53 protein-coding genes, 2 pseudogenes and 1 riboswitch (1 of these 56 running past the window's edge) are annotated in these 57,671 nt (G+C 40.3%); of the genes and pseudogenes, 35 read left to right on the top strand and 20 right to left on the bottom strand.

Features of this window, described 5'->3' with window-relative positions:
• The 15 genes from O3658_RS01625 to O3658_RS01555 all read left to right on the top strand — a co-directional run.
• Positions 1–203: the 3' portion of a hypothetical protein gene (locus O3658_RS01625; protein ID WP_371559046.1), read on the top strand. It extends 358 nt beyond the left edge of the window; only the last 203 of its 561 coding nucleotides appear in the window; its start codon lies off the left edge, out of view; its stop codon occupies positions 201–203.
• 110 nt (positions 204–313) lie between these two features.
• A complete protein-coding gene (locus O3658_RS01620) occupies positions 314–1,099 on the top strand; it encodes an enoyl-CoA hydratase (protein WP_371559045.1) in 786 nt (261 codons plus the stop codon).
• Positions 1,100–1,191: 92 nt separating this feature from the next.
• A complete protein-coding gene (locus tag O3658_RS01615) occupies positions 1,192–1,626 on the top strand; it encodes a MarR family winged helix-turn-helix transcriptional regulator (protein ID WP_371559044.1) in 435 nt (144 codons plus the stop codon).
• Positions 1,626–2,600: a beta-ketoacyl-ACP synthase III gene (locus O3658_RS01610; RefSeq protein WP_371559043.1), complete on the top strand. Its 975-nt coding sequence runs from the start codon at positions 1,626–1,628 to the stop codon at positions 2,598–2,600. The genes O3658_RS01615 and O3658_RS01610 overlap by 1 nt, the downstream gene beginning before the upstream one ends.
• 56 nt (positions 2,601–2,656) lie before the next feature.
• A complete protein-coding gene (locus tag O3658_RS01605; RefSeq protein WP_000257838.1) occupies positions 2,657–2,881 on the top strand; it encodes an acyl carrier protein in 225 nt (74 codons plus the stop codon).
• A 116-nt stretch (positions 2,882–2,997) separates the two neighbouring features.
• Positions 2,998–3,972, top strand: coding sequence for an enoyl-[acyl-carrier-protein] reductase FabK (gene fabK / locus O3658_RS01600; protein ID WP_371559042.1), 975 nt, complete (start codon positions 2,998–3,000; stop codon positions 3,970–3,972).
• Positions 3,965–4,885: an ACP S-malonyltransferase gene (fabD, locus tag O3658_RS01595; RefSeq protein ID WP_371559041.1), complete on the top strand. Its 921-nt coding sequence runs from the start codon at positions 3,965–3,967 to the stop codon at positions 4,883–4,885. Before fabK ends, fabD begins: the two co-directional genes overlap by 8 nt.
• 32 nt (positions 4,886–4,917) lie before the next feature.
• Positions 4,918–5,652 (top strand): 3-oxoacyl-[acyl-carrier-protein] reductase, encoded by a 735-nt coding sequence (gene fabG, locus O3658_RS01590; RefSeq protein WP_371559040.1) that lies wholly within the window; start codon positions 4,918–4,920, stop codon positions 5,650–5,652.
• 22 nt (positions 5,653–5,674) lie between these two features.
• Entirely contained in the window at positions 5,675–6,910 is a 1,236-nt protein-coding gene (gene fabF / locus O3658_RS01585; RefSeq protein WP_371559039.1) for a beta-ketoacyl-ACP synthase II, read from the top strand.
• A 2-nt stretch (positions 6,911–6,912) separates the two neighbouring features.
• Positions 6,913–7,353, top strand: a complete 441-nt coding sequence (accB, locus tag O3658_RS01580) for an acetyl-CoA carboxylase biotin carboxyl carrier protein (RefSeq protein ID WP_371559038.1) — start codon at positions 6,913–6,915, stop codon at positions 7,351–7,353.
• Positions 7,350–7,772: a 3-hydroxyacyl-ACP dehydratase FabZ gene (gene fabZ / locus O3658_RS01575; RefSeq protein ID WP_000565515.1), complete on the top strand. Its 423-nt coding sequence runs from the start codon at positions 7,350–7,352 to the stop codon at positions 7,770–7,772. Before accB ends, fabZ begins: the two co-directional genes overlap by 4 nt.
• An 11-nt stretch (positions 7,773–7,783) precedes the next feature.
• Positions 7,784–9,151, top strand: coding sequence for an acetyl-CoA carboxylase biotin carboxylase subunit (gene accC, locus O3658_RS01570; protein WP_371559037.1), 1,368 nt, complete (start codon positions 7,784–7,786; stop codon positions 9,149–9,151).
• Positions 9,152–9,336: 185 nt separating this feature from the next.
• Positions 9,337–10,200, top strand: a complete 864-nt coding sequence (gene accD / locus O3658_RS01565; protein WP_371559036.1) for an acetyl-CoA carboxylase, carboxyltransferase subunit beta — start codon at positions 9,337–9,339, stop codon at positions 10,198–10,200.
• Positions 10,200–10,967 (top strand): acetyl-CoA carboxylase carboxyl transferase subunit alpha, encoded by a 768-nt coding sequence (locus tag O3658_RS01560; protein WP_371559035.1) that lies wholly within the window; start codon positions 10,200–10,202, stop codon positions 10,965–10,967. The genes accD and O3658_RS01560 overlap by 1 nt, the downstream gene beginning before the upstream one ends.
• Positions 10,968–11,463: 496 nt before the next feature.
• Positions 11,464–12,189, top strand: coding sequence for a lysostaphin resistance A-like protein (locus O3658_RS01555; protein ID WP_371559034.1), 726 nt, complete (start codon positions 11,464–11,466; stop codon positions 12,187–12,189).
• 54 nt (positions 12,190–12,243) lie between these two features.
• Here O3658_RS01555 and nusB read toward each other — a convergent pair whose 3' ends face one another.
• The 6 genes from nusB to gatC form a co-directional block, all read right to left on the bottom strand.
• On the bottom strand, positions 12,244–12,666 hold the full coding sequence (gene nusB, locus O3658_RS01550; protein ID WP_049503062.1) for a transcription antitermination factor NusB: 423 nt from the start codon (positions 12,664–12,666) through the stop codon (positions 12,244–12,246).
• Positions 12,659–13,048, bottom strand: a complete 390-nt coding sequence (locus O3658_RS01545) for an Asp23/Gls24 family envelope stress response protein (RefSeq protein WP_000510582.1) — start codon at positions 13,046–13,048, stop codon at positions 12,659–12,661. The genes nusB and O3658_RS01545 overlap by 8 nt, the downstream gene beginning before the upstream one ends.
• A 28-nt stretch (positions 13,049–13,076) precedes the next feature.
• On the bottom strand, positions 13,077–13,637 hold the full coding sequence (efp, locus tag O3658_RS01540; protein ID WP_000568646.1) for an elongation factor P: 561 nt from the start codon (positions 13,635–13,637) through the stop codon (positions 13,077–13,079).
• 126 nt (positions 13,638–13,763) lie between these two features.
• Entirely contained in the window at positions 13,764–15,206 is a 1,443-nt protein-coding gene (gene gatB, locus O3658_RS01535) for an Asp-tRNA(Asn)/Glu-tRNA(Gln) amidotransferase subunit GatB (RefSeq protein ID WP_371559033.1), read from the bottom strand.
• Complete coding sequence (gene gatA / locus O3658_RS01530) at positions 15,206–16,672, bottom strand: Asp-tRNA(Asn)/Glu-tRNA(Gln) amidotransferase subunit GatA (protein ID WP_371559032.1); 1,467 nt, start codon at positions 16,670–16,672, stop codon at positions 15,206–15,208. The genes gatB and gatA overlap by 1 nt, the downstream gene beginning before the upstream one ends.
• On the bottom strand, positions 16,672–16,974 hold the full coding sequence (gene gatC / locus O3658_RS01525; protein ID WP_000705419.1) for an Asp-tRNA(Asn)/Glu-tRNA(Gln) amidotransferase subunit GatC: 303 nt from the start codon (positions 16,972–16,974) through the stop codon (positions 16,672–16,674). The genes gatA and gatC overlap by 1 nt, the downstream gene beginning before the upstream one ends.
• 213 nt (positions 16,975–17,187) lie before the next feature.
• On the opposite strand from gatC, the gene O3658_RS01520 reads away from it, so the two are divergent.
• The gene (locus O3658_RS01520) at positions 17,188–18,732 is read left to right on the top strand and encodes a peptide chain release factor 3 (RefSeq protein WP_371559031.1); all 1,545 of its coding nucleotides are present in this window, start codon (positions 17,188–17,190) and stop codon (positions 18,730–18,732) included.
• Between the two features lie 507 nt (positions 18,733–19,239).
• Here the strand turns inward: O3658_RS01520 and O3658_RS01515 are convergent.
• The 9 genes from O3658_RS01515 to trkA form a co-directional block, all read right to left on the bottom strand.
• Positions 19,240–20,568, bottom strand: a complete 1,329-nt coding sequence (locus O3658_RS01515; protein WP_371559030.1) for a dipeptidase — start codon at positions 20,566–20,568, stop codon at positions 19,240–19,242.
• Between the two features lie 17 nt (positions 20,569–20,585).
• Positions 20,586–22,094, bottom strand: coding sequence for a YfcC family protein (locus tag O3658_RS01510; RefSeq protein WP_371559029.1), 1,509 nt, complete (start codon positions 22,092–22,094; stop codon positions 20,586–20,588).
• Positions 22,095–22,187: 93 nt separating this feature from the next.
• Positions 22,188–23,135: a carbamate kinase gene (gene arcC / locus O3658_RS01505; RefSeq protein WP_281335144.1), complete on the bottom strand. Its 948-nt coding sequence runs from the start codon at positions 23,133–23,135 to the stop codon at positions 22,188–22,190.
• 258 nt (positions 23,136–23,393) lie between these two features.
• Positions 23,394–24,407, bottom strand: coding sequence for an ornithine carbamoyltransferase (gene argF / locus O3658_RS01500; protein ID WP_371559080.1), 1,014 nt, complete (start codon positions 24,405–24,407; stop codon positions 23,394–23,396).
• A gap of 67 nt (positions 24,408–24,474) precedes the next feature.
• On the bottom strand, positions 24,475–25,704 hold the full coding sequence (gene arcA, locus O3658_RS01495; protein ID WP_371559028.1) for an arginine deiminase: 1,230 nt from the start codon (positions 25,702–25,704) through the stop codon (positions 24,475–24,477).
• 354 nt (positions 25,705–26,058) lie between these two features.
• Positions 26,059–26,751, bottom strand: a complete 693-nt coding sequence (locus O3658_RS01490; protein ID WP_045763703.1) for a CPBP family intramembrane glutamic endopeptidase — start codon at positions 26,749–26,751, stop codon at positions 26,059–26,061.
• 60 nt (positions 26,752–26,811) lie between these two features.
• Positions 26,812–27,444 (bottom strand): hypothetical protein, encoded by a 633-nt coding sequence (locus tag O3658_RS01485; RefSeq protein WP_371559027.1) that lies wholly within the window; start codon positions 27,442–27,444, stop codon positions 26,812–26,814.
• Between the two features lie 150 nt (positions 27,445–27,594).
• Positions 27,595–29,034, bottom strand: coding sequence for a TrkH family potassium uptake protein (locus O3658_RS01480; RefSeq protein ID WP_045763704.1), 1,440 nt, complete (start codon positions 29,032–29,034; stop codon positions 27,595–27,597).
• 3 nt (positions 29,035–29,037) lie between these two features.
• On the bottom strand, positions 29,038–30,387 hold the full coding sequence (gene trkA, locus O3658_RS01475) for a Trk system potassium transporter TrkA (protein ID WP_371559026.1): 1,350 nt from the start codon (positions 30,385–30,387) through the stop codon (positions 29,038–29,040).
• A 393-nt stretch (positions 30,388–30,780) separates the two neighbouring features.
• Here trkA and O3658_RS01470 point away from each other — a divergent pair, with 393 nt between their 5' ends.
• The 13 genes from O3658_RS01470 to O3658_RS01410 all read left to right on the top strand — a co-directional run bounded on the left by O3658_RS01470 (position 30,781) and on the right by O3658_RS01410 (position 41,321).
• On the top strand, positions 30,781–31,284 hold the full coding sequence (locus O3658_RS01470; RefSeq protein WP_045763706.1) for a tRNA (cytidine(34)-2'-O)-methyltransferase: 504 nt from the start codon (positions 30,781–30,783) through the stop codon (positions 31,282–31,284).
• Positions 31,285–31,332: 48 nt separating this feature from the next.
• A riboswitch (FMN riboswitch) is annotated at positions 31,333–31,551 on the top strand.
• Between the two features lie 156 nt (positions 31,552–31,707).
• The gene (locus tag O3658_RS01465; RefSeq protein ID WP_371559025.1) at positions 31,708–32,271 is read left to right on the top strand and encodes an ECF transporter S component; all 564 of its coding nucleotides are present in this window, start codon (positions 31,708–31,710) and stop codon (positions 32,269–32,271) included.
• The gene (locus O3658_RS01460) at positions 32,261–32,911 is read left to right on the top strand and encodes a phosphatase PAP2 family protein (protein ID WP_371559024.1); all 651 of its coding nucleotides are present in this window, start codon (positions 32,261–32,263) and stop codon (positions 32,909–32,911) included. Before O3658_RS01465 ends, O3658_RS01460 begins: the two co-directional genes overlap by 11 nt.
• Before the next feature lie 27 nt (positions 32,912–32,938).
• Positions 32,939–33,358, top strand: a complete 420-nt coding sequence (locus O3658_RS01455) for a chromosome partitioning protein ParB (RefSeq protein ID WP_371559023.1) — start codon at positions 32,939–32,941, stop codon at positions 33,356–33,358.
• On the top strand, positions 33,333–33,815 hold the full coding sequence (locus O3658_RS01450; protein WP_371559079.1) for a GNAT family N-acetyltransferase: 483 nt from the start codon (positions 33,333–33,335) through the stop codon (positions 33,813–33,815). Before O3658_RS01455 ends, O3658_RS01450 begins: the two co-directional genes overlap by 26 nt.
• A gap of 193 nt (positions 33,816–34,008) precedes the next feature.
• Positions 34,009–34,434 carry a 50S ribosomal protein L11 gene (gene rplK, locus O3658_RS01445; RefSeq protein ID WP_001085808.1) on the top strand — a complete coding sequence of 142 codons (426 nt, stop codon included), beginning with the start codon at positions 34,009–34,011 and terminating at the stop codon, positions 34,432–34,434.
• Between the two features lie 96 nt (positions 34,435–34,530).
• Entirely contained in the window at positions 34,531–35,220 is a 690-nt protein-coding gene (rplA, locus tag O3658_RS01440; protein WP_001085672.1) for a 50S ribosomal protein L1, read from the top strand.
• 212 nt (positions 35,221–35,432) lie between these two features.
• The gene (locus O3658_RS01435) at positions 35,433–37,133 is read left to right on the top strand and encodes an acetolactate synthase large subunit (RefSeq protein ID WP_248034654.1); all 1,701 of its coding nucleotides are present in this window, start codon (positions 35,433–35,435) and stop codon (positions 37,131–37,133) included.
• Entirely contained in the window at positions 37,126–37,602 is a 477-nt protein-coding gene (gene ilvN / locus O3658_RS01430; RefSeq protein ID WP_001253809.1) for an acetolactate synthase small subunit, read from the top strand. The genes O3658_RS01435 and ilvN overlap by 8 nt, the downstream gene beginning before the upstream one ends.
• A 65-nt stretch (positions 37,603–37,667) precedes the next feature.
• Positions 37,668–38,690 (top strand): ketol-acid reductoisomerase, encoded by a 1,023-nt coding sequence (ilvC, locus tag O3658_RS01425; protein ID WP_045763621.1) that lies wholly within the window; start codon positions 37,668–37,670, stop codon positions 38,688–38,690.
• Between the two features lie 80 nt (positions 38,691–38,770).
• A complete protein-coding gene (gene ilvA / locus O3658_RS01420; RefSeq protein ID WP_045763620.1) occupies positions 38,771–40,021 on the top strand; it encodes a threonine ammonia-lyase IlvA in 1,251 nt (416 codons plus the stop codon).
• An 82-nt stretch (positions 40,022–40,103) separates the two neighbouring features.
• The gene (locus O3658_RS01415; RefSeq protein WP_000243418.1) at positions 40,104–41,000 is read left to right on the top strand and encodes an SPFH domain-containing protein; all 897 of its coding nucleotides are present in this window, start codon (positions 40,104–40,106) and stop codon (positions 40,998–41,000) included.
• Between the two features lie 105 nt (positions 41,001–41,105).
• On the top strand, positions 41,106–41,321 hold the full coding sequence (locus tag O3658_RS01410) for a hypothetical protein (RefSeq protein ID WP_001140700.1): 216 nt from the start codon (positions 41,106–41,108) through the stop codon (positions 41,319–41,321).
• A 458-nt stretch (positions 41,322–41,779) separates the two neighbouring features.
• Here O3658_RS01410 and O3658_RS01405 read toward each other — a convergent pair whose 3' ends face one another.
• Both O3658_RS01405 and O3658_RS01400 read right to left on the bottom strand, forming a co-directional pair.
• Complete coding sequence (locus O3658_RS01405; RefSeq protein ID WP_000081949.1) at positions 41,780–42,520, bottom strand: amino acid ABC transporter ATP-binding protein; 741 nt, start codon at positions 42,518–42,520, stop codon at positions 41,780–41,782.
• Positions 42,520–44,085, bottom strand: a complete 1,566-nt coding sequence (locus tag O3658_RS01400; protein WP_371559022.1) for an ABC transporter substrate-binding protein/permease — start codon at positions 44,083–44,085, stop codon at positions 42,520–42,522. Before O3658_RS01400 ends, O3658_RS01405 begins: the two co-directional genes overlap by 1 nt.
• 130 nt (positions 44,086–44,215) lie before the next feature.
• On the opposite strand from O3658_RS01400, the gene O3658_RS01395 reads away from it, so the two are divergent.
• Together O3658_RS01395 and O3658_RS01390 are read left to right on the top strand one after the other, a co-directional pair.
• On the top strand, positions 44,216–46,108 hold the full coding sequence (locus O3658_RS01395) for a DUF2207 domain-containing protein (RefSeq protein ID WP_371559021.1): 1,893 nt from the start codon (positions 44,216–44,218) through the stop codon (positions 46,106–46,108).
• Positions 46,109–46,169: 61 nt separating this feature from the next.
• Complete coding sequence (locus tag O3658_RS01390; protein WP_371559020.1) at positions 46,170–47,015, top strand: undecaprenyl-diphosphate phosphatase; 846 nt, start codon at positions 46,170–46,172, stop codon at positions 47,013–47,015.
• A gap of 34 nt (positions 47,016–47,049) precedes the next feature.
• Here O3658_RS01390 and dinB read toward each other — a convergent pair whose 3' ends face one another.
• Complete coding sequence (gene dinB, locus O3658_RS01385) at positions 47,050–48,111, bottom strand: DNA polymerase IV (protein WP_371559019.1); 1,062 nt, start codon at positions 48,109–48,111, stop codon at positions 47,050–47,052.
• Positions 48,112–48,347: 236 nt separating this feature from the next.
• Here dinB and pflB point away from each other — a divergent pair, with 236 nt between their 5' ends.
• Positions 48,348–50,663, top strand: coding sequence for a formate C-acetyltransferase (gene pflB, locus O3658_RS01380; RefSeq protein WP_049503040.1), 2,316 nt, complete (start codon positions 48,348–48,350; stop codon positions 50,661–50,663).
• A gap of 287 nt (positions 50,664–50,950) precedes the next feature.
• On the opposite strand, the pseudogene tnpA reads toward pflB, so the two are convergent.
• Positions 50,951–51,337, bottom strand: a pseudogene (tnpA, locus tag O3658_RS01375) (IS200/IS605 family transposase); the annotation flags it as partial.
• Between the two features lie 536 nt (positions 51,338–51,873).
• Between tnpA and O3658_RS01370 the strand changes: the two are divergent.
• A complete protein-coding gene (locus O3658_RS01370) occupies positions 51,874–53,976 on the top strand; it encodes an AAA family ATPase (protein ID WP_371559018.1) in 2,103 nt (700 codons plus the stop codon).
• A gap of 54 nt (positions 53,977–54,030) precedes the next feature.
• Here O3658_RS01370 and O3658_RS01365 read toward each other — a convergent pair whose 3' ends face one another.
• The gene (locus O3658_RS01365; protein ID WP_000032544.1) at positions 54,031–54,513 is read right to left on the bottom strand and encodes an S-ribosylhomocysteine lyase; all 483 of its coding nucleotides are present in this window, start codon (positions 54,511–54,513) and stop codon (positions 54,031–54,033) included.
• Between the two features lie 223 nt (positions 54,514–54,736).
• On the opposite strand from O3658_RS01365, the gene O3658_RS01360 reads away from it, so the two are divergent.
• Both O3658_RS01360 and O3658_RS01355 read left to right on the top strand, forming a co-directional pair.
• Complete coding sequence (locus O3658_RS01360) at positions 54,737–56,719, top strand: peptide ABC transporter substrate-binding protein (protein ID WP_371559017.1); 1,983 nt, start codon at positions 54,737–54,739, stop codon at positions 56,717–56,719.
• Between the two features lie 107 nt (positions 56,720–56,826).
• Positions 56,827–57,671: pseudogene (locus O3658_RS01355) on the top strand (transposase); the annotation flags it as partial.

The following is a 57,671-nucleotide window of genomic DNA, read 5'->3' as shown; positions in this document are numbered from 1 at the left end:
CTTTTACAGGAAATCTTTTTGCCTACCTTGAAGATCCAAATCGTGTTTTTTACATGGTTTCAGGAGAATTCTACCACAAGGGATCCAACCAAGAACAGCTTTATCAGAGAGAAGGAGGACGAATGCTTGAAGTGATTTATGATTTCGTGGATGATACAAGTACTGGTTTTCCTGTATTTTTAGAGACCAAACTAAGGTTTTAAAATCGGCCGAGACACTTTCGGTCGATTTTTCTCTTGTTTAAAAATCCGGAAAAAGATATAATTTGAAAATAAAATAATTTAAACATCATTGTAATTTGAAAGGAGTGGCTATGAATCATATTATCTATCAAGTTCAGGACGATCTAGCGATACTTACTCTGAATCGTCCCGAGGTGGCAAATGGTTTCCATATTCCTATGTGTCAGGAAATTTTAGAAGCCTTAGAATTAGCTGAAAAAGATAGTGCTGTTTCCTATATTCTCATCAATGCAAGAGGCAAAGTTTTTTCTGTCGGAGGGGACTTGGTAGAGATGAAACGAGCTGTCGATGAGGATGATATTACATCCTTGGCTCAGATTGCAGAATTAGTCAATGCCATTTCTTATAAATTGAAGCAAATTCCTAAGCCTGTCATCATGGAAGTAGACGGAGCAGTTGCTGGTGCAGCTGCCAATATGGCCTTGGCTGTTGATTTCTGTATTGCATCGGACAAGGCTAAATTTATTCAAGCCTTTGTAGGCGTAGGCTTGGCTCCTGATGCGGGTGGTTTATTCTTGCTGACACGATCGCTAGGAGCGACTCGGGCAACGCAACTTGCTATGACCGGTGAAGCTTTTACAGCTGAGAAGGCTTTAGAAGCAGGAGCTGTCTATCGTCTGTGTGCTAGTGAGCAACTGGAAAAGACAAGAGAGCAACTGTTGAAGAAGTTGAGAAGAGGCTCTACTAACTCTTACGTAGCCATTAAGAAATTGGTCTGGGAGAGCGAGTTTAAGCAGTGGCATGAATATGCAAAATTGGAACTGGAGCTACAGGAAACTCTATCTTATACCGAAGATTTTAAGGAAGGTGTTCGTGCACATTCTGAAAGAAGACGTCCAAAATTTTTGGGGAAATAAGAAAATACTTGCGCAATTCTTTGAAGTTTGATATACTTTTTTTGTCAAATGTTTTGATAGTTAAACTTTTTTTGATGAGGGAGGGAAAAGAATTGGACTACCAACGAATCAATGACTATTTAACATCTATTTTTAATAACGTCCTGGTGATTGAGGAAGTGAGTTTGAGAGGTAGTTGTTTCAAGGATATCTCCATCAAGGAAATGCACACGATTGATGTGATTGGCAAGTTTCCAGATGTGACTCCAAGTCAAGTGTCCAAAGAGTTGATGGTAACTCTAGGAACCGTGACAACTAGCTTGAACAACTTGGAACGAAAAGGTTATATCGAACGTTTACGTTCAGATCAGGATCGTCGTGTAGTACATCTGCATTTGACAAAGAAAGGTCGCTTGGTACATCGACTACATAAGCGTTTCCACAAGGCCATGGTTGAAAGAATTATCGAGGGCATGAGCCCAGAGGAAATGGATGTCATGAGTAAAGGTTTGACCAATCTTTATCAATTTTTGGAGGATTTGAAATAATGGCTTTTGCAAAAATAAGCCAGGTTGCTCATTGTGTACCAGAGCAGATTGTCACAAATGAAGATTTGGCTCAGGTTATGGATACGAGTGATGAATGGATTTCAAGTCGAACTGGGATTAAGGAACGTCGTATTTCTAAGACAGAATCAACAGGAGATTTGGCAACGGCAGTTGCAAAACAACTCCTAGAGAAGTCAGGGATTTCTGCTGAAGAGTTGGATTTTATCATCCTAGCTACGATGACACCTGACTCAATGATGCCTTCTACTGCAGCACGTGTACAGGCTCGTATTGGTGCTCGTAAGGCCTTTGCATTTGATCTAACTGCCGCTTGTAGTGGTTTCACCTTTGCCCTTTCAACTGCTGAGAAATTCATATCATCTGGACGATTTGGCAAGGGCTTGGTCATCGGTAGTGAAACTATGTCCAAAACCTTGGACTGGACAGATCGTTCAACAGCTGTCCTATTTGGAGATGGAGCTGGTGGCGTCTTGTTAGAAGCAAGCGATAAGCAACATTTCCTAGCGGAGAGTCTCAATAGCGATGGTTCACGTAGTGAGTGTTTGACCTATGGGCAGACAGGTTTGACTTCACCATTTTCAGTTCAAGAAAAGCCAGACGCTTTCTTGAAAATGGATGGCCGAGCAGTTTTTGACTTCGCAATTCGAGATGTTGCTAAGTCTATCAAAGAGACCATAGAGATGAGTCCTGTATCTGCAGAAGAACTAGACTATCTCCTGCTTCATCAGGCCAATAACCGTATCTTGGATAAGATGGCTAGAAAGATCGGTGTAGATCGTGATAAGCTTCCCGCAAATATGACCAAGTATGGAAATACTAGTGCGGCAAGTATTCCGATCCTACTTTCAGAGTGTGTAGAAGAAGGGCTCATTCGTTTGGATGGAAGCCAAAAAATTCTCTTGTCAGGCTTCGGCGGAGGTTTGACATGGGGCACGCTTATTGTTACAATTTAGGTAATCATGTGGTGAACACATTGTTATAAAAACTATTTATTTTAAAGGAGTCTATCATGGCAGTATTTGAAAAAGTACAAGAAATTATCGTTGAAGAACTTGGAAAAGATGCATCAGAAGTAACACTTGAATCTACTTTTGATGATTTGGATGCAGATTCATTGGACTTGTTCCAAGTGATCTCAGAAATCGAAGATGCTTTTGATATCCAAATCGAAGCAGAAGATGACTTGAAAACAGTTGGTGACTTGGTTGCCTACGTTGAAGAGCAAACAAAATAATTAAAATAAATGAAGAAGGAGTAGGGGGAACCCGCTCCCTCTTGTTCAGGTAATAGTTTGACTGTCAAAGTATAATGTGGTCGAACTATTACCTGAGCAAGACTCATGGAGGCACTATGAAAACACGTATTACAGAATTATTGAACATTAAATATCCTATCTTTCAAGGGGGAATGGCCTGGGTTGCAGATGGTGAACTTGCTGGAGCTGTTTCAAAAGCTGGTGGTCTAGGTATCATCGGTGGAGGAAATGCTCCTAAAGAAGTGGTTAAGGCTAATATCAATAAGATTAGATCTTTAACAGACAAGCCTTTTGGTGTCAACATTATGCTTCTGTCTCCATTTGTTGATGATATTGTTGACCTCGTCATTGAAGAAGGGGTTAAGGTAGTCACAACTGGCGCAGGAAACCCAAGTAAATACATGGAGCGATTTCATGAAGCAGGGATTACTGTTATTCCAGTTGTCCCAAGTGTTGCTTTGGCAAAACGGATGGAAAAAATCGGTGCAGACGCTGTTATTGCAGAAGGTATGGAAGCTGGTGGACACATCGGTAAATTAACGACCATGACCTTGGTTCGTCAAGTTGCAGCTGCTGTTTCAATTCCTGTTATCGCTGCTGGTGGTATTGCAGACGGTGAGGGAGCCGCTGCTGGCTTTATGCTCGGTGCAGAAGCTGTCCAGGTTGGAACTCGCTTTGTGGTAGCTAAGGAATCAAATGCCCATCCAAATTATAAAGCTAAGATTTTAAAAGCCCGTGATATTGACACAACGATCTCAGCACAACATTTTGGACACGCAGTTCGTGCCATTAAAAACAAATTGACTCGGGATTTCGAGCAAGCTGAAAAAGATGCCTTTAAACAAGAAAATCCAGATTTAGAAATTTTTGAGCAGATGGGTGCTGGAGCCTTAGCAAAGGCTGTTGTCCATGGGGATGTGGATGGCGGTTCAGTGATGGCCGGCCAGATTGCAGGTTTGGTATCTAAAGAAGAAACTGTTGAAGAAATCTTAAAAGATATTTATTATAGTGCAGCTGAAAAGATTCAAGCAGAAGCTGCTCGTTGGGCAGGAGTTACAAGAAATGACTAAAACAGCCTTTCTATTTGCAGGTCAAGGAGCCCAGTACCTTGGAATGGGACGTGATCTATACGACCAATATACTATCGTCAAGGAAACAATCGACCAAGCTAGCCAAGTATTAGGCTATGACCTCCGTGACTTGATTGATAATGATGAAATGAACCTAAATCAGACTCGTTACACGCAACCAGCTATTTTGGCTACATCAGTTGCTATTTACCGTCTTTTAAGGGAGAAAGGTTACCAACCAGATATGGTGGCAGGTTTGTCTCTTGGAGAATACTCTGCCCTGGTAGCTAGTGGTGCCTTGGATTTTGAAGCTGCAGTGGCTCTAGTTGCTAGACGTGGGTCTTATATGGAAGAAGCAGCACCAGCAGGATCAGGGAAAATGGTGGCTGTGCTAAATACACCGGTTGAAGTGATTGAAAAAGCTTGTCAAGAAGCTTCTCAACTTGGTGTTGTAACTCCAGCTAACTACAATACTCCAAGCCAGATTGTTATTGGTGGGGAGGTAGCTGCAGTAGATCGTGCAGTTGAACTCTTGCAAGAAGCAGGAGCAAAGCGTTTGATTCCGCTAAATGTTTCTGGACCTTTCCATACAGCCTTATTGGAATCTGCTAGTCAAAAATTAGCTCAAGCTCTAGAAGATGTTGAGTTTAATGACTTTGCTTGTCCACTTGTTGGTAATACAGAAGCAAAGGTCATGGAAAAAGAACGAATTGCAGAACTTTTGACTCGTCAAGTTAAGGAACCTGTTCGTTTTTATGAAAGCATTGCAGTCATGCAAGAAGCGGGAGTCACTCGTTTTATCGAGATTGGTCCTGGAAAAGTCTTGTCCGGATTCGTCAAAAAGATTGATAAAACTGCTCAACTGGCTAATGTGGAAGATCAAGCAAGTTTGCTAGCACTCTTAGAAAATTAGACCAAAATAGTAGAAGTTCTGAAAGGAGAAAAATGAAACTAGAAAATAAAAATGTCTTTATTACAGGCTCAAGTCGTGGAATTGGCCTTGCCATTGCCCATAAATTTGCCAGCTTGGGAGCCAATGTTGTCTTGAATAGTCGTGGTGAAATCTCTGAAGAGCTTCTTGCCGAATTTAAACCATACGGGGTGAAGGTCCTTGCTATTTCTGGTGATGTCTCAGACTTCACAGATGCAAAACGCATGGTGGATCAAGCGATTGAAGAACTAGGTTCAGTTGATGTCCTAGTGAATAATGCTGGGATTACTCAAGATACTCTCATGCTTAAGATGACGGAAGAAGATTTTGAGAAGGTCTTGAAAGTCAACCTGACAGGTGCTTTCAATATGACACAATCAGTCTTGAAACCGATGATAAAAGCTCGCGAAGGTGCTATCATCAATATGTCTAGTGTTGTTGGTCTGATGGGAAATATCGGTCAAGCCAACTACGCTGCTTCCAAAGCTGGTTTGATTGGATTTACCAAATCAGTAGCACGTGAGGTTGCCAATCGCAATGTTCGCGTCAATGCCATTGCTCCAGGAATGATTGAATCGGATATGACTGCTGTTCTATCTGATAAGGTCAAAGATGCCATGTTGGCACAAATTCCGATGAAACAGTTTGGACAAGCAGAGCAGGTTGCTGATGTTACAGTCTTTCTCGCTAGTCAAGATTATCTAACAGGACAAGTCATTGCAATTGATGGTGGACTAACCATGCAATAAGAGTTAAAATAGAGGTAGAAGAATGAAACTGAATCGAGTAGTAGTGACAGGTTATGGAGTGACATCTCCAATCGGAAATACACCAGAAGAATTTTGGAACAGTCTTAAAAATGGAAAGATTGGAATTGGTGAAATCACCAAGTTTGATCATAGTGAATTTGCGGTGCATAATGCGGCAGAAATCCAGGATTTTCCTTTTGACAAATATTTTGTAAAAAAAGATACCAACCGTTTTGATGCTTATTCTTTATATGCACTATATGCAGCACAAGAAGCAGTGAACAATGCTAATCTTGATGTAGAGACTCTTGATAGAGACCGCTTTGGTGTCATCGTTGCTTCAGGTATCGGTGGAATCAAGGAAATCGAAGATCAAGTGGTTCGCCTTCATGAAAAAGGTCCAAAACGTGTGAAACCGATGACCCTTCCAAAAGCTTTAGCAAATATGGGCTCAGGAAATGTTGCTATGCGCTTTGGCGCTAATGGTATTTGTAAATCTATCAATACTGCTTGTGCTTCTTCAAATGATGCAATTGGGGATGCCTTTCGTTCCATCAAGTTTGGTTACCAAGATGTTATGCTAGTTGGTGGTTCTGAGGCTTCTATCACTCCATTTGCCATTGCAGGTTTCCAAGCCTTGACAGCTCTTTCAACAACAGAGGATCCATCTCGTGCTTCTATTCCATTTGACAAAGACCGTAATGGATTTGTCATGGGTGAAGGATCAGGAATGTTGGTTCTTGAAAGCTTAGAGCACGCAGAAAAACGCGGTGCAACTATCTTAGCTGAAGTTGTTGGTTACGGAAATACTTGTGATGCTTACCATATGACTTCACCACATCCAGAAGGTCAAGGAGCTATTAAAGCTATCAAACTTGCCTTGGACGAAGCTGAAATCACACCAGACCAAGTAGCTTATATCAATGCTCACGGTACATCAACTCCTGCTAATGAAAAGGGAGAAAGTGGTGCCATTGTATCTGTTCTAGGTAAGGATGTTCCAGTTTCTTCAACCAAATCCTTCACAGGTCATTTGCTGGGAGCAGCAGGGGCTGTTGAAGCCATTGCTACTATTGAAGCTATTCGTCATAGCTATGTTCCAATGACAGCTGGAACGAAAGAATTATCAGACTATATCGAAGCGAACGTTATCTATGGACGGGGATTGGAACGTGAAATTCCATATGCTATCTCAAATACCTTTGGATTTGGTGGGCATAATGCAGTCCTTGTTTTCAAACGTTGGGAGAATAAGTAAAGATGAATTTAAATGAAATCAAAGACTTGATGGCGCAATTTGACCAGTCAAGCTTGAAAGAATTTTCTTATAAAAATGGAACGGATGAGTTGGTCTTCAGTAAGAATGAAGCGAAACTTGTTGCAGAAGCAAGTCAAGCACCTCAAGCTGTGGTTCCCGCAGCTGTAGAAGTGGTTTCAGAATCAAGTGCTAGTGAATCTGTAGCTGAGGGGGACCTTGTAGAAAGTCCACTTGTCGGAGTTGCTTACTTGGCTGCCGGACCAGACAAATCTAATTTTGTTTCAGTCGGTGATACTGTTAAAAAAGGCCAAACCTTGGTCATCATCGAAGCCATGAAGATCATGAATGAAATTCCAGCACCTAAAGATGGTGTTGTAACAGAAATTCTAGTTGAAAATGAAGAAATGGTTGAGTTTGGGAAAGGCTTGGTACGTATCAAATGATTGATATTCAAGGAATTAAAGAAGCTTTGCCCCACCGTTATCCCATGCTCTTAGTGGATCGTGTCTTAGAAGTTAGCGAAGATACTATTGTTGCCATTAAAAATGTGACGATTAATGAACCTTTCTTCAATGGTCATTTCCCTCAATACCCAGTTATGCCAGGAGTCCTCATTATGGAAGCCTTGGCTCAGACAGCAGGTGTTTTGGAATTGTCTAAACCAGAAAACAAAGGGAAGCTTGTCTTCTATGCTGGTATGGATAAGGTTAAGTTTAAGAAACAAGTTGTTCCTGGTGATCAGCTTGTCATGACAGCAACGTTTGTCAAACGTCGTGGCACAATCGCCGTAGTAGAAGCGAAGGCAGAAGTAGATGGTAAGCTTGCAGCAAGCGGTACTCTGACCTTTGCTATTGGAAACTAGGGAGGTTTTCCATGTTTCGTAAGATTTTAATTGCCAATCGTGGTGAAATTGCTGTTCGTATTATTCGTGCGGCACGAGAATTAGGAATTGCAACAGTCGCTGTCTATTCGACTGCTGACAAGGAAGCTCTCCACACGCTTTTGGCTGATGAGGCTATCTGTATCGGCCCTGGCAAGGCTACAGAATCTTATCTGAACATCAATGCCATCCTATCAGCTGCAGTCTTGACTGAAGCTGAAGCTATTCACCCTGGATTTGGTTTCTTAAGTGAAAATTCCAAATTTGCAACCATGTGTGAAGAAGTTGGGATCAAATTTATCGGACCATCAGCTCGTGTCATGGCTGTCATGGGAGATAAAATTAACGCCCGTGCTCAAATGATTAAGGCAAACGTGCCTGTCATTCCAGGATCAGATGGAGAGGTCCATACAGCAGAAGAGGCTCTTGCTATTGCTGAAAAAATTGGTTATCCAGTTATGCTGAAAGCTTCAGCAGGAGGTGGTGGAAAAGGGATTCGTAAGGTTGAAAAAGCAGAAGATCTCGTGTCAGCCTTTGAAACTGCCTCTAGTGAAGCCAAAGCCAACTTTGGTAATGGGGCTATGTATCTTGAGCGTGTGATTTATCCTGCTCGCCACATTGAGGTACAGATTCTTGCTGACCAGATGGGACATGTGATTCACCTTGGTGAACGTGACTGTTCGCTTCAACGGAATAACCAAAAGGTTTTAGAAGAAAGTCCTTCGATTGCTATTGGGAAAACACTTCGTAATGAAATTGGTGCTGCAGCAGTCCGTGCGGCGGAGTCTGTTGGTTATGAAAATGCTGGTACTATTGAATTCCTACTAGATGAAGCAAGTGGCAAATTCTACTTTATGGAGATGAATACGCGTATCCAAGTAGAACATCCAGTAACCGAATTTGTTTCTGGTGTGGATATTGTCAAGGAACAAATCCGTATTGCGGCAGGTCAACCTTTGACTCTGAAGCAGGAAGATATTGTTCTAAAAGGTCATGCCATTGAGTGTCGGATCAATGCAGAAAACCCAGCCTTTAATTTTGCACCAAGTCCAGGTAAGATTACCAATCTGTATCTCCCAAGTGGTGGTGTCGGCTTGCGTGTTGACTCTGCAGTTTATCCAGGTTATACCATTCCACCATACTATGATAGTATGATTGCTAAGATTATTGTTCATGGTGAAAATCGTTTTGATGCACTCATGAAAATGCAACGAGCTCTGTATGAACTCGAAATTGAAGGGGTGGTCACCAATGCTGATTTCCAACTTGATCTGATTTCAGATCGTCGCGTGATAGCAGGGGACTACGATACTTCATTCTTGATGGAAACTTTCTTACCACACTATCAAGAAAAAGAATAATGTAATACTCTTCGAAAATCTCTTCAAACCGCGTCAGCTTGGCCTTGGATTATATATGTGACTGACTTTGTCAGTCTTATCTACAACCTCAAAGCAGTGCTTTGAGCAACCTGCGGCTAGCTTCCTAGTTTGCTCTTTGATTTTCATTGAGTATAAAAATAGTATAAGACTGAAAAGGGGGATGTATGGCTCTATTTAGTAAAAAAGATAAATATATTCGAATCAATCCCAATCGTTCGACTGTAAATCAACCTCAGATCAAGCCAGAGGTTCCAGATGAGCTCTTCTCCCAATGTCCAGGTTGCAAATATACGATTTACCAAAGGGACTTGGGGAGTGAGCGTATATGCCCTCACTGTGGCTATACCTTCCGTATTTCAGCTCAAGAGCGTTTAGCTTTAACCATTGATATGGGTACGTTTTTGGAAATGTTTAAAGGGATTGAGACTCAGGATCCTTTGAATTTTCCAGGCTATCGTAAAAAATTGACTTTGATGCGTGAAAAGACAGGTCTTGATGAGGCTGTTGTAACAGGAACAGCTTTGATTAAGGGAGAGAAGGTTGCCCTTGGCATCATGGATTCTAACTTTATCATGGCTTCAATGGGGACAGTTGTTGGTGAAAAAATTACCCGCTTGTTCGAATATGCGACCGCTGAAAAATTACCTGTCGTATTGTTTACAGCTTCTGGTGGAGCACGCATGCAAGAAGGAATCATGAGCTTGATGCAGATGGCCAAAATCTCTGCCGCAGTCAAACGTCATTCCAATGCAGGTCTCTTTTATCTGACAATCCTTACTGACCCGACTACTGGAGGAGTAACAGCTTCCTTCGCTATGGAAGGGGATATCATCTTGGCAGAACCCCAAAGTTTGGTAGGTTTTGCTGGACGCCGTGTGATTGAAAATACGGTAAGGGAAGACTTACCAGAGGATTTCCAGAAAGCAGAGTTTTTACTGGAACATGGTTTTGTGGATGCAATTATTAAACGGCGAGAATTGCCAGATACGATTGCTCGATTAGTAAGACTACACAGGAGGGAGAGTTGATGAATATTGCGAAAATCGTTAGAGAAGCTCGTGAACAAACCCGCTTAACTGCCTTGGATTTCGCAACAGGAATTTTTGATGACTTTGTAGAGCTACATGGGGATCGCTCCTTCCGTGATGATGGTGCTATTATTGGTGGTATCGGTTGGTTGGGAGACCAAGCAGTGACTGTTGTTGGAATCCAAAAAGGTAAAAGTTTACAAGATAATCTTAACCGTAACTTTGGTCAACCTCATCCTGAAGGTTATCGAAAAGCCCTTCGTTTGATGAAGCAAGCAGAAAAGTTCGGTCGTCCAATTGTAACCTTTATCAATACTGCTGGTGCCTATCCTGGTGTAGGTGCAGAAGAACGTGGTCAAGGTGAAGCCATTGCTCGCAATCTCTTTGAAATGAGTGATTTAAAAGTTCCCATCATTGCGATTATTATCGGTGAAGGTGGATCTGGTGGAGCTCTAGCTCTAGCAGTCGCGGACCGTGTTTGGATGCTTGAAAATTCCATCTATGCCGTACTGAGTCCTGAAGGATTTGCTTCTATTTTATGGAAAGATGGAACTCGTGCCATGGAAGCAGCTGAGTTGATGAAAATCACCTCGTATGAGTTGTTGGATATGCAAGTTGTTGATAAGGTCATCTCTGAGGTGGGTCTATCAAGTAAAGAACTGATCAAGCAAGTGAAGGAACAACTTCAAGCGGAGCTAGACACACTTGGTAAACTTTCGCTAGATCAACTCATTGAAGAACGCTACCAACGCTTTAGAAAATATTAAAAAGAAAGAGAGTGGGACAGAAATCGGTAATTCGTTAGAATTCGATTTCGTCGTCCCACCTCCGCACAGTTGAGTAGGGCTGTAAAAGCTGATGAAATCAGCGTAGTAGAGCCCACTCAACCACTGCGTCTTGCTCGACAATCCAAAGACAATTGAGAGGCCAGGACTTTTGTCCCAGCCTCTTTTTGGCTGCTATAAAAAAGACATGTCAGGATTAAGAATTGACAGTTGAGGAAATAACTGCTAAAATAATCAAAAAAATATGTATAATGAACATATAGGCTTAGAAACATATCATTTAAGAAGCTACTTGACAGATATATTTACAGTTCTTTAGTTTGAAGAGTTAGAGCAAGTTTCAGGCGGTGGTATGATTTGGATGTTTGATGAAAGAATTTGGACTTGAACTAGTATAGCAACAGATCAGAAAACTATACTTGCTGATGTGACTAGACGTGGTTCTGGTGTTGGCTATTGATAAGTTAAAGGAATGAGTATGAAAAAACTTTGGCATTTGGGAGTCTATATCTTACTGGTATTTCTATCGGTTTATCTACCAGAGTTAGGGATTATGCATCTAACTAAGTTTTTAGGATGGGGGATAGATGGCTATTCTATCTTTTTAACAGTTGAAGTAATAGCTATTTTGCTATTATTTATCTACTGGCTCAAAAAGAAAGAGATGCTCTATATTTTTGAAAAAAAGGGTTCAAAGAAGTCAAGATTCTTTTACCTTGTAGTTGGTCTAGTGGCTACTTATTTTGATCGTCAATTGGTGGATGCTTTTCAGTTACAGTTTCATCACTTCATTGATAACAAGTATATCTTTCAAGACCTTCTTTCAGCCTTGTATTCAAATGGACAACCAACTTTTCTATCAACTGTTCTCAGTTTCAGTTTAACAGTAGTCGTCGGACCTATATTGGAGGAACTGATTCATAGAGGGTACTTTATGAATACCTTTTTCCCCCAGTCCAAGTACTATCTGGATGTTATCCTATCTGCTCTTATCTTTGGACTTAGTCATTTGATCCTAACTCACCGAGATCCTATCAGTTTGATGTTTTATAGTTTAGGCGGTCTCTTCTATGCCCTGGTCTACCGTTGGACAAAGAATCTAAAAATCACAATTCTATGCCATAGTTTTTTTAACTTTCTCACTTATGCCAAGCCCATCTGGATATTTGTTTATAATTATGTCTATTACCACTTTTTTAGATAGTGGAAGGCAAAGAAAAAAGTGTTTGATCTGAGTCAAACACTTTTTCTATATTATTTAATCTTCTTCTGTCACAAATTGACTGAGGAGTCCATTGATGAAACGGGCTGACTTTTGATCTGAAAAGCTCTTAGCAAGTTCAATAGCTTCGTTAACAGCTACGAGTTGAGGAGTATCAAATGAAGTGATTTCAAAAACTCCTAGGCGTAGTAAATTCTTTTCTACCAATGTCAGACGATCGATGGTCCAACCAGTTTTCAAATGTTGAGTGATTTGTTTGTCCAGATCATCCTTTTTAGCTTGGACACCAGAAACGAGCTCTACAAGGAAGTTAGGAAGTTGTACGTCTGTATCTTCACGATCATGTGTGTAGGCGAAGCGACAAGCAGTTTCTAAATCTGAACCAAATTCAAGACTCATCAAGGCTTGGAAAGCACACTTACGTAGTTCACGTCTAGATTCTAATAATGGACTAGTCATTGAGGAAGTCCTCGTCGAATAAGTCTTTCAATTCTGGTTTTGGTGTTTTATCTGGAACGATACCTGAAACGTGAATGTTGACAGCAGAGATTTCAACATCAGCCATGTTACGGACAGCATCCTTAACAGCTTTCTGGATAGCCATAGCAACCTTAGGAACTTTGACACCGTACTCTAGGTAGAGGTAGATATCAGCTGTGAGCTCATCGTTTGCTTCTTTTAGATATACGCCACGACCAAGAGAAAGTTTTGAAAGGGTGTCAGATACTGATTTGTTTGAAAAAGAGTGTACGCCTTCAACTTTCGCAGTTGCAATAGCAATGATTTTTTCAAGTACACGTGGGGCGATGACGATTTCGCCAAGTTGTTCTTCAATTCCCATAGAATGACCTCTTTCTAGTTTCTAGAGATTAGGCGCGAGAAACGTAAGTTCCTTCTGCAGTGTTGATAATCAATTTTTGACCTGCTTCGATGAAGTCTGGAACGTTCACGACAAGACCAGTTTCCATTGTTGCTGGTTTACCAGAACCTGTAACAGTAGCACCTTTGATAGATGGTTGTGTTTCAGCAACTGTCAATTCAACAGTAGTTGGTACAGTTACACCGATTACTTCAGTTCCGTAGAATTGGATTTTTACATCTGAGTTTTCAAGGATGTAAAGCAATTCGTTTTCAACATTTACAACAGGAATTTCGTATTGGTCGTAAGTTTCTGTGTTCATGAAGTAAGCTGTGTCGTCCATTTTGTACAAGTATTGAGCTGGAACTGTTTCGATAATCGCTTGCTCAAATTTTTCTTCTGGGCGGTAGCTTGTTTCAAAAGTTGAACCAGTGCGGACATCACGCAATTTCATACGCATGATAGTGTTTCCTTTACCTGGTTTGTGGTGGCTAGCTTCCAAAACGCGGATCAATTTTCCTTCAGCTGTTTCAAAAGTCATACCAGCCTTTAGTTTACTTGCTTCAATCATATTTTTACCTCTTTAATAAATATTATTACTCTTCATTCTACCATAAAATGGTCTGAAAATAAAGCCAAAATGGTTTTGAAAGATACCAGAAGGGTAACATTAACCTTCTGGCTGCTTTCCTTCCGCTTAATCTTCTTTCAACTTCGCCAATTCTTGGGCAAGGAGTTTAAGGGCAACCTGTGGGTTGGCTTGTCCTTTGGTTGCTTTCATAAGGAATCCTGTGAAGGCCTTGTCAGCGTTACGTTTTCCTGACTTGAAGTCGGCAACTGCAGCTTCGTTATCTGCAAAGACTTGGTGGATGATTGGAATCAAGACATCAGGATCTGAGATTTGAACCATGCCTGCTTTTTCAACGTATTCACGAGCTCCACCACCATTTTTAGCCAGGTGGACAAAGACTTTCTTGGCAATCTTAGATGAAATAGTACCGTCTTCGATGATGGCAATCATTTCTACCAAGTTTTCTGGTGTCAATTCGATTTGTTCCAGTGTTTTACCTTCGGCGTTCAAGAACTGAGCGACTTCTCCTTGGAGCCAGTTAGAGACTTGTTTAGCGTCACCGCCAAGGGCAACAGCTTTTTCAAAGAAGTCAGAAGTGACTTTATTTGCAGTCAACTGACTAGCATCGTAGTCTGACAAGCCAAGGTCAGCCACGTAGCGTGCACGGCGTTCTTTTGGAAACTCTGGCAATTCAGTCCGCATTTCCTCAATCCACTCATCTGAGATTTCAAAGAGTGGTAGGTCTGGTTCTGGGAAGTAACGGTAGTCAGCAGCGCCTTCCTTAACACGCATGAGGATGGTTGCCTTGTTGGCTTCATCGTAACGGCGTGTTTCTTGGCGAATTTGTCCACCTGAGCGTAGGATTTCAGCCTGACGTTGGACTTCGTATTCAAGACCCTTACGGACGTTAGAGAAGGAGTTGAGATTCTTCAACTCAGTCTTGGTACCGAATTTCTCTTGGCCATAAGGACGAAGAGAGATATTGGCATCCACACGCATAGAACCTTCTTCCATCTTAACGTCAGAAATACCAGCATACTGGATGACTTCCTTGAGGGCAGTTAGGTAAGCATAGGCTTCTTCTGGCGAACGCATGTCAGCTTCAGATACAATCTCAATCAATGGCACCCCTTGACGGTTGAGGTCAACATAAGAGTAGCCATCTGTACTGTGGGTGTTTTTACCAGCGTCTTCTTCTAGGTGAGCGCGTTCAATACCAATTTTTTTAGTTGTACCGTCTTCTAGCTCAACTTCAATCCAACCGTTGTAGCCGATTGGCTCATCAAACTGAGAAATTTGGTAGGCTTTTGGATTATCAGGGTAGAAGTAGTTCTTACGGTCAAAGTGCATCTTTTTGTGGATGTCCATGTTGAGGGCGAGAGCAGCCTTGATACCGGCATCGACAACACCTTTATTGAGAACTGGCAGTACTCCTGGGAAAGACCAGTCAATCACGTTGGTGTTGGCATTTTGGTCATTTCCAAAGTGGGCAGAAGTAGGTGAGAAGATTTTTGAATGGGTGTTGAGCTCTACGTGGACTTCAAGTCCGATGACTGTTTCAAAGTTCATTAGTTGTCACCTCCAAAAATCACAGGTTGTTGTTTGTGGTAGTCTGTTGTTGCTTCAAAGGCAGCAGCAGCTTGGTAAATGGTTTCCTCAGAGTATTTAGGACCAATCAATTGGAGCCCGACTGGTAAACCTTGAGCAAATCCTGCAGGAATCGAAATTCCTGGTAGTCCAGCCAAGTTGACTGGGATGGTCAAAAGGTCAGCCAAGTACATGGCAACTGGGTCATGGTTGAGGGAATCCAAGTCATAGGCAACGCTTGGAGCAGTTGGTCCCAAAATCAAGTCATAATCTGCAAAGACTTTTTCGAAATCTTGGATGATGAGGGTACGGACTTGACCAGCTTTCTTGTAGTAAGCATCGTAGTAACCTGATGAAAGACTGAAAGTACCTAGCATGATACGGCGTTTTACTTCTTCACCAAAACCTTGGCTACGGCTGTTTACATAGATTTCATCAAGGTTGGTCGCATCCTCTGCACGATAGCCGTAACGGATACCGTCAAAGCGTTGCAAGTTTGATGAAGCTTCAGATGAAGCGATGATGTAGTAAACGGCAACACCGTATTTAGAGTGAGGAAGGCTGACTTCTTCGACGATAGCACCGAGTTTTTCAAAGTGTTTGGCTGCATTCAGAATGGTTTCCTTAACCTCTGGGTCAATTCCTTCACCAAGGTATTCCTTAGGCAAAGCAATTTTCATGCCCTTGATGTCTTGGCCGATTTTTGAAGTAAAGTTGGCAATGCGGACAGGAGCAGAAGTAGAGTCTTTGGCATCTTCGCTGGCAATAGCGTTGAGCAAGAGGGCGTTTTCCTTAACAGTTGGTGCGAAAGGTCCGATTTGGTCTAATGAGCTACCGAAGGCAATGAGACCGAAACGTGAAACAGTTCCGTAGGTTGGTTTGAGACCAACGATTCCGTTGAAGGCAGCAGGTTGGCGGATAGAACCACCAGTATCAGAACCAAGTGACAAGCGGACTTGCCCAGAAGCTACAGCTGCAGCAGAACCACTTGAAGAACCACCAGGAACCTTGCTGTGGTCCCAAGCGTTTTTAGTTGCTCCGTAGTGTGAAGTTTCACCTGAACCACCCATGGCAAATTCGTCCATGTTGGTCTTTCCAACAACAATCATGCCCTTAGCTTTTGCATTGGCAACGGCTGTCGCATCAAAAATTGGCTCGTAGTTGTAGAGCATTTTTGAGGCAGCAGTTGTGAGGATACCGTCTGTAGAGATATTATCTTTAACAGCAAGCGGAATTCCTGAGAGGACATTATCAGCGTCAATTCCAGCTTCATCAATAGCTTTGGCTTGAGCAAGAGCCTGCTCTTCAGCGATGGTAACAAAAGCATTGATAGCTGTCTCGCGAGATTTGATATCTTCAAGCGTTGCTTGGGTTAATTCAGTTGCAGAAATTTCCTTAGAAACAAGGAGATTGTGCAAGTCTTCAATAGTTTTGTTATTAAAAGTCATTAGGCATCTCCTCCATCATCTAGGATAGCTGGTACCTTGATATAGTAGTTGTCTTTTTCAGGTACGTTTTTAAACAAGCGATCACGGTCTGTTCCTTCTTCGGCCACATCAGGGCGGAGTACGGTCTTACGGTCAGCCATAGTTGTAGTAGGTGCGACACCGGTTGTGTCAACTTCGCCCAGCAATTCAACCATGTCAACAATCTTAGACAAGGTGGTCGCAAAGGCAGCAGTTTCTTCTTCAGAGAATCTTAATTTTGAAAGATTGGCAACGTGTGTTACCTCTTCTTGCGTAATTTTCATCTTGCATCCTTTCGTGAAATGATGATTATTTATCTGTTCTATTTTACCATATTTTCCTATAAATAAGGGAGGGATAAGTGAAAAGAAATAGAAATTGAAAAAAATGCTAAAATCCGATATAATGGAGTGTTGAAAGGAATGGTAAAATCCAATGTAGAAATCATTCTTAGTTATTGAAACAACTAAAAATAGAGAATCAAAGAAAGAGAACTTATGAATATTCAAGAAGAAATTAAGAAACGCCGTACCTTTGCCATCATCTCTCACCCGGACGCTGGAAAAACGACTATCACTGAGCAGTTGCTTTACTTTGGGGGCGAGATTCGTGAGGCTGGTACCGTAAAAGGAAAGAAAACTGGGACTTTTGCCAAGTCTGACTGGATGGATATCGAGAAGCAACGTGGGATTTCGGTGACTTCATCTGTTATGCAGTTTGACTACGATGGCAAGCGCGTGAATATCCTAGACACACCAGGGCATGAGGACTTTTCAGAAGATACCTATCGTACCTTGATGGCGGTGGATGCTGCGGTCATGGTCGTGGACTCTGCCAAGGGTATCGAGGCTCAAACCAAGAAATTGTTTGAGGTTGTGAAACACCGCGGGATTCCAGTCTTTACCTTTATGAACAAGCTGGACCGTGACGGTCGTGAGCCGCTAGACCTCTTGCAAGAATTGGAAGAAGTTTTGGGTATTGCTAGCTATCCAATGAACTGGCCAATCGGGATGGGGAAAGCCTTTGAAGGCTTGTATGACCTCTATAACCAACGCTTGGAGCTCTACAAAGGGGATGAGCGTTTTGCCAGTCTTGAAGATGGGGACCAGCTTTTTGGAAGCAATCCTTTCTACGAACAAGTCAAGGATGACATTGAGCTTTTAAATGAAGCTGGAAATGAGTTTTCAGAGAAAGCTATTTTAGCTGGAGAATTAACACCTGTCTTCTTCGGTTCAGCCCTGACAAACTTTGGTGTGCAGACCTTCCTTGAAACCTTCCTCAAGTTTGCTCCAGAACCACATGGGCATAAGAAAACAGATGGCGAAATTGTGGATCCTTACGACAAGGATTTCTCAGGATTTGTCTTTAAAATCCAAGCCAACATGGACCCTCGTCACCGTGACCGTATTGCCTTTGTCCGTATCGTATCAGGCGAATTTGAGCGTGGTATGAGTGTCAATCTCCCTCGTACTGGTAAGGGGGCTAAGCTATCGAATGTCACCCAGTTTATGGCAGAAAGTCGTGAGAATGTCACTAATGCCGTAGCGGGAGATATTATCGGGGTTTATGATACTGGTACCTACCAGGTTGGAGATACGCTAACTGTTGGGAAGAACAAGTTTGAGTTTGAACCACTACCAACCTTCACTCCTGAGATTTTTATGAAGGTTTCGCCTAAGAACGTCATGAAACAAAAATCCTTCCACAAGGGAATGGAACAGTTGGTACAAGAAGGAGCCGTCCAGCTTTATAAGAATTACCAAACAGGTGAGTACATGCTAGGTGCTGTTGGACAACTCCAGTTTGAAGTCTTTAAGCACCGTATGGAAGGTGAATATAACGCGGAAGTTGTCATGACTCCAATGGGTAAAAAGACAGTTCGTTGGATTAAACCTGAAGATTTAGATGAACGGATGTCTTCAAGTCGTAATATCTTGGCCAAGGACCGCTTTGATCAACCTGTCTTCCTCTTCGAAAATGACTTTGCTCTTCGCTGGTTTGCGGACAAGTATCCAGACGTAGAGTTGGAAGAGAAGATGTAGATCGCCAAAGTTACTTGATTGTGTAACAATCTAAGTAACTAACGCCAAGTTTCTATGGAACTTGGCTAGGCGCTCCACTAGTAAAGTTTTACGAATATTATCGATTCGTAAAACTTTACGTCGTAACAGAAAGGAAGCGAACTAGCTACCTGCTTTACTAACTCATCGACAAAAAATAGTCATTTTTGCCTCTTCGTGTCGTAACATTTAGGAGTGGTCTAGCTGGCTGTCTCACTAACTACGTTTGGCAAATAAAATCGATTTGTAAAACTCAGTGTCGTAACGTGTAGAAAGTGGCCTAGCTAACTGCCTTACTAACTTCGTTTGCCAAATAGAATCGATTTGCCAAACTCAGTGTCGTAGTGAAAAAGAGTATCTGAGTTTGTAACTTACCTTAAAACTATTGCAAAAAGCCAAGAAAATCCCTTCCTTGGCTTTTGTTGTGACTTGCTATTTAGAATTTTCCTAAAACTCCGTCCCGATTTGGGACGGAGTTTAGGAGGTCTTTTAGGTCGCTAATCGGTAAACAGCTTCAGCATAGATATCCATAGCCTGATAGAGATCATCTAAGATAGCATATTCATTTGCTTGATGTTCTGTTTGCTCTCTTCCTGGGAAGAGGGCGCCAAAAGCGACACAGTTTGGCATCGTACGTGCAAAGGTTGCACCGCCAGATGATAGAGCGGGACTCTTGTCACCAGTTTTTTCTTCATAAACTTGCATGAGAGTAGTGACGAGCATACTATCTCTTGCCACGTAAAGTGGTGCTAGGTAGTCAAATTCTTGGTAGCTAAGTTGGTAAGCTTTTGCGCACTCTATCAGCTGATGAACAAGGGCATCCTTGTCTGCAAGGACTGGGATTCGAATATCAATTCGAATTTCAGAACTTTCGGGAGTAATGGTTAAGGCGGCCACATTAAAGGATAAATGTCCAGAAGGCTGGTCGCTGATATCACCAAAGATTCCTTTTCCTTGACCATCTTGACCAACTTCTTTGGCAAGAAATGTAAGTGCAGGATGGGATTGAATGGAATCAAGGACGGTGGCTAGTCGAATGACTGCATTAATCCCTTGGCTAGCATCCTTAGCATGCTTAGATATTCCTAGAACAGTAAGGTTCTGGTCATTTTGTTGATAATCGTAGCCCGCAGATATGAGGCCTGCCTGGATCTGTTCCATAAGTGGTTCTTGATAGGTTGCCTTATCAGGGACGACATTGAAAGCTCCACCTACATCTAAGGCGAGTTGTTCTGATCCAGGTCCATGAAGTTTGACCTGAAGGAGTCCTTTTTCTGCATAGGTTAATGGGAACGATGAATCAGGAGCAAATCCCATGCTGGCTTGTTCTTCAATGGCATTATATCTTGCCATACAACGCCAAAGGGTTTCCTCATCAGTACCAAATATGAAACGAACCCGTTTTTTGAATTGAATTCCTTGGTCAAGCAGGCTTTTGACTGCGTAAAGGGCTGCAAGAGAAGGTCCTTTATCATCCTGGGAACCCCGACCATAAATCCGCCCATCTCTGATACTAGCTTCAAATGGAGGAGTTTCCCAGTCTGTCAAATCACCTGCAGGAACTACATCTAGGTGGCAGAGGATGGTAAGGAGATCCCCCTCACCAACTTCTGCATACCCATAATATCCTTGAGGATCAAGGTAGGTTTTAAAACCAAGTTCTTGACATAAGTCCAGCGTTTTTTCCAGGACATCTTGAATTGCTTGACCAAAGGGAGTGCCATTTTCACCTTCATTGAGAACAGAAGGATAAGAGATGATTGTTTTCAAACTCTGAAGAAAATCCTCTTTGATTGATTCTGTAATATAGGATTTCATCCGTATTTCCCTCTTTATTATAAGAATGGCACAAAGGTACCTAAGATAAGAAGTAGAATACTTGCAACGACAATGACGATGACAAGTTTTCCGACAAATTTCCACCAAGTTCCAAGGCTGACACGACCAAGAGCAAGAGCACCCATAACAATACCTGAAGTAGGAGTTACAAGGTTAAGGACACCAGATGCAGATTGGTAGGCAGTGACGATCAGGCTTGCTTTAACATTGACGAACTCTCCAAGGGGAGCCATGATACCCATAGTTGCACTAGCAAGACCAGATGAAGAAGGAATGAGGAAGGACATAGGTAGGTAGAAGATATAGGTCAATACGATGAAGATTTGAGGAGAAAGACCTTGAAGGCCAACTTCACCCCAGTGTAGGATGGTTGCAGTAATCATACCATCGTTCATGATAACTTGGATACCACGAGCAACCGCACAAATCAAGGCTACTGAAAGCAAATCTGCAGCACCAGTTAGGAAGGTTGAGACAATCTTGCTTTCTTTGAGACCATAGACAACACCGATCAAAATCCCCATAACGGCAAAGAGCATAGCGCCTTCTGGGAAGTACCAGCTACCAAATGGTAGAGCATCTGAACCGATAACTCCTCCAATTACAGGAAGACCGATTAACCAATTCTTGAAGTCTTCAAATACAGTAACATGCAAATCAACCCAAGGGATGAAACTTGCAATCATAATGATAAAGGTTAATACAAATAAAGCGAGGACATGTTTTTGTTTCTTGCTCAAGGTAGATGGTGCATCATCGTTATCTGAAACATTAAAGTGTTTGATATCTTCTTCGCGTTGAGCGTAAACGAGTGATTTAGTCGGATCTTTCTGAATCTTTTCTGCATAACGATAGACAAAGTAAGTACTGATACCTGTCATTACAAACCAGAAGATAACACGGAGAATAACCCCATCCATAGAAGAGATTCCCGCAGTATCAGAAGCGATAACAGTAGCAAATGGATTCAATGTAGATGCCAAACAACCAACTTGAGAACCTAGTAAGATGATGGCTACGGCAGTGATACTGTCAAAACCAACTGCCATCATTACAGGAATAAGAAGGGGGTAGAAGGCCATGGTTTCTTCTCCCATACCATAGGTAGTTCCTCCAAGTGCGAAGAGGGGCATGAGGATGAGAATCAACATTTTTTCGCGGCCCTTGTATTTTTTAACGATGGAGGCAATCCCTACATCGAGTGTACCAGTAGCGTTTACGACACCAAGGAAACCTCCGACCATAAGGATAAAGAAGGCAACATCGATGGCTGCGCTAGTTGGTTCGTGACCGAGCATGGCACGAATTGGTGCCATAAAGACATCGTAAATCCCTTGAGGATTAGAGTCAACAGTTTGATAGGTACCCGCGATGAGGTTACCTGCTTCGTTGGTATCATACTTACCTGCAGGGATGACCCAGGTCAAGAATGCCATAATGGCAATGATGATGATCAAAACAGTGTATGATGAAGGCATTTGAAACCTTTTTTTATTTTCACTCATTTGTTTTTCCTCCTAAACTATGTCACACAGTATAAAAACGAATGATGTGGCAAGAGTGCTGACTAAACTTTCTTGAAAGGTATGACTAAACTATTATTCTTTCACGATGATTGTTCCGCTATCAGATTCAATCAAGGCTCCCAAATTGCTGAGGGAAGTGATGACGGCTTTTCCTGCTGGACGATTGGTCACAAAATCAATGGCAGCTTGGATTTTTGGTAGCATACTACCAGGAGCAAATTGCCCCTCTTTGATGTATTCTTGAAGCTGGTTAACAGTTACCTGCTCCAATTTTTCTTGATTTGGTTTGTTATAGTTGATATAGGCATAATCGACGCCAGTTAAAATGATGAAGAGATCTGCTTCGACTAGCTCTGCCAAGCATTGCGATGCAAAATCCTTATCGATGACAGCTTCTACTCCTGAGAAGTAACCGTTTTCATTTTTGGTTACAGGAATACCTCCACCGCCTGCTGCGATGACAATTTGTCCCTTATCTAAGAGTGCGCGTATACTATCGATTTCTTTGATATAAACAGGTTTTGGAGAAGCCACTACCTTACGCCAGCCACGTCCTGCATCTTCTTTAAAGTTAGCCCCAGTTTTTTCGCTTTCTGCTTTAGCCTCTTCTTCTGAGTAGAATGGACCAATGGGTTTACTTGGATTGAGAAAGGCAGGATCATTCTTGTCCACGACAACTTGTGTGACAACAGAAACGACAGTTTTATCAAGATGAATATCCTGTAAAGCATTTTCCAGAGCATTCTGGAGCCAAAAACCGATGCTACCCTCAGTCATAGCAACAAGTGAATCGAGAGGAAAGGCAGGATTTTTTTCGGAATTCGCTGCTAGGTGTTGGAGGAGAAGGTTACCAACTTGCGGTCCATTGCCATGGGTGATAATCAATTCATCACCATTTTGGATGAGTTTTACCAGATGGCGTGCTGTTTCTGCCAGAGCAGCTTCTTGAGCTTGAGCAGATGGATCTGTGGAAAGAATGGCATTTCCTCCAAGAGCGACAACGATTTTACGATGAGACATGAGCGCTCCTTTCTTTTGGATGAACAAAAGCCAATTTTGGTTAAAGGCTTGGATTTGGAAGTTGAGAAGAAAGATTTTGTAGGGACGAGTTGAGTTGGAATTTCGAAATGCGAATAACTGGAAGGCAGTTACTTGTTATGAGGTTTTTGCTTGAATGGTGACTAGTGGTGAATTCCAACTCAGAGCTCGTAACTATTACAAAAAGGGACCGGACTAAAACACTAGTCTCAGCCCCTAAGCTGTTTCTTATAGTTTGTATCACACTTTAGGAATGTAGAGATTTCCTAGTGTAGCAGCCATAACGGCTTTAATGGTGTGCATACGATTTTCTGCTTGATCAAACTGACGAGCATATTTGCTATGGAAGACCTCATCAGTTACTTCCATTTCTTTTACACCAAATTTCTCAGCTACTTGTCTGCCATAGATTGTGTTTGTATCATGAAAGGCTGGTAAGCAGTGGAGGAAGATTAAGTTTTCATTGCCTGCTTTCTTAACAAGATCCATATTGACTTGGTAAGGTTTTAGCAAAGCGACACGTTCTGCAAACTTATCTTCTTCGCCCATAGATACCCAAACATCAGTGTAAAGGACATCAGCCCCTTTTACAGCTTGATCAGCATCTTCTGTGATGAGGATGTGAGCCCCACTTTCTTTGGCATATCCCTTAGCCAGTGCAACAACTGCTTGATCTGGGAAGAGTTCTTTTGGTGAAAAGACATGAACGTTCACACCAAGGATCGCTCCTGTTACGAGAAGGCTATTGGCAACATTGTTACGACCGTCACCACAGTAAACCAATGTCAAACCTTCAAGATGTCCGAAATTTTCTAGTACTGTCAAGTAGTCTGCAAGCATTTGAGTTGGATGCCATTTATCCGTCAAGCCATTCCAAACAGGAACGCCAGAGAATTCAGCTAATTCTTCAACCATATCTTGACTAAAACCACGGAATTCAATACCATCAAACATACGTCCCAAAACTTTTGCGGTATCTTCCGTAGTTTCTTTTTTACCTAGTTGAATATCGTTTGCCCCCAGGTATTCTGGATGTGCACCAAGATCGATTGCAGCAGTTGTGAAGGCTGCGCGTGTACGGGTGGAAGTTTTTTCGAATAAAAGAGCAATATTTTTACCAGCTAGATAGCGGTGTTCGATGTTTCGTTTTTTAAGATCCTTCAAGTGAGCTGAAAGTCCAATCAAATATTCGAGCTCTGCACGGGTAAAATCTTTTTCAGCTAGAAAACTTCTTCCTTGAAATACTGAATGTATCATTCTATATATCCTTTTCTAACAAGCATGATTCTGCTAGCAGATGCTAGGCAGAAATAGGAAGAATCTAAATGTCTTCGCGTTCAAACGGCATTGACATACAACGAGGTCCACCACGACCGCGTACCAACTCCCTGCCGCGAATCTTAATGAGACGAAGTCCATATTCTTCAAGTTTCTTATTGGTCACAGTGTTGCGTTCATAAACGACTACGACACCTGGTGCGATAGCGAGTGTGTTAGAGCCATCATTCCATTGTTCACGAGCAGCTGCAACAATATTACCATCACCACAAGGAATGAGTGTAACTTTTTCTAAACCAAGGTTTTGAGCAAGAAGTTCTGCCAAATCTCCTTTTTCTTCAACAATCTTGAGTTCTTCATTTTCGTAAGTGACGGAATAGACGCGAAGATTGCCTTGGATTTCTGGGTGGATTGTAAATTTGTCATAGTCTACCATGGTGAAGACAGTATCCAAGTGCATGAACTTACGGCTGTTTGAAAATTCAAAAGCCAAAACTTTCTTGAAGCCAACATTCTTTTTGAAGATATTAACCAAAAGTTTTTCGATAGAAGCGGCATCAGTCCGTTGAGAGATACCAACTGCTAGGACATCTTTTGAAAGAACAAGTTCATCTCCACCTTCAATCCGAGTAGTTTCTTCACGGTTATAGATGAGCTCTACCTTACCACCATAGATTGGATGATACTTAAAGATGTACTTACCATAAAGTGTTTCACGATTGCGTGTATCGGCGTACATGTGATTGAGTGATACTGCATTCCCGATAGTCGCAAATGGGTCGCGAGTGAAGTAAAGGTTTGGCATTGGGTCGATGGCAAACGGATAGTCAGATTCAACCAAGTCTGTTAATCCTTTGCCTTCTTCAGGGATGTCAGGTAATTCAACTTTTTGAACACCTGCCATTGTTTTCTTGATCAGTTCAAGGTTGTCGTCAATATCATGAAGCAGTTTTCGGATGGCATTTTTAGTTTGTCGACCACGAATATTTGCTTCGTTGAGATATTCTTCGATGAACTGGTCGCGTATTTCTGGAGAAGTTAATGATTCAGCAGCCAATTGTTCAAGATAGAGCACTTCGATTCCTTCGTCACGGAGTGCTTGAGCAAAGGCGTCGTGTTCACTTTGGGCATCTGCTAAAAATGGGATGTCATCAAAGAGCAACCTCTCAAGGTGATCTGGCATCAAGTTTTCTAATTCTTGACCCGGACGGTGCAACATAACTTTTTTCAGTTTCCCAATTTCTGAGAAAACATGAATTGGATGTGAAGACATGTGTATCCTCCTTTTTTTCTCGTGTGTACCAAATGATATTGGTATCGCTTACAATCTAATAGTATCACAAATTAATATGCATTACAAGGGATATGATAAGGCCTAAAAGGCTTTAAAATGGCTATTTTAAAGGATTTCTTACATTTTTTTATAAGAATATTCACAAATATACATGTTAAGTTAACTTATTTTTATATTCTATAAAATTTATGCATAAAAATATTTTTAAAATTTTTTAAAAAAATTTTGAGATTGTAGAAAAAAGTGGCTTTTTTGAGGTGAAAAGTTTGTTGAAACAAAAAAATCCCTTAGACTAGGACGATTGATCTAGCCTAAGGGAAGAATAGTTGGGTATTAGATACCGAAATTTTTCATAAAAAATGTAAAGAGTGCAAGTAAGATGAAGCTGATACTATTAAGTAGCATATGGACTGAGATAGACATTTCCAAACGTCTGGTACGATAAGCAGTCCAAGTGAGGACGGCTGACATCCAGCCATAAATCAAGAAGGAAGGGAGATTAGAAGGTCTGTGCGCAAGGAGGAAGATCAACCAACCAATAACATAGCCAAACTTTTCGTAGCCTTGGAAGAGTTTGGTAGGAATAATCCCGCGACAGATGATTTCTTCACAAATAGGTGCGATTAAAACGATGAGGAAGAAACTGCTAATCAGAGAGCTTTCAGAAATAAGGTTGTTGATTACTTGCTGATTAGAAGTTGTTGTTTGTTTTATGAGTTGTAACCAGATGCCACCTACAAGATTTCCAACAAAGATTGTCAAATAACTCAAAACAATACGAGGAAGATCATTAATCGTTAAGAGTTTAGGCTTAAATACTAGTAACTTGCTCTTATGGGCTCCGTATAAAAAGATAGCAAGCACAAGAATCGAAATAAGAGCTACGATAAGTGATGACCATATAGGATCAATCTGACTTATTGCTAACAGAGCTAGAGTTTGCATCGGGATTTGAGAGAGAACGATGGCTACTAACAAAATCCCAAACCACGCGAGTCGTTTACGAAAATCTTTAAAAAAGTTCATTGATATGTCTCCTAAAATTTTTATCTAATTATAACACAATTGCTGAGAGGATTCTATTTGTTACCATAAGAGGAAAGTACAGACGACAAATAGAATATCCCGAATCAAATGACCGTAGAATGATACCTCCTGTCTCAAATTTTTTGGGAATAAAAAACTGAGAAATAGAGCACCAAGGCCAATATAAAAAGCAATCGATAAAATGGTGATTGGATTACGTAGGAAGATTAAAATAGAAATGATGATGAAGGAAAATCTCACTTCCTTGCTACTGGAATTTTTTTGTAACCTTCTCCATTTTTTCAAGGGGAGAAAGGTAACGAGATCAACTCCAAAGAGAAAAAAGAAGGAGGGAAGGATGAGTTCTACAGCTTCTTTTTGAAGTAAGTTAACAGTGACGATACTCTCTGACAGAACAAGTCCAACACCACAGAGGTTGACCACAATCATCATACTATACAATAAAAAGATAAAGCGACTCCTATCAATCAGTCTATCTCTTTTCAGGTTGTGACTAGATAAATAATGCATAAAGGCACAGGACCCAGATAAGCCCAATAAAGCCAGTAGAAAATAAAAACAGGATTGTTTAAGGGCCAGAGAGGTTCCAGACCAAAAGATACAACTACAAAGTGCCAGTTGGATTAAGGCAAAGAACAAGAGTAGTCGAATTGATTTTATGACTTTTTCCATAAAGTATCCCCTATATTTTTTTCTTATTATAGCTAAAAGATAGGAGAGAAAAGTCCTTAAATTCCCAATTGTCGATTTTTAGGGCTGTCTTGTCTTTTGAAACTAAAAAATCCCCCTTCAAGGGTTCCTTGAAGAGGGGAGATAGGTGTTCTAACGTTTAGACCAAGTGCGCTTCATAAAGAGCAGTATGATTGGATAAATTTCAAGACGTCCTGCAATCATTGCAAATGATAGCAGAAGTTTTGAAAATGGACTAAAAATTGAGAAACTTGCAGTTGTTCCTAAAATAGGACCGATATTGTTAAAACAACTGAAAACAGCACTCGTAACAACCATTAAATTATTGGTATCTAAACTGACGATGAAAATCAAACTGAGTAGAATCATGATATAAACCACAAAGTACTTCAGAATCTTGTGCTGGGTATCCTTATCAATAACCGTTTGATTAACCTGAAGGGTTAACACACGGTGAGGTGATATGGTAGACAAGACTTGATTTTTAGCAATCTTAGAAAGGATGACTCCGCGAATAACCTTGAGACCACCTGCAGTGGAGCCAGCAGAACCACCGATTGCCATCAGCATTAGCAAGATGTATTGAGAGAACAAAGGCCAGTTCGTGATATCTCCATATCCAAAACCGGTAGTGGTAATGATGTTAGATACTTGGAAGAAGGCCATCTCAAAGCTTTGTGAAACTCCGCTGTAGAGGTGGAGTGTGTTAAGCGTGATTAAGCCAGTTGATATGGCTACAATCAAGAGATAGGCTCGGAGTTCTTCATCAAAAAAGAATTCCTTGATACGACGGAGCATGAGGTAGTAGTAGAGGTTGAAATTGACACCAAACATCAAAACCCCGATACTTGTCAGATAGGTAATGAGAGAACTGTGATAGTGGGCAATTCCATCATTATAAACAGTAAAGCCACCTGTACCAGCAGTACCCATAGCGATGACAAAACTATCGTAGAGTGGCATCCCAGCAAGGTAATAAATAACCACAAAGAGGGCAAACATAGCCAGGTAGAGGATATAAAGGATTTGAGCTGTATTTTTTAGCTTAGATACCACCTTACCAAATACTGGTCCAGGAACCTCTGCCTTCATAACCTCTAAGTGACTATTTTTAGCATTGTCCATAATAGCTAGAGCAAAAACCAGCACCCCCATCCCTCCGATAAGGTGAGTAAAACTCCTCCAAAATAGAAGAGAACGGCTTAAGACAGAAACATCATTTAAAATGGTTGCTCCCGTTGTTGTGAAGCCAGAACTAATCTCAAAGAAGGCGTCTATCATATTGGGAATTTGTCCTGAAAAGACAAAGGGAAGGGCACCAAAGAATGACCAGAGAATCCAACAGAGAGCAACAATTAAGACCCCTTCTTTTGCATAGATTCGCTGTTTTTTAGGCTTACTGATAATTCCCAGAAGACCTAGAACAACAAGGATTCCGATGGTAGAGAAAAGAGCTGTAAAAACTTGACTCGATTCTCGATAATAAAGAGCAATGCTAACTGGAACTAAGAGTAGACCAGCCTCGATCAAGAGTAGCTTTGCAAGAAGAAATCGTACCATACTTCTATTCATAGCTTACCTCTCTAACAGATCATAGATCTTGGTGATATTTGATAGTAGTGTGATGACAACTAACTTATCACCGACTTGAAGGCTATCTTCACCAGTTGGGAAGATTGTTTTTCCATTGCGAATAATAGCAGCAATTAAAATATCTTTTTTGAGTTTCAGTTGAGACAAAGGTTTACCAGTCATCTTGTTAGCTTCCTTAATAAGGAATTGAAGAGTCTCAACCTGTCCATTTGCTAGGTGGTGCATCGCTTGAAGGTCTGAATACTGGGCATTGGCACGACCATGGATAAAGTGCATAATCGTATCAACAGCGATGGTTTTTGGTGTGATGATACTAGAAAACTCAGGTGCATGGATAATCTCTAGGAGACTGGTTCGATTGACCTTAGTGATGTTTTTCTGAACACCCACACTATCCAAGAACATAGATGTAATAATGTTTTCTTCGTCAACTCCAGTAAGGGTTGCGACTGCATCGTAGTGTTGGGCACTTTCTTCTAGGAGAATATCTTTTGCAGTCCCATCCCCTTGTACAATGTAGAGTTTTGGATATTTTTGACTGAAAAATGCTGCGCGATCTGGATTGAGTTCAATGACCTTGGTATCAATACGGCTATCTTTCAAAATACCAACAAGGTAGTAGGCGATTTTTCCGGCTCCGATAATGAGTAAACTCTTAACGACACGAGATTTGACATAGTTATGAAAAAGCATCATATCGACACGATGACCTGTTACAAAGATACGGTCTTTATCTTCTAAAATAAGGTCGCCACTAGGGATCATCAGTTTATGATTGCGCTCAATAGCACAGACAATCACATTACCAAACTTTTTCCGGAAGTCTGCGATAGACATCTGACAGATATTGCTATCCTTACGGACAACAAATTCCATCAAACTAACCAAGCCACCTACAAAACGCTCAACAGAAAGAGCATTTGGGAAGTCGATGATGTTAGCAATAGCACGAGCCGCTAGGAGTTCTGGATTGACAATGAGAGAAAATCCGAGAATATTTTTTTCTTTAAAGTAAGGGTTGGAATACTCAGGATTGCGGACACGGACGATGGTTTCTTTAGCCCCCATCTTTTTAGCTAAGACAGCAGAGACCATATTGACCTCGTCATATTGAGTCATAGCAATGAAAATATCGCAGTCTTGAACATTGGCAGCTTCTAGCATGGCAAAGTCAGCCCCATTACCTGCAATTCCAATAATATCAAAACGGCTTGTCATGTAATTAAGAACTGTTTCGTTCTGTTCAATTAAGACAACATCATGATTGTCAGCGACAAGTGAACGACAAAGGGCAGAACCAACTTTCCCCCCTCCGACAAGAATAATCTTCATGTTATATAACCTACTTTTTCAATATGTATCTATCATACTCTTTTTTAGAATAAAATGCACTCGGCAACCGACTCTTTTCATTATTAGGGTGGAAAATTGTCTCATTGATAATCTTACTTATTAAAAATTTAAGATATAAATCAGCTATTTTCGTGTAACTCTAATGAATACAGAAGTATTTTTAACTAATGTAAATATGTTTGTAAAAAAATTGAAAAAATCAAGTCATTTCTATTGACAATCAAGCTGAAAGTGATATACTAAAACAGTAGTTTCGCTGATTTACTTCAAACCTGTTGTGAGGTAAGTTAACGATGCCTTAACCACGCTGTTTGCTGAGCTAGACTCCGGGCAGTGTGGCTATTTTTTTGCACCAGTGAGAGGAAACAAGGCATGGCAAATCACATTGTATTATTTGAACCCCAAATTCCACAAAATACGGGTAATATTGCTCGTACCTGCGCAGCAACGAATGCGCCCCTTCATATTATTAAACCGATGGGCTTTCCTATCGATGACCGTAAGATGAAGCGAGCAGGTCTAGATTATTGGGACAAGCTTGAGATTCATTTTTATGATAGTTTGGCTGATTTTATGGAAAAAATGGATGGTCAGCTCTACTTGATTTCCAAGTTTGCAGAAAAAGTCTATTCAGATGCAGATTTTACGACAGAAGGAGATCATTATTTTCTTTTTGGGAGAGAAGATAAGGGCTTGCCTGAGGAATTTATGCGTGAGCATCCAGAAAAAGCTCTCCGCATTCCCATGAATGATGAGCATGTTCGTAGTCTCAATGTTTCAAATACAGTTTGTATGATTGTCTATGAAGCACTTCGTCAACAAAACTTTGCGGGTCTCGAACTGGTTCACACTTACGAAACAGATAAGTTGAAATAAACACTTAGATAAAATGCTTGCGCTTGCAAGCTTTTTTTGTTATCATAAAGGGGTCTTCAGGGCAGGGTGAAATTCCCGACCGGCGGTAAATTTGACTAGCTATTTTAGCTTTCTCGTCGTTGTCTTGTCTCGATATACTTTAAGTATTATCTTCGACTACGACGCCTAGATAAATCTAAAATATCTTAGCCAAATAAGTCCGCGAGCGCAAGCTGATGTGGTGAGATTCCACAACCGACAGTATAGTCTGGATGGGAGAAGACGAAAGAATGGCTTTGTCTATTCTAATTGATTTTTTATAGGTAAATTGCAACCGCTTGCTAAAAAGAGTGAGGGGGAACTTTTGGAATATAAAAATAAAGGATAGATAGAGGAATCCTTTCCAACTTCTTCTGATTTTATAGAAAATTGGAGGAACCTGTTATGACAAACACACGTCGACTTTCGACCATTGCAATTTTATCAGCACTTTCATTTGTGTTGATGTACTTTGACTTTCCGCTTTTGCCAGCGGCATCATTCTTGAGAATTGAGTTCAGTATTTTACCGGTCCTTGTGGGCTTGGTAATCTTGGATTTACCAGCAGCTTTTGGAGTGCTTTTCCTTCGGTCCTTGTTGAAAATCCTTCTGAACAATCAAGGGGTTAGTACCTATATTGGTTTACCGATGAATATTGTTGCCTTGGGAGTCTTTGTACTTGCTTTTGGTTTGATTTGGAAAAAAGAGCGAACAACCATGCGTTTCGTCCTAGCTTCACTAGCTGGTACGCTTGGTTTGACTCTAGCTATGCTAGTTCTAAACTATGTTTATGCTGTTCCTTTGTACGCTAAGTTTGCTAATTTGGATATTGAGAAAATCTTAGGATTGAGCAACTACCTGATGACTATGGTTTTGCCTTTTAATCTGATTGAAGGTATTATCTTTGCCATCTCTTTCTGGTTGTTGTTTGTCCTTTTGAAACCAACTTTAAAATACTATGAAAGATAAACAAACATTTATGATGAAGGGCTCTTTTGCCCTTTTACTTTTTATGATTATTGGCTATATTGTCAAGTTTTATCCAGAAATGCTGGTCAGTTTTGATCAGCCGATTCAGACTGCCATTAGAGGTGATTTACCTGAGACCTTAACGCTTCTTTTTCGGGCAATTACGCACTTAATTGATATCCCAGTCGTTGTTAGCTGGTCCCTTCTTTTGGCTATCATCCTTTATTTTAAAAAGTGGAAGTGTGAAAGTCTTTTAGTAACTGCAAATCTTAGTTTAGCTGGAATTTTAATTGTGTCTTTAAAACACCTCTATCAACGTCCCCGACCAGATATTTTACATTTAGTGGAGGAAAAGGGCTTTTCTTTCCCAAGTGGGCATTCACTTGCAGTAACTTTGTTAGTCGGTTCTTTAATGATAATCTTAGGACAAAGAGTGAAAAATAGGACCTTAAAATACACTTTACAAATCTTGCTAGGAATATACCTCCTTAGTGTTCTTGTTTCTAGAGTCTATCTGGGAGTTCACTACCCATCAGATGTGATTGCCAGCCTTTGTGTAGGCCTAGGAGTTTTGTTTATGGAGTTCCCTTTCTACGATAAACTGCGTTTTCAATGGCGGTTCAAAGGAAAGCAGAAGTAGGAATTGCCCCTTCTTGAGGAGATAAAAATGGAAGTCAACATAAAAGATCTTCATCCGACTCAACTATATTTATCAGAAAAGAAGTTACAAGATATCCAGATGCTTTATCAGTCGGTAGAATTAATCAATGTTGATCCAATCAGCGTTCTTGCATTTGGAGATTATTTGTTGATTACAGATGGGCATCACAGGGCTTATCAGGCTTTATTGATAGGCCAGAATACGATTTCTGCTGAGTGGGATAGAGATGGAGGTGATGAACTCTATCATCTCTATGCGCAGGCTTGTGAGAAAAGAAAGATATACTCTGTTCTGGATTTAAAAGATCATATCTTATCTCAAGATGAGTATGAAGCAAAATGGTATAACTGGTGTGATGGTTTTAATCAAGCAGCGGAGCTAGTATTAGGATTAGAAAATGATGACAAAAATCATTCAGATAGATGATTCCTTGCGTCTAGTTCCCTATTTTTTAGCGGATCATCATGATGCAGCTTTGACCTGGTATCAAGATGTGGATTTGGTGGAACTTGTAGACGGTATTAGAATACCTTATGGTCCGGAAAAATTAAATGCCATGTATTCCTATTTAGAAAGACACGGGGATTTGTTCTGGATTGAGTTTCGAGAAAAGGGAGAGTGGCTTCCAATTGGGGATGTTACCTTATCTCAGGAGAATCTTCCTATTGTGATTGGCAATCCAACTTATCAACATCAGGGACTTGGACGTAAGGTTTTGAAGGCTTTGATTAATCTAGCTCGTCAAAAGGGTTGGAAACAATTGAAAGTTCAAGAAATCTATACTTTCAATCGTATCTCTAGAAGATGTTTTGAGTCTCTTGGATTTGTGGAAAGTGGTACTACTGAAAATGGAGTGAGTTTTGTACTGACTTTGAGCGAATGAATTCCCTCCATCGTGATAGAAGATTCTAAAGATTGATTTCACCAAAAAATTGTAACAGAAAGAAATATCAAAAATAAAAATTTCTCTTGCATTTTTTAAAAAATAGTGTATAATAGGTGGGTATGTGTAAAGCATACTTGTGGGAGGTAAAAATCTCTAAATTACCGCCAAAACCACAAAGGAGGATTTAAAAATGGCTAAAAAAGTCGAAAAACTTGTAAAATTGCAAATCCCTGCTGGTAAAGCTACACCAGCTCCACCGGTTGGACCTGCTCTTGGTCAAGCTGGTATCAACATCATGGGATTCACAAAAGAGTTCAACGCTCGTACTGCTGACCAAGCTGGTATGATCATTCCAGTTGTTATCTCAGTATACGAAGACAAATCATTTACTTTCGTTACAAAAACACCACCAGCTGCTGTTCTTTTGAAAAAAGCTGCAGGTGTTGAAAAAGGATCAGGTACACCTAACAAAACTAAAGTTGCTACAGTTACTCGTGCGCAAGTACAAGAAATTGCAGAAACTAAGATGCCAGATTTGAACGCTGCAAACATTGAGTCTGCAATGCGTATGATCGAAGGTACTGCTCGTTCTATGGGATTCACTGTTGTTGACTAATCAATAACATCCCTATATAACCCGCAAGACTTCATCATTTCGAGAAGTGACGTGGGAGATGAAAATCGATTGAACCACTTACAAGGAGAATAGAAAATGGCTAAAAAAAGCAAACAACTTCGTGCTGCTCTTGAGAAGATCGACAGCACAAAAGCATACAGCGTGGAAGAAGCTGTAGCTCTTGCAAAAGAAACTAACTTCGCAAAATTTGATGCAACTGTAGAAGTTGCTTATAACTTGAACATCGACGTTAAAAAAGCTGACCAACAAATCCGTGGAGCAATGGTATTGCCAAACGGTACTGGTAAAACAGCTCGCGTTCTTGTATTTGCACGTGGTGCAAAAGCTGAAGAAGCTAAAGCTGCTGGTGCAGACTTCGTTGGTGAAGACGACCTTGTTGCTAAAATCAACGACGGTTGGTTGGACTTCGACGTAGTTATCGCTACACCTGATATGATGGCTCTTGTTGGACGTCTTGGACGTGTCCTTGGACCACGTAACTTGATGCCAAACCCTAAAACTGGTACTGTAACAATGGATGTTGCTAAAGCAGTTGAAGAGTCTAAAGGTGGTAAAATCACTTACCGTGCAGACCGTGCAGGTATCGTACAAGCTATCATCGGTAAAGTTTCATTTGAAGCTGACAAGTTGGTTGAAAACTTCAAAGCATTCAACGAAACAATCCAAAAAGCTAAACCAGCTACTGCTAAAGGAACTTACGTAACAAGCTTGACAATCACAACTACTCAAGGTGTTGGTATCAAGGTTGACGTTAACTCACTTTAATTAGTAATAATTTAACATGAAAGGTTGAAGACAAGTTTGTCTCAACCTTTTTTCTATTAAAAAAATAAAAATACGTATAAACTTCCTAATCTATTTGATATTGTAAAGTATCTAGATAGAAAATTCAGAAAATTTGCTCTTTTCCCTTGAAAATTTTTGAAAAAATGGTATCATAGTAACAAGCTATTTTTAAGAGAAGAGAAAGGGGAACGATGGAGAAAATCATTTTAGACTCACCTAAGTCGGGATCGGATCTTGTTTTGGAAACACTTCGTGACTTAGGAATCGATACGATTTTTGGTTATCCTGGTGGAGCGGTACTTCCTTTATATGATGCTATTTATAATTTTAAGGGAATCCGCCATATTCTAGGTCGCCATGAGCAGGGCTGTCTTCACGAAGCTGAAGGTTATGCTAAGTCAACAGGAAAACTGGGTGTAGCAGTCGTCACAAGCGGACCAGGAGCTACAAATGCCATTACAGGGATCGCAGATGCTATGAGCGATAGTGTTCCCCTTTTAGTCTTTACTGGCCAAGTAGCACGTGCTGGAATTGGGAAAGATGCTTTTCAAGAAGCTGATATCGTTGGTATCACCATGCCAATCACTAAGTATAATTATCAGGTTCGAGAAACTGCGGATATTCCACGAATTATTACAGAGGCGGTACATATTGCGACCACAGGTCGTCCAGGGCCAGTCGTCATTGACCTTCCAAAAGATGTTTCTGCGCTTGAAACAGACTTTATTTACTCTCCAGAGATAGATTTACCAAGTTATCAGCCAACACTTGAGCCAAATGATATGCAAATCAAGAAAATCTTGAAGCAATTGTCTAAGGCTAAGAAGCCAGTCTTGCTAGCTGGGGGTGGTATTAGTTACGCTGAGGCTGCAGCAGAGTTAAATGAATTCGCAGAGCGTTATCAAATTCCTGTTGTGACAAGTCTTTTGGGACAGGGAACAATCGCAACTAGCCATCCACTATTTTTGGGAATGGGTGGAATGCACGGTTCCTTTGCAGCTAATATTGCCATGACTGAGGCTGATTTTATGATTTCTATTGGTTGTCGTTTTGATGACCGTTTGACTGGAAATCCAAAGACCTTTGCTAAAAATGCAAAAGTAGCGCATATTGATATCGATCCTGCAGAGATTGGTAAGATTATCGCAGTTGATATTCCGGTTGTTGGAGATGCGAAAAAAGCTTTGCAACAGTTACTAGCTGAGCCAATTGTTCGTAACAATACTGAAAAATGGATTGAAAAAGTTACCAAAGATAAGAACCGTGTTCGATCTTATGATAAGAAAGAACGTGTGGTTCAACCTCAAGCAGTTATTGAACGTATCGGTGAGTTGACTAAGGGTGATGCTATTGTTGTAACAGACGTTGGGCAACACCAAATGTGGACGGCTCAATACTATCCTTACCAAAACGAGCGTCAATTGGTTACGTCAGGTGGTTTAGGAACTATGGGATTCGGAGTCCCTGCAGCTATTGGTGCTAAGATTGCCAATCCAGATAAAGAAGTTGTTCTCTTTGTCGGAGATGGTGGTTTCCAGATGACCAATCAGGAATTAGCAATCTTAAATATTTATAAGATTCCAATCAAGGTCATCATGCTAAATAATCATTCACTTGGGATGGTCCGCCAGTGGCAAGAAGCCTTCTATGATGGTCGAACTTCAGAGTCGGTATTTGAAACCTTGCCAGACTTTCAATTGATGGCTCAAGCCTACGGGATTAAAAATTATAAGTTTGATAATCCTGAAACTCTTGAGAAGGATTTGGAAGTCATCATGGAAGATGTACCAATGTTTATTGAAGTAGACATTTCTCGTAAAGAACATGTTTTACCGATGGTACCAGCTGGTAAGAGTAATCATGAGATGTTGGGGGTGAAGTTTAATGCGTAGAATGTTAACAGCCAAACTTCAAAACCGTTCAGGTGTTCTCAATCGCTTCACAGGAGTCTTATCGAGACGTCAAGTCAATATCGAAAGCATTTCTGTTGGCGCAACGGAAAATCCTAATGTATCACGAATTACCATTATCATTGATGTTGCCTCACATGATGAAGTGGAGCAAATCATCAAACAACTTAATCGTCAGATTGATGTGATTCGCATTCGTGATATCACGGATCAACCCCACTTAGAACGAGAAGTGATTCTTATAAAGGTTTCAGCTCCTGCTGAAAAACGTGCAGAAATTTTGGCTATTATCCAACCTTTCCGTGCAACAGTAGTCGATGTAGCTCCAAGTTCCATTACCATTCAGATGACTGGGAATGCAGAAAAGAGTGAAGCCTTAATTCGAGTCATTCGACCATATGGTATTAAGAATATCGCTCGTACGGGTGCAACTGGATTTACCCGCGACTAAAAATCCAACCTCAATTTGTTAAACTAGCCTAATAGGCAATAAAAATAGAAAAGAGAGAAAAAACTATGGCAGTTCAAATGGAATACGAAAAAGATGTAAAAGTAGCAGCACTTGATGGTAAAAAAATCGCTGTTATCGGTTATGGTTCACAAGGTCATGCTCACGCTCAAAACTTGCGTGATTCAGGTCGTGATGTGATCATCGGTGTACGCCCAGGTAAATCTTTTGACAAAGCAAAAGAAGATGGTTTTGATACATACACAGTAGCAGAAGCAACTAAGTTGGCTGATGTTATCATGATCTTGGCTCCAGACGAAATCCAACAAGAATTGTACGAAGCAGAAATTGCACCAAACTTGGAAGCTGGAAATGCTGTTGGATTTGCACATGGTTTCAACATCCATTTCGAATTCATCAAAGTTCCTGCAGATGTTGATGTCTTCATGTGTGCTCCTAAAGGACCAGGACACTTGGTACGTCGTACTTACGAAGAAGGATTTGGTGTTCCAGCACTTTACGCTGTCTACCAAGATGCTACAGGAAATGCTAAAGACATCGCTATGGACTGGTGTAAAGGTGTTGGTGCAGCGCGTGTAGGTCTTCTTGAAACAACATACAAAGAAGAAACTGAAGAAGATTTGTTTGGTGAACAAGCAGTACTTTGTGGTGGTTTGACTGCCCTTATTGAAGCTGGTTTTGAAGTCTTGACAGAAGCTGGTTATGCTCCAGAATTGGCTTACTTTGAAGTTCTTCACGAAATGAAATTGATCGTTGACTTGATCTACGAAGGTGGATTCAAGAAAATGCGTCAATCAATTTCAAACACTGCTGAATATGGTGACTATGTTTCAGGTCCACGTGTAATCACTGAACAAGTCAAAGAAAATATGAAAGCAGTTCTTGCGGACATCCAAAATGGTAAATTTGCCAACGACTTTGTAAATGACTACAAAGCTGGACGTCCAAAATTGACTGCTTACCGTGAACAAGCAGCTAACCTTGAAATTGAAAAAGTTGGTGCAGAATTGCGTAAAGCAATGCCATTTGTCGGTAAAAACGACGATGATGCATTCAAGATCTACAACTAATTTTTAAGAATATAAACAGAAGGCGAGTTGGGGGGAACCTAACTCGTTTTTTATCTTGAAAACTCATCTAGGAGGAGATTATGCTAAGTGCAAAAGATGTGGTGAAAGCCCACAAGGTTTTGAGTGGTGTAGTAGCCAATACGCCACTTGACTACGATCATTATTTATCCGAAAAATACGGAGCGAAAATTTATCTTAAAAAGGAAAATGCTCAACGTGTCCGTTCTTTTAAAATTCGTGGGGCTTATTACGCTATTTCCCAATTGACAAAAGAGGAACGTGAACGTGGTGTAGTGTGTGCTTCAGCGGGCAATCACGCTCAAGGAGTTGCCTACACATGTAATGAGATGAAGATTCCTGCAACAATCTTTATGCCAATTACGACACCTCAACAGAAAATTGGTCAGGTTCGTTTCTTTGGAGGAGATTTTGTTACTATCAAATTAGTAGGGGATACTTTTGATGCTTCAGCCAAGGCTGCTCAAGACTTTACCGTAGCTGAAAATCGTACTTTTATTGATCCCTTTGATGATCCCTATGTTCAAGCTGGTCAGGGTACGGTAGCCTATGAAATTTTAGAAGAAGCTCGTAAAGAATCTATTGAATTTGATACTGTCTTGGTACCTGTTGGAGGCGGAGGTCTCATTTCAGGTGTTTCTACTTATATTAAAGAGACAAATCCTCAGATTGAGGTCATTGGAGTAGAGGCTGAAGGTGCTCGTTCGATGAAGGCTGCCTTTGAAGCTGGAGGACCGGTTAAACTTAAAGAAATTGATAAGTTTGCGGATGGAATTGCCGTGCAAAAGGTAGGACAGTTGACCTATGAAGCAACACGCAAACATGTAGAAACTCTTATCGGAGTAGATGAAGGCTTGATTTCTGAGACCTTAATTGATCTCTACTCTAAACAAGGTATCGTAGCAGAACCTGCGGGTGCTGCTAGTGTTGCAGCTCTAGAAGTATTATCCGATTATATTAAGGGCAAGACCATTTGTTGTATCATTTCTGGAGGGAATAATGACATCAACCGTATGCCAGAGATGGAAGAACGTGCCTTGATTTATGATGGTATCAAGCATTACTTTGTAGTGAATTTCCCACAACGTCCGGGAGCACTTCGAGAGTTTGTAAATGATATCTTAGGACCTCATGATGATATTACTCGTTTTGAATATATCAAACGAGCTAGCAAGGGAACTGGTCCAGTACTAATAGGGATTGCACTTGCTGATAAACATGATTATGCGGGATTGATTCACCGGATGGAAAAATTCGACCCGTCTTATATTAACTTGAATGGGAATGAGACCCTATATAATATGCTTGTTTAATATGCTATGAAATTTTTATCATATTATTTGCCTAACCTATTTACTAGTGCTATAATGTAAGTGAAGAAAGGGGGAGATTCCCATGGTTTTAAAAGTTATACTTGTTCTAATTATTCTAATGCTTATCGTAGGAGCTATATTAATGAGCTCAATCTATGTTGTTCGACAACAATCAGTAGCTATCATTGAACGATTTGGTAAGTATCAAAAATTGAGCAATAGTGGTATTCACCTAAGAGCACCATTTGGAATTGATAAAATTGCAGCTCGTGTACAACTGCGTCTCTTGCAAAGTGAAATCGTTGTGGAAACCAAGACTCAAGATAACGTATTTGTGACGATGAATGTTGCGACACAGTACCGAGTAAATGAACAAAATGTTACAGATGCTTACTATAAACTAATGAGACCTGAGGCTCAAATCAAATCTTATATTGAAGACGCATTGCGCTCATCAGTTCCTAAGTTAACTTTGGATGAATTGTTTGAGAAAAAGGATGAAATTGCATTAGAAGTTCAAAAACAAGTAGCGGAAGAAATGTCAACGTATGGGTACATTATCGTCAAAACTCTCATTACCAAAGTAGAGCCGGATGCGGAAGTCAAGCAATCGATGAATGAAATCAATGCTGCTCAACGTAAGAGAGTAGCAGCACAAGAATTGGCCGAAGCAGATAAAATTAAGATCGTAACAGCGGCCGAAGCAGAGGCAGAAAAGGATCGCCTACATGGTGTGGGGATCGCAGAGCAACGAAAAGCAATTGTTGATGGACTTGCTGATTCTATTAAAGAGTTAAAAGGAGCCAATGTTGAATTAACTGAAGAGCAAATCATGTCAATCTTGTTAACTAACCAGTATTTAGATACATTGAATAATTTTGCAGAAAAACAAGGTAATAATACAATTTTCTTACCAGCAAATCCTAACGGAGTTGAAGATATACGAACCCATATATTATCGGCTTTAAAAGCCAAGTAAACTAAATCTTAACGTCTTATTTGATTGGATATATGTTTTTTTATTGACAAATGCCATAAAAACGTATACAATTAAATATCGTAAAGAATAAAATAGGAGAAAAACATGGCTAAGACTAACTTTGAAAAAGTAGAATCAGTTGTTAGCTGGGTTCGTGATAAGAAGATCACTGGTTATCGTATTTCTAAAGAAACGAATGCACGTGAAATGTCTATCATTGCTCTAGCTCAAGGACGTGCAAAAGTTAAAAATATTTCCTTTGAAACAGCCCTTGGATTAATTGATTTCTATGAAAAAAATCATGAAAAATTTGAAGATTAATCTTTGGATACAAGCAGACTCTAATTAGGGTCTGCTTTTATTTATGGAATGGAGAAATAGCCATGCTATGACCTACTCAACAAATCTATTTGTTAGAATAAACTAGGTTGACAGGGAGCTGAGTGATCTCATACTCTTCGAAAATCAAATTCAAACCACGTCAGCTTCGCCTTGCCGTACTCAAGTACAGCCTGCGGCTCGCTTCCTAGTTTGCTCTTTGATTTTCATTGAGTATCACTCATGAAAATCAAATAAAAGATTAGGAATATAGCTACAAGCAATACTTGCTCAGGAAACAGAAGAAGGGATAAAGCTGATTTTTAAAGTATATAAAAAGAGGTCGGGATAAAAAACTCCGACCTTGATTTTTATGTTCATGAGCCTTTGACTCAATGTTGATTGGGGATTGAGAAGGAATACAACTCTTAGTTTAAGAGGTTTATCCAACCACTTTTGTCTTATCCTAAATAGCGTTGTAAAAATTCTCTTGTACGTTCCTCTTTAGGATTTGTAAATAAATCTTCAGGTTTGCCTTCTTCTGCAATCACACCTTTGTCCATAAAGATGACACGGTGTGATACGTCACGAGCAAATTCCATTTCGTGGGTTACAACGATCATTGTCAAGCCTTCTTGAGCTAGTTCTTGCATGATTTTAAGAACTTCACCGACCATTTCAGGGTCAAGGGCTGAAGTAGGCTCGTCAAAGAGAATGGCATCAGGATTCATGGAAAGTGCACGAGCAATGGCTACACGTTGCTTTTGACCACCAGAAAGTTGTTTAGGTTTAGCTTGCCAGTAGCGCTCTCCCATTCCAACTTTTTCAAGGTTTTCTTTAGCAATTTTCTCTGCTTCTGATCGTTCACGTTTGAGGACAGTAGTCTGTGCAACAATCGTATTTTCAAGAACGTTGAGATTTTCAAAGAGGTTAAAGGATTGGAAAACCATGCCTAGTTTTTCACGATAGTGAGTGAGGTTATATCCTTTTTCAAGTACGTTTTCACCGTGATAAAGAATTTCACCTTCAGTTGGTGTTTCAAGAAGGTTGATAGAACGTAGGAAGGTTGATTTACCACTACCGGAACTACCGATGATAGAAATCACTTCTCCTTTATGAATAGTGAGAGAGATGTCTTTTAGGACCTCGTTTTGCCCGTAGGATTTTTTGAGGTGTTTGATTTCAAGGATTGGTTGACTCATTATTTCAAATCCTCCGTTTGCATTTGGTTAGCACCTGTTGTATAAGTATCCATATCCATACGTTTTTCGATGAAGCGTAGGATACGCGTTACTGTGAAGGTGAGGACAAAGTAGATAACTGCGATGATGGTAAAGGTTTGGAAGTACTGGTAGGTTTGTGTTGCTACTGTATTTCCTGAGAAGTAAAGTTCTACAACAGAGATAACGTTCAATACAGAAGTATCCTTGATGTTGATGACGAACTCATTACCAGTCGCTGGTAGAATATTTCGAACAACTTGAGGCAAAACAATCTTACGCATGGTCTGGTTATGAGTCATACCAAGTGCAGTTGCTGCTTCAAATTGTCCCTTATCAACAGCTAGGATACCACCACGAACAATTTCAGTCATGTAAGCACCAGTGTTGATCGAAACGATAAAGATAGCAGCTAGCGTACGGTCTAGGTTGATCCCGAAAGCTTGAGCAGTTCCATAGTAGATAACCATAGATTGTACAATCATAGGAGTTCCACGGAAAATTTCGATATAGATATTGAGAATCCAACCGATTAGTTTTTGGATACCAAAGATAAATTGGTTTTCAGATAGAGGTGCAGTACGGAAAACACCGATAGCAAGACCGATAGCGAGACCAACGATGGTACCGATAATTGAAATGAGAAGGGTAATACCAGCACCACGCAAGAGTTGTTGCCAGTTTTCAGTCAGAATTTTAGCGACTTGACCAAAGAAATTACTGTTGCTTTCTTCTGTCGTTGTAGATTCTGCTGGTTGCTCTTTAATCATACGATCCATGAGCGCAACTTGTTCATCTTTAGTGATGGTTTCAATGCTAGCATTGATTTGGCTGATACGTTCGTCATCCTTACGAAGACCGATAGCGATAGAGGTATCTTCTTCACCAGTTTTAAAACTAGGTTCAGGCTGAATCATTTTAAACTTAGCGTTTGCTGATTCGGCAGTTAGGGCCTCTGGTCGTTCAGAAACATAGGCATCAATAACACCAGCTTCAAGAGCTTGACGCATTTGGGCGAAATCTCCCATGGCAGTTTCTTTCTGAGCACCTGAGATTTGTGAAATCAAATCATAAAGGTAAACACCTTGTTGAGAAGTGATTTTTGCTCCGCTAAAGTCCTCTAGTGATTTGGCATTTGCATAGGCAGAATCCTTTTTGACCAAAAGTACTGGTTCGCTAGTATAGTAGCTGCTTGAAAATGCAATTTCTTGTTTGCGTTCAGCAGTTGGGCTCATACCTGCAATGATCATATCAATCTTACCAGAAGTAAGGGCTGGAACAAGTCCTTCCCACTTGGTTTTAACAACCAAGGGCTCTTTGCCTAGGTCCTTAGCTATCTTTTTAGCTATTTGGACGTCGTAACCATTAGCATATTGGTTGGTTCCATCGATTTTGACAGCGCCGTTACTGTCGTCATCTTGAGTCCAGTTAAAGGGTGCGTAGGCAGCCTCCATACCGATGCGTAAATATTCATCGGCTTGGACCTGGCTAACTAGTCCTAAAGTAAGGGCTAGGCTAGCAAGGATAGTTAAGCATAATTTTTTCATGATTTCTCCTATTTCTAGTCTAAAATTGCTTCTCTCTATTGTATCGAAAAAGCGGAACTTTTTCAATCTTAGTAAACCCTTACTTGGAAAAAAATGATATAATGAGAAAAAGGTCAAAAGAGGCTATATTATGAAAAAAAGATGGTTAATAGTACTTATATTTACTAGTCTGATAATTGTTCCAAAATTGGTTTTTGCCGTGGATTTCAGCATTCCATCCTATAAAGGAGAACTGTATATTCATGCAGACAATACAGCGGAATTTAGGCAGAAGATAGTTTACCAGTTTGAGGATGATTTTAATGGTCAAATCGTGGGACTTGGTCGTGCAGGCAAGATGCCTAGCGGGTTTGAAATTGATCCTCATCCAAAGGTTGAGGCCTTTAAAAATGGTCATAAAATCGAAAATCTTACTAGCGAAGTGACAGAAGAAACGAATGGTTATACTGTTAAAGTTTATAATCCAGGTCAGGAAGGGGATAGGGTTGAAGTGGAACTTACCTGGCATTTGAAAAATCTTCTTTTCTTATATGATGATATCGCTGAATTAAATTGGCAACCCTTAACAGATAGTTCAGAATCTATTGAAAAGTTTGAGTTTCATGTAAGGGGAGATAAGGGGGCTGAAAAACTCTTTTTCCACACAGGGCAACTCTTTAGAGAGGGAAGGATTGAACAGAGTGGTCCTGACTATACGATTCGCTTAGACAATCTTCCGTCTAAGCGTGGAGTTGAGTTGCATGCCTACTGGCCTCGAACTGATTTTGCTAGCGCTATGGATCAGGGCTTAAAAGGGAATCGTTTAGAAGAGTTTAATAAGATAGAAGACTCGATTGTTAGAGAAAAAGAGCAGAGTAAACAACTCGTTACTTGGGTGTTTCCTTCAATACTTTCCATCTCCTTGTTATTGAGTACTTGCTTCTATTTTATCTATAGAAGAAAAACCACTCCTTCAGTCAAATATGCCAAAAATCATCGTCTCTATGAGCCACCAATGGAATTAGAGCCTATGGTTTTATCAGAAGCAGTTTACTCGACCTCCTTGGAGGAAGTGAGTCCCTTAGTCAAGGGGGCTGGCAAATTCACCTTTGATCAACTTATTCAAGCTACCTTGCTAGATGTGATAGACCGTGGGAATGTTTCTATTATTTCAGAAGGAGATGCAGTTGGTTTGAGGCTAGTAAAAGAAGATGGTTTGTCAAGCTTTGAGATAGACTGTCTAAATCTGGTTTTTTCAGGCAAAAAAGAAGAAACTCTTTCCAATTTGTTTGCAGATTATAAGGTATCTGATAGTCTTTATCGTAGAGCAAAAGTCTCTGATGAAAAACGGATTCAAGCAAAGGGGCGTCAGCTCAAATCTTCTTTTGAAGAAGTATTGAAAGAGATGCAAGAAGGAGTGAGAAATCGAGTTTCCTTCTGGGGACTTCCGGATTATTATCGTCCTTTGACTGGTGGGGAAAAGGCCTTGCAAGTGGGGATGGGACTCTCCACTATCTTGCCCCTATTTATAGGATTTGGTTTGTTCTTGTACAGTTTGGATGTTCATGGTTATCTTTACCTCCCCTTGCCAATACTTGGTTTTCTAGGTTTGGTTTTGGCTGTTTTCTATTATTGGAAGCTTCGACTAGATAATCGTGATGGTGTTCTGAATGAAGCGGGAGCAGAGGTCTACTATCTCTGGACCAGTTTTGAAAATATGTTGCGTGAGATTGCACGATTGGATCAAGCTGAATTGGAAAGTATTGTGGTATGGAATCGCCTCTTGGTCTATGCGACCTTATTTGGCTATGCGGATAAGGTCAGCCATTTGATGAAGGTTCATCATATTCAAGTGGAAAATCCAGACATCAACCTCTATGTAGCGTATGGCTGGCACAGTATGTTTTATCATTCAAGCGCGCAAATGAGCCATTATGTCAGCATCGCAAATACAGCAAGTAACTATTCCGTATCATCTGGAAGCGGAAGTTCTGGCGGTGGCTTCTCTGGTGGTGGAGGCGGTGGCAGTATCGGTGCCTTTTAAAGAGAACTCCCATAGACTGAAAAAATATGCTATAATGGAAGATAGAAAAAAGGAGTAATCTATGTATCTTATTGAAATTTTAAAATCTATCTTCTTCGGGATTGTTGAAGGAATTACGGAATGGTTGCCGATTTCAAGTACAGGTCACTTGATCCTAGCAGAAGAGTTTGTCCAGTATAAAGACCAGAGTGAAGCCTTCATGTCTATGTTTAACGTAGTTATTCAACTGGGTGCTATCCTAGCCGTTATGGTTATCTACTTTAACAAACTTAATCCTTTCAAACCGGGTAAGGATAAAGTTCAAGTTCGTAGAACTTGGCAATTATGGTCTAAAGTATTTGTTGCAACTCTCCCTCTTCTTCTAGTCTTTAAGTTTGATGATTGGTTTGATACTCACTTCCATAATATGGTTTCAGTAGCCATTATGTTGATTGTTTATGGGGTTGCCTTTATTTATCTTGAAAAACGTAACAAAGCGCAAGCGATTGAGCCAACAGTCACAGAGCTAGACAAGTTGCCTTATAAAACGGCCCTCTATATCGGACTTTTCCAAGTCTTGGCTCTTTTACCTGGGACTAGCCGTTCGGGCGCCACTATCGTCGGTGGTTTATTAAATGGAACCAGTCGTTCAGTGGTGACAGAATTCACCTTCTATCTAGGAATTCCTGTTATGTTTGGAGCTAGTGCCTTGAAGATTTTTAAATTCATCAAGGCAGGAGAAGTTTTGAGTTTTGGTCAATTCTTCTTGCTCTTAGTTGCCATGGTAGTCGCTTTTGCAGTCAGCATGGTTGCCATTCGTTTCTTGACCAGCTATGTTAAAAAACACGACTTTACGATGTTTGGTAAATACCGCATTGTCCTTGGTAGTGTCTTGCTACTTTATAGCTTTATTCGATTATTTGTATAAGAAAAAAACCTTGAGGGAAGATTCCTTCAAGGTTTTAAAATCCAGTCACTGTGACACCCAATAAGCGAACGTCTTTATCTTTATTTGCCAGAGATTCGTAAAGTTGGATAGCCATTTGTGAAATAGTTTTAGCATCTTGGATCTTTTGAGATAAGCTTTTCCGCTTAGTCATTGTAGAAAAGTCAGCATAGCGGATTTTTAAAATAACAATCTTTCCAGCTTTTTCATGTTTTTGAAGACTTAGGGCAACTCTTTCCGAAAGGAGGGTTAGCTCTTTTTTGATATCTTCTTCTAGATTGAGAATCTTACTATAAGTTTTTTCTTTTCCGATAGACTTACGAATGCGATTGGATTTGACGGGAGAATTATCAATGCCACGAGCCTTGCGATACAGGTCAAAACCGAGTCTACCAAAACGGTCAATGAGACTAATTTCAGAAATTTTTAAAAGATCAGCGCCAGTAAATACCCCCATTTGATGCAATTTTTCAACTGTTTTTTTACCTACACCGTGGAATTTAGCGATATCCATTTGTTTGAGAAAATCTTCAGATTCATTAGGGAGAATAACTGTCAGACCTCGAGGTTTTTGGTAATCGCTGGCTATTTTAGCTAAGAATTTATTGTAAGACACACCAGCAGAAGCGGTCAGATGAAGTTCATTCCAAATATCTTGTTGAATTAGTCGAGCGATTTTAACAGCGGACTTGATGCCGAGTTTGTTTTCAGTCACGTCTAGATAAGCTTCATCGATACTCATAGGCACGATATTATCCGTATAACGTTTGAAAATAGCTCGAATCTGTTGACCGACAGCAGTATATTTTTCGTAGTTTCCAGATATGAAAATAGCTTGGGGGCAACGTTCATAGGCTTCTTTAGAACTCATGGCTGAGTGGATGCCAAATGCTCGTGCTTCATAGCTACAGGTAGAAACAACTCCTCGACCACCAGTTTTTCTAGGGTCGCTACCAATAACAACGGGTTTCCCTTTTAGTTTAGGATTGTCTCGAATTTCAACAGCAGCAAAAAAGGCATCCATGTCAATATGGATGATTTTACGAGATAAATCATTCATTAGTGGAAAAATCAACATGGAGAAACCTCTCAGTGCTAGTTTGTTTAATTTTATTATACTCTTTTTCTGAAAAAATGAAAATCAAATAACCCCTTTCAAAAATATAATACAGTTTGTGGTATATTTTGAACTGTATTAGAAAAGAAAGTATTAAAAAAGTGAGTTTTTAGTTGTTGAAATCGTTTACTGTGTGTTATACTGAATACATGAATGTAACAGATGACTGTTACTAGAAAGAAAAAAGAGGAAATAACATGGTTGTTAAGACAGTTGTTGAAGCACAGGACATTTTTGACAAAGCTTGGGAAGGCTTTAAAGGTGTTGACTGGAAAGAAAAAGCAAGTGTATCACGCTTTGTACAAGCAAACTACACTCCTTATGATGGAGATGAAAGCTTCCTTGCAGGACCAACAGAACGTTCACTCCACATCAAAAAAATCGTAGAAGAAACTAAAGCACACTACGAAGAAACTCGTTTCCCAATGGACACTCGTCCAACTTCTATTGCTGATATTCCTGCTGGATTTATCGACAAAGAAAACGAAGTGATCTTTGGTATCCAAAATGATGAACTCTTCAAATTGAACTTCATGCCAAAAGGTGGTATCCGTATGGCTGAAACAACTTTGAAAGAAAATGGATACGAACCAGATCCAGCTGTTCACGAAATCTTCACTAAATATGTAACAACAGTTAACGACGGTATCTTCCGTGCCTACACTTCAAACATTCGTCGCGCTCGTCACGCTCACACTGTAACTGGTCTTCCAGATGCCTACTCACGTGGACGTATCATCGGTGTTTATGCACGTCTTGCTCTTTACGGAGCAGACTACTTGATGCAAGAAAAAGTCAACGACTGGAATGCAATCAAAGAAATCGATGAAGAAACAATCCGTCTTCGTGAAGAAGTAAACCTTCAATACCAAGCATTGCAACAAGTTGTACGCTTGGGTGACCTTTACGGAGTTGATGTTCGTAAACCAGCGATGAACGTTAAAGAAGCTATCCAATGGGTTAACATTGCCTTTATGGCTGTCTGCCGTGTTATCAACGGTGCGGCTACATCTCTTGGACGTGTGCCAATCGTATTGGATATCTTTGCAGAACGTGACCTTGCTCGTGGTACATTTACTGAATCAGAAATCCAAGAATTCGTTGATGATTTCGTTATGAAACTTCGTACAGTTAAATTTGCTCGTACAAAAGCTTATGACCAATTGTACTCAGGTGACCCAACCTTCATCACAACTTCTATGGCTGGTATGGGTAACGACGGTCGTCACCGTGTTACTAAGATGGACTACCGTTTCTTGAACACTCTTGATAACATTGGTAACTCACCAGAACCAAACTTGACAGTTCTTTGGACTGACAAATTGCCATACAACTTCCGTCGCTACTGTATGCACATGAGCCACAAACACTCTTCAATCCAATACGAAGGTGTTACAACAATGGCTAAAGATGGATACGGTGAAATGAGCTGTATCTCATGTTGTGTATCTCCACTTGACCCAGAAAACGAAGAACAACGTCACAACATTCAGTACTTCGGTGCTCGCGTTAACGTTCTTAAAGCTCTTCTTACTGGTTTGAACGGTGGTTACGACGATGTTCATAAAGACTACAAAGTATTTGACATCGAACCAATCCGTGATGAAGTTCTTGAATTTGAATCAGTTAAAGCTAACTTTGAAAAATCTCTTGACTGGTTGACAGACACTTACGTAGATGCTTTGAACATCATCCACTACATGACTGATAAGTACAACTACGAAGCTGTTCAAATGGCCTTCTTGCCAACTAAACAACGTGCCAATATGGGATTCGGTATCTGTGGATTTGCCAACACTGTTGATACATTGTCAGCTATCAAATACGCTACAGTTAAACCAATCCGTGATGAAAATGGCTACATCTACGATTACGAAACAATCGGTGAATACCCACGTTGGGGTGAAGATGATCCTCGTTCAAATGAATTGGCAGAATGGTTGATAGAAGCTTACACAACTCGTCTACGTAGCCACAAACTTTACAAAGACGCAGAAGCTACTGTATCACTTTTGACAATCACATCTAACGTTGCTTACTCTAAACAAACTGGTAACTCACCAGTCCACAAAGGTGTATACCTCAACGAAGATGGTTCAGTGAACTTATCTAAACTTGAATTCTTCTCACCAGGTGCGAACCCATCTAACAAAGCTAAAGGTGGATGGTTGCAAAACTTGAACTCACTTGCTAGCCTTGACTTTGGTTACGCAGCTGATGGTATCTCATTGACAACTCAAGTATCACCACGTGCTCTTGGTAAAACTCGTGATGAACAAGTTGATAACTTGGTAACAATCCTTGATGGTTACTTCGAAAATGGTGGACAACACGTTAACTTGAACGTTATGGACTTGAACGATGTATACGAAAAGATCATGTCAGGTGAAGACGTAATCGTACGTATCTCTGGATACTGTGTAAACACTAAATACCTCACTCCAGAACAAAAAACTGAATTGACACAACGTGTCTTCCACGAAGTTCTTTCAATGGATGATGCATTGAGCTAAGATTCATAAATAGTAAATCATAACCACCCGTCTAACGGGTGGTTTGCACCAGGGCTAAAAGCCCAAATTACCAGCCAGCGCCTAAAGACGCTGGCTTTCACGTTGTTCAAGCCTCATTGCTCTTGACTCGTCACTTGCCTCTTAAAGAGGCGTGAGTATTACTTACCACTATCCCTAAAGGGATCCTCATATTCTTTTACACTTAATTTATCTAGTGCTATATCATGCTTTACTCGTTCTCAAATTTTCATACTCGTGAAGAAATCATCCACTGGATAATTTCTTTAATCTTGAATATATTTCTTAATTGTGGCTTCATTAAGACCTACTGTACTCACATAATAACCTTCTGCCCAAAAATGCCGATTCCCAAACTTGTACTTGAGGTTGGCGTGTTTGTCAAACATCATGAGTGCACTTTTACCTTTTAAATAACCCATGAAACTCGAAACACTTATCCTTGGTGGAATACTTACTAACATATGTACATGGTCTGGCATTAAATGGCCCTCGATAATCTTAACACCTTTATAACTACATAATCTATGGAATATTTCTCCCAAACTACTTCGATATTGATTATAGATCTCTTTTCGTCTATACTTAGGGGTGAACACAATGTGATATTTACACATCCATTTTGTGTGTGATAAACTATGTGCTTTTTGAGCCATATTTTTCTCCTTTCGCTTTACAATTGGCTTGAACACCTTTATTGTATCGCGTTTGGAGTTTTTTTGGTATAACCTTCGACGCGCACCCGCATAGCGGGTGGTTTATTTGTCTCGCACCTCACGGAGCGAGACGGACTGAAAGTCACATAATAAAAACCAGTCATTTTGACTGGTTTTTTGGTATAAAAAAATATTTAAAAAAAGTTGGTCAAAAATGGTCAAATCTCTTGACTAATACTGACCAAAGTGATATACTAAGAACATAAGGATAAGAAAATCCTTAGAAAACCTTGATTTTAAGGTGATTGTGTAATTTATCTTAAGGTCAAAGTATGGGTAAAACCTAGAAAAGAGGTGCAACCTATGTTTAACATTAGTATTTTTAGAATTCCAATTACAAAATCTACATTGGATAAAGAAAAACCAGAAATTATACGTAGAGTAGCAAGTAGCTAGTCTAAATTTTTTAAAACAAAGGTCAGAGAAAGTCGAATTAATTTGACTAACTAATTTTGAAAACAAACGAGGTATGAAATATGAACAACAACTTTAATAACTTTAACAACATGGATGATTTGTTTAACCAATTAATGGGCGGTATGCGTGGATACAGTTCAGAAAACCGTCGTTACTTGATTAACGGTCGTGAAGTAACACCTGAAGAATTTGCTATTTATCGTCAAACAGGTCAACTGCCAAGTGAAGGAAGTGACCAAGCTCAGTATGTTCAAGGTAAAGCTATGAAACAAGATGGTATTCTTGCAAAACTTGGACGTAACTTAACAGCTGAAGCTCGTGAAGGTAAGTTAGATCCGGTTATTGGACGTAATAAGGAAATTCAAGAAACATCTGAAATCCTTTCTCGTCGTACAAAGAATAACCCAGTTCTTGTCGGTGATGCTGGTGTTGGTAAAACAGCAGTAGTTGAAGGTTTGGCTCAAGCTATTGTGAATGGAGACGTTCCAGCAGCAATCAAGAACAAAGAAATCATTTCAATTGATATTTCTGGACTTGAAGCTGGTACTCAATACCGTGGTAGCTTTGAAGAAAATATTCAAAACTTGGTAAACGAAGTCAAAGAAGCTGGAAATATTATCCTTTTCTTCGACGAAATCCATCAAATCCTTGGTGCTGGTAGTACAGGGGATGGTCAAGGATCTAAGGGGCTTGCTGATATCTTGAAACCTGCTCTTTCACGTGGGGAATTAACAGTAATCGGTGCAACAACTCAAGATGAATACCGTAATACCATCTTGAAAAACGCAGCCCTTGCTCGTCGTTTCAACGAAGTAAAAGTTAATGCTCCATCTGCTGAAGATACTTTCAAGATTCTCCAAGGGATCCGTGATCTTTATCAACAACACCACAACGTCATTTTGCCAGATGAAGTATTGAAAGCGGCTGTTGATTACTCTGTTCAATATATTCCGCAACGTAGCTTGCCAGATAAGGCTATTGACCTTGTGGATGTGACAGCTGCTCACTTGGCGGCTCAACATCCCGTGACAGATGTACATGCAGTTGAACACGAAATTCAAGCGGAAAAAACTAAACAAGAAGAAGCTGCGGCTAAAGAAGATTACGAAGCAGCTCTAAATGCAAAAGTCCGTATTGAAGAACTTGAAAAGAAAATTGCCAACCATACAGAAGATCATAAGGTTACTGCAACTGTCAATGACGTAGCTGAGTCTGTCGAACGGATGACTGGAATCCCAGTATCACAAATGGGTGCAACCGATATCGAACGATTGAAAGATATGGGTAATCGTTTGCAAACTAAGGTTATCGGTCAAGATAAGGCTGTTGAAGCAGTAGCACGTGCCATCCGTCGTAATCGTGCAGGCTTTGACGAAGGGAATCGTCCAATCGGTAGCTTCCTCTTTGTAGGTCCTACCGGTGTCGGTAAAACTGAGTTGGCTAAACAATTGGCTCTTGATATGTTCGGAACTAAAGATGCTATTATCCGTTTGGATATGTCAGAATACAGCGACCGCACAGCCGTTTCTAAATTGATTGGTACTACTGCAGGTTATGTTGGTTACGATGACAATAACAATACCTTGACTGAGCGAGTTCGTCGTAATCCATACTCAATTGTCCTTCTTGACGAGATTGAAAAGGCTGACCCTCAAGTCATCACCCTTCTTCTTCAAGTCTTAGATGATGGCCGTTTGACAGACGGTCAAGGTAACACTGTAAACTTCAAGAATACAGTGATTATCGCAACTTCAAATGCTGGCTTTGGTTACGAAGCAAACTTGACAGAAGATGCGGAAAAACCAGAACTCATGGATCGTTTGAAACCTTACTTCCGTCCAGAATTCCTCAACCGTTTCAACGCTGTGATTGAATTCTCACACTTGAGCAAGGAAGACCTTTCTAAGATTGTAGATTTGATGTTGATTGATGTCAATAAGACGCTTGCTAAGAAAGAGATCGACTTGGCAGTGAGCGATGCAGCTAAAGAATACATGACTGAAGAAGGTTATGATGAAGTCATGGGTGTTCGTCCACTCCGTCGAGTAGTTGAACAACAAATCCGTGACAAAGTAACAGACTTCCACTTGGATAATCTTGATGCTAAACACCTTGAAGCCGACATGGAAGATGGTGTCTTGGTCATTCGTGAAAAAGCCTAAATCAAAGTTTTGCGAATCAAAAAAGGAACCAGCTGAAAAGCTGGTTCTTTTGTGTTAAATGACATGACGCTCAAAGGCATCGTCTGAAATTCCTTGTTCAAGAATCAATTTTGCCCACTCCTTAGCAGAGAAAAGGCTATGATCCTTGTAATTACCACAAGACTCAATGGTTGTTCCTGGAACATCTTCCCAAGTTGTAGTCTCAGCGATTTCCTTTAGTGAATCCTTGATGACAGCAGCGATTTCAGCGCTAGTATGACGTCCCCACATAATCATATGGAAACCTGTACGACACCCAAATGGTGAACAATCAATCATCCCGTCAATGCGAGTACGGATGAGTTTGGCTAAGAGGTGCTCGATTGTATGAAGACCAGCAGTAGGGATAGAGTCTTCATTTGGTTGAACCAAGCGAATATCAAAGTTAGAAATGATATCTCCTTTAGGACCTGTTTCTTCTCCGATTAAACGGACATAAGGTGCTTTGACAATGGTGTGATCCAGTTCAAAACTTTCAACAATAACTTCTTTTGACATGGTATTTCCTTTCAATTTTCTCCTTTCATTATATCATAAAGATTTACTTGAAAACTGCTAACAAAGAGATTTTTCAAATATGAATGCCATAAAAGTGACTGACTGTAAAAAATAATTTTAAAATGGCAATTGTTTTCAATTCAATTTGAAAAATTCTGAAAATTGTATTGACACTTGGCTGAAAAGGGATTATAATGTATAAAAAGTCATAAAGGAGTTTATTATGAAATTTTCAAAAGTAATGGCCCTAGCAGGGGTGACTCTGTTAGCGTCTGGTGTTTTGGCGGCTTGTTCAGGTTCAGGCTCTAGTGCAAAGGGTGAGAAAACTTTTTCTTATGTTTATGAAACAGATCCAGATAGTCTCAACTATCTGACAACTGGTAAGGCTGCGGTTGCTAATATCACAAGTAATGTCGTTGACGGTTTGATGGAGAATGACCGCTACGGTAACTTCGTGCCATCTTTGGCAGAAGATTGGTCAGTGTCTAAAGATGGATTGACTTACACTTACACAATCCGTAAAGATGCTAAATGGTATACTTCTGAAGGCGAAGAGTATGCGCCAGTGAAAGCGCAAGACTTTGTAACAGGTCTTAAATATGCGGCTGATAATAAGTCAGAAGCCCTTTATCTTGTTCAAGAATCTATTAAAGGTCTTGATGCTTATGTAAAAGGTGAAGTTAAAGACTTCTCAGAAGTTGGAATCAAGGCTGTAGATGATCAAACAATTCAATACACTTTGAACAAACCAGAAAGCTTCTGGAACTCTAAGACAACCATGGGAATTCTTGCACCAGTCAATGAAGAATTCCTTACTTCTAAAGGAAGTGACTTTGCTAAAGCAACAGATCCAAGCAGTATCCTTTATAATGGTCCTTTCTTGTTGAAATCATTGGTAGCAAAATCTTCAGTCGAATTTGAAAAGAATCCAAACTACTGGGATAAGGACAATGTTCATATTGATAAAGTAAAACTTTCATTCTGGGATGGTCAAGACAATAACAAACTTGCAGAAACCTTTAAAGATGGTGGTTTCTCAATGGCACTTCTCTTCCCAACAAGTGGAAGCTACTCTGAACTTGAAAAAGAGTTTAAGGATAACATCGTTTATACAACACAAGATTCTACAACTTTCTTAGTCGGTACGAATATTGATCGTCAGTCTTACAAATATACTTCTAAGACTACAGATGAGCAAAAGACATCAACTAAGAAAGCTCTCCTAAACAAAGACTTCCGTCAAGCTATTGCCTTCGGTTTCGATAGAACAGCATATGCTTCTCAAGTTAATGGAGAAAGTGGAGCAAGCAAACTCCTTCGTAACTTGTTTGTGCCACCAACATTTGTTCAAGCAGATGGTAAAAACTTTGGTGACTTAGTTAAGGAAAAATTGGTGACCTATGGTGATGAGTGGAAAGATGTTAATCTAGAAGACGCTCAAGACGGTCTTTACAATCCTGAAAAAGCAAAAGCAGAGTTTGCTAAGGCTAAGACAGCTCTCCAAGCGGAGGGTGTTCAATTCCCAATCCACTTGGATATGCCAGTTGACCAAACCAATACTACAAAAGTTCAACGTGTTCAATCATTGAAACAATCGCTTGAAGCAACATTAGGAACTGACAATGTTGTCATTGACATTCAACAACTTCAAAAAGATGAAGTCCTCAATGTTACTTACTTTGCTGAAACGGCTGCCGGTGAAGATTGGGACCTTTCAGATAACGTTGGTTGGTCTCCGGACTATATCGACCCATCTACTTACCTTGATATCATCAAACCATCAGTAGGTGAAAATACTAAGACTTACCTAGGATTTGATTCAGGCACAAATAACGCTGCTGCCAAACAAGTTGGTTTGGAAGATTACGAAAAGATGGTTGTTGAAGCTGGAAATGAAGACACTGACGTTTCAAAACGTTATGATAAATATGCTGCTGCCCAAGCTTGGTTGACAGATAGTGCATTGATTATTCCAACAACTTCTAAAACTGGACGTCCAATGTTGTCTAAGATGGTGCCATTCACACTTCCATTTGCTTACTCAGGTAACAAGGGAACAAGTGAAGCCCTCTTGTACAAATACCTTGACCTTCAAGATAAGCCAGTAACTGCTGATGAATATCAAAAAGCTCAAGATAAATGGAAGAAAGAAAAAGAAGAATCTAATAAAAAAGCGCAAGAAGATCTTGCAAATCATGTCAAATAAGAAAAAAGAGGCCGGACAAAAAGGAGCCCACTGAAAAAGTCATCCAATAGATGGCTTTTTTGTTATACTAGAGATGAGGTGAAATGATGCTTGATAATCAGTTTATGATGTTCAAATATCTCTTGTTAAAAGATATTTATAAGTTATCAGATGTCGATGTGGTGGAACGTTCCTTGTCAGATATGGCCTTTAAATTTTTTCTTGGTCTAGCTCCGGAGGATTCTGTTATCGAACCATCCTCCCTGACAAAATTTAGAAAGTTAAGAATTAAAGATGACAAGCTACTTGATGTATTGATTCAGAAGTCTGTTCAAATTGCACTCGAACATAATTTGATTAAGAGTAAAATACTCATTGTAGATGCCACTCACACTAAAGCTCATTATAATCATAAGAAGCCCCAAGAAATTCTTAGGGAGCGCTCAAAAGCTTTACGTAAAACGATTTATCAACATTCAGAAGATATCAAAATAGAATTTCCAAAGAAACCTCAAGAAGATAACCTCGAAGTAGAGTTGACCTATACAGAGGAGTTAATGGCTGTGGTTGAAAAACACGAGGAACTCTTAGCCCTACCGGCTGTTTCTCAAAAGTTCAATTACCTAAAAGAAGCTGTTGATGATGACTTAGAACACTTGGAAGCTTCTGTTAAAGAGGAGGCTAGGCTTGGACATAAGACAGCCGACACCTCTTTCTATGGATATAAAAGTCATATCGCTATGACGGATGAACGGATTATTACTGCTTGCGTGGTCACTTCTGGTGAACAAAGCGATGGGAAATATTTATCTGAGTTATATGCCAAAACAAAGGAAAATAGTCTGGACATCGAGACTATTATTGGTGATGCGGCTTATTCAGGAAAGGACAACATTCAACTAGCTCGCAAAGAAAAGATTCATTTGGTGTCAAAACTGAACCCTTCAGTTTCAAAAGGTTACCGTAAAGAAGA

Source organism: Streptococcus sp. 27098_8_69, from assembly GCF_041432445.1.
Taxonomy (GTDB): Bacteria; Bacillota; Bacilli; order Lactobacillales; family Streptococcaceae; genus Streptococcus.
This window is presented reverse-complemented; position numbering and strand designations above follow the sequence as displayed.

Bases quoted from the DNA above. Each gene is read 5' to 3' on its own strand.
- O3658_RS01620 (WP_371559045.1), top strand. From the start codon at position 314: ATGAATCATATTATCTATCAAGTTCAGGACGATCTAGCGATACTTACT.
- O3658_RS01610 (WP_371559043.1), top strand. From the start codon at position 1,626: ATGGCTTTTGCAAAAATAAGCCAGGTTGCTCATTGTGTACCAGAGCAG.
- O3658_RS01605 (WP_000257838.1), top strand. From the start codon at position 2,657: ATGGCAGTATTTGAAAAAGTACAAGAAATTATCGTTGAAGAACTTGGA.
- fabK (WP_371559042.1), top strand. From the start codon at position 2,998: ATGAAAACACGTATTACAGAATTATTGAACATTAAATATCCTATCTTT.
- fabD (WP_371559041.1), top strand. From the start codon at position 3,965: ATGACTAAAACAGCCTTTCTATTTGCAGGTCAAGGAGCCCAGTACCTT.
- fabG (WP_371559040.1), top strand. From the start codon at position 4,918: ATGAAACTAGAAAATAAAAATGTCTTTATTACAGGCTCAAGTCGTGGA.
- fabF (WP_371559039.1), top strand. From the start codon at position 5,675: ATGAAACTGAATCGAGTAGTAGTGACAGGTTATGGAGTGACATCTCCA.
- accB (WP_371559038.1), top strand. From the start codon at position 6,913: ATGAATTTAAATGAAATCAAAGACTTGATGGCGCAATTTGACCAGTCA.
- fabZ (WP_000565515.1), top strand. From the start codon at position 7,350: ATGATTGATATTCAAGGAATTAAAGAAGCTTTGCCCCACCGTTATCCC.
- accC (WP_371559037.1), top strand. From the start codon at position 7,784: ATGTTTCGTAAGATTTTAATTGCCAATCGTGGTGAAATTGCTGTTCGT.
- accD (WP_371559036.1), top strand. From the start codon at position 9,337: ATGGCTCTATTTAGTAAAAAAGATAAATATATTCGAATCAATCCCAAT.
- O3658_RS01560 (WP_371559035.1), top strand. From the start codon at position 10,200: ATGAATATTGCGAAAATCGTTAGAGAAGCTCGTGAACAAACCCGCTTA.
- O3658_RS01555 (WP_371559034.1), top strand. From the start codon at position 11,464: ATGAAAAAACTTTGGCATTTGGGAGTCTATATCTTACTGGTATTTCTA.
- nusB (WP_049503062.1), bottom strand. From the start codon at position 12,666: ATGACTAGTCCATTATTAGAATCTAGACGTGAACTACGTAAGTGTGCT.
- O3658_RS01545 (WP_000510582.1), bottom strand. From the start codon at position 13,048: ATGGGAATTGAAGAACAACTTGGCGAAATCGTCATCGCCCCACGTGTA.
- efp (WP_000568646.1), bottom strand. From the start codon at position 13,637: ATGATTGAAGCAAGTAAACTAAAGGCTGGTATGACTTTTGAAACAGCT.
- gatB (WP_371559033.1), bottom strand. From the start codon at position 15,206: ATGAACTTTGAAACAGTCATCGGACTTGAAGTCCACGTAGAGCTCAAC.
- gatA (WP_371559032.1), bottom strand. From the start codon at position 16,672: ATGACTTTTAATAACAAAACTATTGAAGACTTGCACAATCTCCTTGTT.
- gatC (WP_000705419.1), bottom strand. From the start codon at position 16,974: ATGAAAATTACGCAAGAAGAGGTAACACACGTTGCCAATCTTTCAAAA.
- O3658_RS01520 (WP_371559031.1), top strand. From the start codon at position 17,188: ATGAATATTCAAGAAGAAATTAAGAAACGCCGTACCTTTGCCATCATC.
- O3658_RS01515 (WP_371559030.1), bottom strand. From the start codon at position 20,568: ATGAAATCCTATATTACAGAATCAATCAAAGAGGATTTTCTTCAGAGT.
- O3658_RS01510 (WP_371559029.1), bottom strand. From the start codon at position 22,094: ATGAGTGAAAATAAAAAAAGGTTTCAAATGCCTTCATCATACACTGTT.
- arcC (WP_281335144.1), bottom strand. From the start codon at position 23,135: ATGTCTCATCGTAAAATCGTTGTCGCTCTTGGAGGAAATGCCATTCTT.
- arcA (WP_371559028.1), bottom strand. From the start codon at position 25,704: ATGTCTTCACATCCAATTCATGTTTTCTCAGAAATTGGGAAACTGAAA.
- O3658_RS01490 (WP_045763703.1), bottom strand. From the start codon at position 26,751: ATGAACTTTTTTAAAGATTTTCGTAAACGACTCGCGTGGTTTGGGATT.
- O3658_RS01485 (WP_371559027.1), bottom strand. From the start codon at position 27,444: ATGGAAAAAGTCATAAAATCAATTCGACTACTCTTGTTCTTTGCCTTA.
- O3658_RS01480 (WP_045763704.1), bottom strand. From the start codon at position 29,034: ATGAATAGAAGTATGGTACGATTTCTTCTTGCAAAGCTACTCTTGATC.
- trkA (WP_371559026.1), bottom strand. From the start codon at position 30,387: ATGAAGATTATTCTTGTCGGAGGGGGGAAAGTTGGTTCTGCCCTTTGT.
- O3658_RS01470 (WP_045763706.1), top strand. From the start codon at position 30,781: ATGGCAAATCACATTGTATTATTTGAACCCCAAATTCCACAAAATACG.
- O3658_RS01465 (WP_371559025.1), top strand. From the start codon at position 31,708: ATGACAAACACACGTCGACTTTCGACCATTGCAATTTTATCAGCACTT.
- O3658_RS01460 (WP_371559024.1), top strand. From the start codon at position 32,261: ATGAAAGATAAACAAACATTTATGATGAAGGGCTCTTTTGCCCTTTTA.
- O3658_RS01455 (WP_371559023.1), top strand. From the start codon at position 32,939: ATGGAAGTCAACATAAAAGATCTTCATCCGACTCAACTATATTTATCA.
- O3658_RS01450 (WP_371559079.1), top strand. From the start codon at position 33,333: ATGACAAAAATCATTCAGATAGATGATTCCTTGCGTCTAGTTCCCTAT.
- rplK (WP_001085808.1), top strand. From the start codon at position 34,009: ATGGCTAAAAAAGTCGAAAAACTTGTAAAATTGCAAATCCCTGCTGGT.
- rplA (WP_001085672.1), top strand. From the start codon at position 34,531: ATGGCTAAAAAAAGCAAACAACTTCGTGCTGCTCTTGAGAAGATCGAC.
- O3658_RS01435 (WP_248034654.1), top strand. From the start codon at position 35,433: ATGGAGAAAATCATTTTAGACTCACCTAAGTCGGGATCGGATCTTGTT.
- ilvN (WP_001253809.1), top strand. From the start codon at position 37,126: ATGCGTAGAATGTTAACAGCCAAACTTCAAAACCGTTCAGGTGTTCTC.
- ilvC (WP_045763621.1), top strand. From the start codon at position 37,668: ATGGCAGTTCAAATGGAATACGAAAAAGATGTAAAAGTAGCAGCACTT.
- ilvA (WP_045763620.1), top strand. From the start codon at position 38,771: ATGCTAAGTGCAAAAGATGTGGTGAAAGCCCACAAGGTTTTGAGTGGT.
- O3658_RS01415 (WP_000243418.1), top strand. From the start codon at position 40,104: ATGGTTTTAAAAGTTATACTTGTTCTAATTATTCTAATGCTTATCGTA.
- O3658_RS01410 (WP_001140700.1), top strand. From the start codon at position 41,106: ATGGCTAAGACTAACTTTGAAAAAGTAGAATCAGTTGTTAGCTGGGTT.
- O3658_RS01405 (WP_000081949.1), bottom strand. From the start codon at position 42,520: ATGAGTCAACCAATCCTTGAAATCAAACACCTCAAAAAATCCTACGGG.
- O3658_RS01400 (WP_371559022.1), bottom strand. From the start codon at position 44,085: ATGAAAAAATTATGCTTAACTATCCTTGCTAGCCTAGCCCTTACTTTA.
- O3658_RS01395 (WP_371559021.1), top strand. From the start codon at position 44,216: ATGAAAAAAAGATGGTTAATAGTACTTATATTTACTAGTCTGATAATT.
- O3658_RS01390 (WP_371559020.1), top strand. From the start codon at position 46,170: ATGTATCTTATTGAAATTTTAAAATCTATCTTCTTCGGGATTGTTGAA.
- dinB (WP_371559019.1), bottom strand. From the start codon at position 48,111: ATGTTGATTTTTCCACTAATGAATGATTTATCTCGTAAAATCATCCAT.
- pflB (WP_049503040.1), top strand. From the start codon at position 48,348: ATGGTTGTTAAGACAGTTGTTGAAGCACAGGACATTTTTGACAAAGCT.
- O3658_RS01370 (WP_371559018.1), top strand. From the start codon at position 51,874: ATGAACAACAACTTTAATAACTTTAACAACATGGATGATTTGTTTAAC.
- O3658_RS01365 (WP_000032544.1), bottom strand. From the start codon at position 54,513: ATGTCAAAAGAAGTTATTGTTGAAAGTTTTGAACTGGATCACACCATT.
- O3658_RS01360 (WP_371559017.1), top strand. From the start codon at position 54,737: ATGAAATTTTCAAAAGTAATGGCCCTAGCAGGGGTGACTCTGTTAGCG.